Origin of the sequence: Arthrobacter sp. SIMBA_036, from assembly GCF_046535135.1 — a bacterium.
GTDB lineage: Bacteria > Actinomycetota > Actinomycetes > Actinomycetales > Micrococcaceae > Arthrobacter.
Window position 1 is genome coordinate 1 of record NZ_JAWRXG010000008.1, and the last position, 57,671, is coordinate 57,671.

53 protein-coding genes and 1 pseudogene (1 of these 54 running past the window's edge) are annotated in these 57,671 nt (G+C 61.4%); 25 read left to right on the forward strand and 29 right to left on the reverse strand.

Annotated elements, in window-relative coordinates; genetic code table 11:
- Window positions 1–426 precede the first annotated feature (426 nt).
- On the reverse strand, window positions 427–618 hold the full coding sequence (locus SB659_RS11880; protein WP_284977866.1) for a hypothetical protein: 192 nt from the start codon (window positions 616–618) through the stop codon (window positions 427–429).
- 152 nt (window positions 619–770) lie between these two features.
- On the opposite strand from SB659_RS11880, the pseudogene SB659_RS11885 reads away from it, so the two are divergent.
- Window positions 771–1,004: pseudogene (locus SB659_RS11885) on the forward strand (LysR family transcriptional regulator); the annotation flags it as partial.
- A gap of 346 nt (window positions 1,005–1,350) precedes the next feature.
- Here SB659_RS11885 and SB659_RS11890 read toward each other — a convergent pair.
- The 3 genes from SB659_RS11890 to SB659_RS11900 all read right to left on the reverse strand — a co-directional run bounded on the left by SB659_RS11890 (window position 1,351) and on the right by SB659_RS11900 (window position 2,996).
- Window positions 1,351–1,662, reverse strand: coding sequence for an aldo/keto reductase (locus SB659_RS11890; protein ID WP_410550555.1), 312 nt, complete (start codon window positions 1,660–1,662; stop codon window positions 1,351–1,353).
- Window positions 1,663–1,696: 34 nt separating this feature from the next.
- Window positions 1,697–2,335 carry an aldo/keto reductase gene (locus tag SB659_RS11895; protein ID WP_350224861.1) on the reverse strand — a complete coding sequence of 213 codons (639 nt, stop codon included), beginning with the start codon at window positions 2,333–2,335 and terminating at the stop codon, window positions 1,697–1,699.
- Window positions 2,336–2,558: 223 nt separating this feature from the next.
- Window positions 2,559–2,996 (reverse strand): hypothetical protein, encoded by a 438-nt coding sequence (locus SB659_RS11900; protein WP_410550556.1) that lies wholly within the window; start codon window positions 2,994–2,996, stop codon window positions 2,559–2,561.
- A 677-nt stretch (window positions 2,997–3,673) separates the two neighbouring features.
- Between SB659_RS11900 and SB659_RS11905 the strand changes: the two genes are divergently transcribed.
- The 10 genes from SB659_RS11905 (at window position 3,674) to SB659_RS11950 (ending at window position 16,876) form a co-directional block, all read left to right on the forward strand.
- Window positions 3,674–5,725 carry a hydantoinase/oxoprolinase family protein gene (locus SB659_RS11905; RefSeq protein ID WP_284977870.1) on the forward strand — a complete coding sequence of 684 codons (2,052 nt, stop codon included), beginning with the start codon at window positions 3,674–3,676 and terminating at the stop codon, window positions 5,723–5,725.
- A gap of 10 nt (window positions 5,726–5,735) precedes the next feature.
- Entirely contained in the window at window positions 5,736–7,409 is a 1,674-nt protein-coding gene (locus SB659_RS11910; RefSeq protein ID WP_410550557.1) for a hydantoinase B/oxoprolinase family protein, read from the forward strand.
- A gap of 23 nt (window positions 7,410–7,432) precedes the next feature.
- On the forward strand, window positions 7,433–8,455 hold the full coding sequence (locus SB659_RS11915) for a sugar ABC transporter substrate-binding protein (RefSeq protein ID WP_410550558.1): 1,023 nt from the start codon (window positions 7,433–7,435) through the stop codon (window positions 8,453–8,455).
- Window positions 8,456–8,548: 93 nt separating this feature from the next.
- Complete coding sequence (locus tag SB659_RS11920; RefSeq protein ID WP_410550559.1) at window positions 8,549–10,075, forward strand: sugar ABC transporter ATP-binding protein; 1,527 nt, start codon at window positions 8,549–8,551, stop codon at window positions 10,073–10,075.
- 180 nt (window positions 10,076–10,255) lie between these two features.
- On the forward strand, window positions 10,256–11,068 hold the full coding sequence (locus tag SB659_RS11925) for an ABC transporter permease (protein ID WP_410550560.1): 813 nt from the start codon (window positions 10,256–10,258) through the stop codon (window positions 11,066–11,068).
- A gap of 83 nt (window positions 11,069–11,151) precedes the next feature.
- A complete protein-coding gene (locus tag SB659_RS11930; RefSeq protein ID WP_410550561.1) occupies window positions 11,152–12,471 on the forward strand; it encodes a methylhydantoinase in 1,320 nt (439 codons plus the stop codon).
- Window positions 12,468–13,550, forward strand: coding sequence for a DUF917 domain-containing protein (locus SB659_RS11935; RefSeq protein WP_410550562.1), 1,083 nt, complete (start codon window positions 12,468–12,470; stop codon window positions 13,548–13,550). Before SB659_RS11930 ends, SB659_RS11935 begins: the two co-directional genes overlap by 4 nt.
- The gene (locus SB659_RS11940) at window positions 13,543–15,102 is read left to right on the forward strand and encodes a PucR family transcriptional regulator (RefSeq protein ID WP_410550563.1); all 1,560 of its coding nucleotides are present in this window, start codon (window positions 13,543–13,545) and stop codon (window positions 15,100–15,102) included. Before SB659_RS11935 ends, SB659_RS11940 begins: the two co-directional genes overlap by 8 nt.
- Window positions 15,086–15,541, forward strand: coding sequence for a GAF domain-containing protein (locus tag SB659_RS11945; protein ID WP_410550564.1), 456 nt, complete (start codon window positions 15,086–15,088; stop codon window positions 15,539–15,541). The genes SB659_RS11940 and SB659_RS11945 overlap by 17 nt, the downstream gene beginning before the upstream one ends.
- 33 nt (window positions 15,542–15,574) lie before the next feature.
- Window positions 15,575–16,876, forward strand: coding sequence for an amidohydrolase family protein (locus SB659_RS11950; RefSeq protein ID WP_410550565.1), 1,302 nt, complete (start codon window positions 15,575–15,577; stop codon window positions 16,874–16,876).
- A gap of 154 nt (window positions 16,877–17,030) precedes the next feature.
- On the opposite strand, the gene SB659_RS11955 is transcribed toward SB659_RS11950, so the two are convergent.
- The 3 genes from SB659_RS11955 to SB659_RS11965 all read right to left on the reverse strand — a co-directional run bounded on the left by SB659_RS11955 (window position 17,031) and on the right by SB659_RS11965 (window position 20,667).
- Window positions 17,031–18,038, reverse strand: coding sequence for an acetamidase/formamidase family protein (locus tag SB659_RS11955; protein WP_410550566.1), 1,008 nt, complete (start codon window positions 18,036–18,038; stop codon window positions 17,031–17,033).
- Window position 18,039: 1 nt separating this feature from the next.
- Entirely contained in the window at window positions 18,040–19,494 is a 1,455-nt protein-coding gene (locus tag SB659_RS11960) for an APC family permease (RefSeq protein ID WP_410550567.1), read from the reverse strand.
- Window positions 19,495–19,590: 96 nt separating this feature from the next.
- Window positions 19,591–20,667 carry a substrate-binding domain-containing protein gene (locus tag SB659_RS11965; RefSeq protein ID WP_410550568.1) on the reverse strand — a complete coding sequence of 359 codons (1,077 nt, stop codon included), beginning with the start codon at window positions 20,665–20,667 and terminating at the stop codon, window positions 19,591–19,593.
- A 48-nt stretch (window positions 20,668–20,715) separates the two neighbouring features.
- On the opposite strand from SB659_RS11965, the gene SB659_RS11970 reads away from it, so the two are divergent.
- The gene (locus SB659_RS11970) at window positions 20,716–21,198 is read left to right on the forward strand and encodes a MarR family winged helix-turn-helix transcriptional regulator (RefSeq protein ID WP_410550569.1); all 483 of its coding nucleotides are present in this window, start codon (window positions 20,716–20,718) and stop codon (window positions 21,196–21,198) included.
- A 21-nt stretch (window positions 21,199–21,219) separates the two neighbouring features.
- Here the strand turns inward: SB659_RS11970 and SB659_RS11975 are convergent, their stop codons facing one another.
- Complete coding sequence (locus tag SB659_RS11975; protein ID WP_410550570.1) at window positions 21,220–22,821, reverse strand: arylsulfotransferase family protein; 1,602 nt, start codon at window positions 22,819–22,821, stop codon at window positions 21,220–21,222.
- A 128-nt stretch (window positions 22,822–22,949) separates the two neighbouring features.
- Window positions 22,950–23,813: a sigma-70 family RNA polymerase sigma factor gene (locus tag SB659_RS11980; RefSeq protein WP_410550571.1), complete on the reverse strand. Its 864-nt coding sequence runs from the start codon at window positions 23,811–23,813 to the stop codon at window positions 22,950–22,952.
- Window positions 23,814–23,909: 96 nt separating this feature from the next.
- On the opposite strand from SB659_RS11980, the gene SB659_RS11985 reads away from it, so the two are divergent.
- A complete protein-coding gene (locus SB659_RS11985) occupies window positions 23,910–24,893 on the forward strand; it encodes an Lrp/AsnC family transcriptional regulator (protein WP_410550572.1) in 984 nt (327 codons plus the stop codon).
- Window positions 24,894–24,898: 5 nt separating this feature from the next.
- On the opposite strand, the gene SB659_RS11990 is transcribed toward SB659_RS11985, so the two are convergent.
- Window positions 24,899–25,327 (reverse strand): VOC family protein, encoded by a 429-nt coding sequence (locus SB659_RS11990; RefSeq protein WP_284977881.1) that lies wholly within the window; start codon window positions 25,325–25,327, stop codon window positions 24,899–24,901.
- A gap of 111 nt (window positions 25,328–25,438) precedes the next feature.
- Window positions 25,439–25,894, reverse strand: a complete 456-nt coding sequence (locus SB659_RS11995) for a VOC family protein (protein WP_410550573.1) — start codon at window positions 25,892–25,894, stop codon at window positions 25,439–25,441.
- A 138-nt stretch (window positions 25,895–26,032) separates the two neighbouring features.
- On the opposite strand from SB659_RS11995, the gene SB659_RS12000 reads away from it, so the two are divergent.
- Window positions 26,033–26,422: a DUF3054 domain-containing protein gene (locus tag SB659_RS12000; protein WP_410550574.1), complete on the forward strand. Its 390-nt coding sequence runs from the start codon at window positions 26,033–26,035 to the stop codon at window positions 26,420–26,422.
- A gap of 93 nt (window positions 26,423–26,515) precedes the next feature.
- Window positions 26,516–26,794 (forward strand): Lrp/AsnC family transcriptional regulator, encoded by a 279-nt coding sequence (locus tag SB659_RS12005; RefSeq protein ID WP_090821559.1) that lies wholly within the window; start codon window positions 26,516–26,518, stop codon window positions 26,792–26,794.
- Between the two features lie 14 nt (window positions 26,795–26,808).
- On the opposite strand, the gene trpD is transcribed toward SB659_RS12005, so the two are convergent.
- Complete coding sequence (gene trpD, locus SB659_RS12010; protein ID WP_410550575.1) at window positions 26,809–27,867, reverse strand: anthranilate phosphoribosyltransferase; 1,059 nt, start codon at window positions 27,865–27,867, stop codon at window positions 26,809–26,811.
- A gap of 148 nt (window positions 27,868–28,015) precedes the next feature.
- On the opposite strand from trpD, the gene SB659_RS12015 reads away from it, so the two are divergent.
- From SB659_RS12015 to SB659_RS12030, 4 genes are all read left to right on the forward strand, one after another.
- Entirely contained in the window at window positions 28,016–28,654 is a 639-nt protein-coding gene (locus SB659_RS12015) for a heme-copper oxidase subunit III (protein WP_284977887.1), read from the forward strand.
- 88 nt (window positions 28,655–28,742) lie between these two features.
- Window positions 28,743–29,531, forward strand: coding sequence for a c-type cytochrome (locus tag SB659_RS12020; RefSeq protein WP_284974609.1), 789 nt, complete (start codon window positions 28,743–28,745; stop codon window positions 29,529–29,531).
- A gap of 102 nt (window positions 29,532–29,633) precedes the next feature.
- Window positions 29,634–30,704, forward strand: coding sequence for a ubiquinol-cytochrome c reductase iron-sulfur subunit (locus SB659_RS12025; RefSeq protein WP_284974608.1), 1,071 nt, complete (start codon window positions 29,634–29,636; stop codon window positions 30,702–30,704).
- Complete coding sequence (locus tag SB659_RS12030; RefSeq protein ID WP_284977889.1) at window positions 30,682–32,355, forward strand: cytochrome b; 1,674 nt, start codon at window positions 30,682–30,684, stop codon at window positions 32,353–32,355. Before SB659_RS12025 ends, SB659_RS12030 begins: the two co-directional genes overlap by 23 nt.
- A 111-nt stretch (window positions 32,356–32,466) precedes the next feature.
- Here SB659_RS12030 and SB659_RS12035 read toward each other — a convergent pair whose 3' ends face one another.
- On the reverse strand, window positions 32,467–33,255 hold the full coding sequence (locus tag SB659_RS12035; RefSeq protein ID WP_284977890.1) for a GntR family transcriptional regulator: 789 nt from the start codon (window positions 33,253–33,255) through the stop codon (window positions 32,467–32,469).
- A 163-nt stretch (window positions 33,256–33,418) separates the two neighbouring features.
- Here SB659_RS12035 and SB659_RS12040 point away from each other — a divergent pair, with 163 nt between their 5' ends.
- Window positions 33,419–33,712: an HPr family phosphocarrier protein gene (locus SB659_RS12040; protein ID WP_410550576.1), complete on the forward strand. Its 294-nt coding sequence runs from the start codon at window positions 33,419–33,421 to the stop codon at window positions 33,710–33,712.
- 74 nt (window positions 33,713–33,786) lie between these two features.
- Here SB659_RS12040 and SB659_RS12045 read toward each other — a convergent pair whose 3' ends face one another.
- From SB659_RS12045 to SB659_RS12065, 5 genes are all read right to left on the reverse strand, one after another.
- Window positions 33,787–34,188 carry a cytochrome c oxidase subunit 4 gene (locus tag SB659_RS12045; RefSeq protein ID WP_284974604.1) on the reverse strand — a complete coding sequence of 134 codons (402 nt, stop codon included), beginning with the start codon at window positions 34,186–34,188 and terminating at the stop codon, window positions 33,787–33,789.
- A complete protein-coding gene (ctaD, locus tag SB659_RS12050) occupies window positions 34,185–35,906 on the reverse strand; it encodes a cytochrome c oxidase subunit I (protein ID WP_284974603.1) in 1,722 nt (573 codons plus the stop codon). Before ctaD ends, SB659_RS12045 begins: the two co-directional genes overlap by 4 nt.
- Window positions 35,907–35,916: 10 nt before the next feature.
- Complete coding sequence (coxB, locus tag SB659_RS12055) at window positions 35,917–36,795, reverse strand: cytochrome c oxidase subunit II (RefSeq protein WP_284977892.1); 879 nt, start codon at window positions 36,793–36,795, stop codon at window positions 35,917–35,919.
- A 183-nt stretch (window positions 36,796–36,978) separates the two neighbouring features.
- Window positions 36,979–37,368, reverse strand: coding sequence for a HesB/IscA family protein (locus tag SB659_RS12060; RefSeq protein WP_284977894.1), 390 nt, complete (start codon window positions 37,366–37,368; stop codon window positions 36,979–36,981).
- A gap of 163 nt (window positions 37,369–37,531) precedes the next feature.
- Complete coding sequence (locus SB659_RS12065; protein WP_284977895.1) at window positions 37,532–38,965, reverse strand: dipeptidase; 1,434 nt, start codon at window positions 38,963–38,965, stop codon at window positions 37,532–37,534.
- 117 nt (window positions 38,966–39,082) lie between these two features.
- Here SB659_RS12065 and SB659_RS12070 point away from each other — a divergent pair, with 117 nt between their 5' ends.
- On the forward strand, window positions 39,083–39,673 hold the full coding sequence (locus tag SB659_RS12070; RefSeq protein WP_284977897.1) for a DUF3043 domain-containing protein: 591 nt from the start codon (window positions 39,083–39,085) through the stop codon (window positions 39,671–39,673).
- Window positions 39,674–39,771: 98 nt separating this feature from the next.
- Here the strand turns inward: SB659_RS12070 and SB659_RS12075 are convergent, their stop codons facing one another.
- A complete protein-coding gene (locus SB659_RS12075; RefSeq protein WP_410550577.1) occupies window positions 39,772–40,848 on the reverse strand; it encodes a quinone-dependent dihydroorotate dehydrogenase in 1,077 nt (358 codons plus the stop codon).
- 68 nt (window positions 40,849–40,916) lie between these two features.
- Here SB659_RS12075 and SB659_RS12080 point away from each other — a divergent pair, with 68 nt between their 5' ends.
- A complete protein-coding gene (locus SB659_RS12080; protein ID WP_410550578.1) occupies window positions 40,917–42,599 on the forward strand; it encodes an FAD-binding dehydrogenase in 1,683 nt (560 codons plus the stop codon).
- Between the two features lie 9 nt (window positions 42,600–42,608).
- Entirely contained in the window at window positions 42,609–43,571 is a 963-nt protein-coding gene (locus tag SB659_RS12085) for an alpha/beta hydrolase (protein ID WP_410550579.1), read from the forward strand.
- 13 nt (window positions 43,572–43,584) lie between these two features.
- Here SB659_RS12085 and SB659_RS12090 read toward each other — a convergent pair whose 3' ends face one another.
- The 3 genes from SB659_RS12090 to leuA form a co-directional block, all read right to left on the reverse strand.
- On the reverse strand, window positions 43,585–44,409 hold the full coding sequence (locus SB659_RS12090; RefSeq protein ID WP_284977904.1) for an isoprenyl transferase: 825 nt from the start codon (window positions 44,407–44,409) through the stop codon (window positions 43,585–43,587).
- A gap of 2 nt (window positions 44,410–44,411) precedes the next feature.
- The gene (recO, locus tag SB659_RS12095; protein ID WP_284977905.1) at window positions 44,412–45,164 is read right to left on the reverse strand and encodes a DNA repair protein RecO; all 753 of its coding nucleotides are present in this window, start codon (window positions 45,162–45,164) and stop codon (window positions 44,412–44,414) included.
- Between the two features lie 93 nt (window positions 45,165–45,257).
- A complete protein-coding gene (gene leuA, locus SB659_RS12100; protein ID WP_284977907.1) occupies window positions 45,258–46,997 on the reverse strand; it encodes a 2-isopropylmalate synthase in 1,740 nt (579 codons plus the stop codon).
- 244 nt (window positions 46,998–47,241) lie between these two features.
- Between leuA and SB659_RS12105 the strand changes: the two genes are divergently transcribed.
- Window positions 47,242–49,194: a M13 family metallopeptidase gene (locus SB659_RS12105; protein ID WP_410550580.1), complete on the forward strand. Its 1,953-nt coding sequence runs from the start codon at window positions 47,242–47,244 to the stop codon at window positions 49,192–49,194.
- 47 nt (window positions 49,195–49,241) lie between these two features.
- Here the strand turns inward: SB659_RS12105 and SB659_RS12110 are convergent, their stop codons facing one another.
- From SB659_RS12110 to SB659_RS12130, 5 genes are all read right to left on the reverse strand, one after another.
- Window positions 49,242–50,795, reverse strand: coding sequence for an LCP family protein (locus SB659_RS12110; protein WP_284977911.1), 1,554 nt, complete (start codon window positions 50,793–50,795; stop codon window positions 49,242–49,244).
- Between the two features lie 115 nt (window positions 50,796–50,910).
- The gene (era, locus tag SB659_RS12115) at window positions 50,911–51,897 is read right to left on the reverse strand and encodes a GTPase Era (RefSeq protein WP_410550581.1); all 987 of its coding nucleotides are present in this window, start codon (window positions 51,895–51,897) and stop codon (window positions 50,911–50,913) included.
- The gene (locus tag SB659_RS12120; RefSeq protein ID WP_284977915.1) at window positions 51,857–53,194 is read right to left on the reverse strand and encodes a hemolysin family protein; all 1,338 of its coding nucleotides are present in this window, start codon (window positions 53,192–53,194) and stop codon (window positions 51,857–51,859) included. The genes era and SB659_RS12120 overlap by 41 nt, the downstream gene beginning before the upstream one ends.
- Window positions 53,191–53,664, reverse strand: coding sequence for an rRNA maturation RNase YbeY (gene ybeY, locus SB659_RS12125; RefSeq protein ID WP_284977917.1), 474 nt, complete (start codon window positions 53,662–53,664; stop codon window positions 53,191–53,193). The genes SB659_RS12120 and ybeY overlap by 4 nt, the downstream gene beginning before the upstream one ends.
- A complete protein-coding gene (locus SB659_RS12130; RefSeq protein ID WP_284977919.1) occupies window positions 53,661–54,746 on the reverse strand; it encodes a PhoH family protein in 1,086 nt (361 codons plus the stop codon). Before SB659_RS12130 ends, ybeY begins: the two co-directional genes overlap by 4 nt.
- A 389-nt stretch (window positions 54,747–55,135) precedes the next feature.
- Between SB659_RS12130 and SB659_RS12135 the strand changes: the two genes are divergently transcribed.
- Complete coding sequence (locus SB659_RS12135; protein WP_284978044.1) at window positions 55,136–56,008, forward strand: GerMN domain-containing protein; 873 nt, start codon at window positions 55,136–55,138, stop codon at window positions 56,006–56,008.
- Between the two features lie 14 nt (window positions 56,009–56,022).
- Here the strand turns inward: SB659_RS12135 and SB659_RS12140 are convergent, their stop codons facing one another.
- Both SB659_RS12140 and dnaJ read right to left on the reverse strand, forming a co-directional pair.
- Window positions 56,023–56,796, reverse strand: a complete 774-nt coding sequence (locus SB659_RS12140; protein ID WP_410550582.1) for a 16S rRNA (uracil(1498)-N(3))-methyltransferase — start codon at window positions 56,794–56,796, stop codon at window positions 56,023–56,025.
- Window positions 56,797–56,798: 2 nt separating this feature from the next.
- Window positions 56,799–57,671: the 3' portion of a molecular chaperone DnaJ gene (dnaJ, locus tag SB659_RS12145; RefSeq protein WP_284977922.1), read on the reverse strand. It continues 258 nt past the right edge of the window; only the last 873 of its 1,131 coding nucleotides appear in the window; its start codon lies beyond the right edge, outside the window; it ends in the stop codon at window positions 56,799–56,801.

Consider the following 57,671-nt stretch of genomic DNA (forward strand, 5'->3'; position numbering starts at 1 on the left):
CTACATCGTCTTCAAGAAGAATCAGCGTCCCTAACGCCCGCGCATGGGAAGAAAACGGATAACGTACTTTGCCATCAGAACAGTGATTATTGGATTCAACGCACAATCACCCCTCCTCCAAGAGCTATGCAGTTCCTGGTCATGACAGGAACCCAATCTGGTGAACTATGCCGCCGTCCGCAGTTTTACGTTGGCTTGGTCATGCATCCGTGCGGACAACCGACCAGATCTGCTGCCATCTCATGCCAAGGCGCCTCAGGACGGCGCAGATGCCACCGAGCGATCAGTTCAGGGCTTCATCCTTCGCAGTGAGAGCTGACGTTGGAAAATCCTGGCCGCCCGGCAGCACTCCCCCAGCGACGGTCCACGACCAACCCATGACGGATCTTCCGTCAACCTGGGAGTGGTACTGGGCGGCAGCCACCGTCAGCGGATGCCGCCAAGATCACTGTCAACGTAGGAACCAGGCCGGTTTTCGCCGTCGTGCTGGCAACTGCAGTGACCATCCAGCTGTAGCCGAACGGTCACTGGACTGGATGAGTCCAGGTGAATATCCACCGAGTCCTCCCCGTTGCTGCTAACTCGAAGAGTCTGTACTTGGTCGTTGAGCTGAGTCATAGTAAAAGCTTTCTAGAGTTGGGCTGTGTCTAGGCGGCACGGGCCGCGAAGCCACGCGCCTCTAAGGCGGGTTGGTGCATCAGGTGAGCAAGCTAATTACTGTCCAGGCCCGGACGGCGGGTGCAATCGGCGTTGTCGCTAACGCTGTAGCCATGAGATTAGTCACAAATTGTCTGCAATATAAGCGCAAGATTTGGGAGATAACAGTGCAGAATGGGTGCATGATCAACACCGATCCGCAGGGCGTCGCGTTTTTGCCCGGACGGCACAAGAGGCGCAACGCGTAGCTCACGGGTTGCTCCCCCGTCCCCGCGCAGGTGCGTGAGCTCCAGCGCGTGCTTGGAATGCAGCTGTTGACGAAGGACGGCCGGGGCGTGCGGCCGACCCGCCACCGTCATCTGCAGGCGCCAGCCATGCAGCATCACGTGATCACCTACTTCTCCGGCATCGTCGATGAAAACGACCACATTCGCCTCGGCCCCTACCCCGTGCTCTCAGCGAACTGCTCAGGATAAAGATGGAGGAATTCGGTAGTCCGTTCCGCCACGTGACAACGAAGGCGAGGCCCGAACCCAAGATCAACAGGAGCGAATAATTGACGAGGAACCTCCCACAATGGCGGGCGACCGTGGCTGCAACTCACGGCCGTGAGTGGCTCCCTCGGACGCTGCGTGGCTTCCCAGTTCCCCCTTCTGTAGGTCTTGAGTCAGTGGGGATGCTGGTGCCGCTGTTCTAGCGGATCAAGCCGCCCTCTCGCAGATCATCCCACAGCGCCTGCGGGATGGACCGGGCGACCAAATCGAGGTTTTGTTGCACCTGCTCCGGGGTGCGCATGCCCAAGACCACGCTTGTCACGGCAGGATGCTGGTACGGGAATGCGACGACGGCGGCAGGCAGAGTGGTGCCGTGCGCCAAGCAGATGTCCGCCAGCTGGTTGGCCCTGTCCAACAGTTCCCGGGGCGCCGCCTCGTAGTTGTATGTGGCATCGGCCGCGGGCCTGTTCTTGGACAGCAGGCCGGAGTTGAAGACGCCCACATTCACCACGGCCACATCGTGTTCCAGGCAAGCAGGAAGCAACTCAGTTGCCGCTCCCTGTTCCAAGAGGGGTGTACCGGCCGGCCAGCATGATCACGTCAATGTCGGTCTCGATGACGAATCGTTGAAGCATTTCGGCTTGGTTCATCCCCGCACCCCAGGCTCCGATGACACCTTCGTCGCGCAGCGCGGAGAGCGCCGGGACCGCACCTTCGAGGGCCTCCGTCCAGTAGTCATCAGGGTCGTGGATGTAGACGATATCGATCCGGTCTGTGCCGAGGCGTTCCAGGCTTTCCTCTATTGACCGGAGCACACCATCCCGCGAGTAGTCGCGGACCCGGACAACGTCGTCGGGGACATCGAAGCCATCAGTGTCCAGACCTCTGGGGGCCCGGTTGGGACGCAGGAGCCGACCCACCTTGGTGCTCACCACATATTCGCTCCGGTCCTGGCCCGAGAGCGCGCGGCCGAGCCTGCGTTCAGCGAGTCCCAGCCCGTAATGAGGCGCAGTGTCAAAGTACCGGATGCCGCGGTCCCAGGCCGCTGCGACGGCGTCGACGGCTTCCTGCTCCGGGACCTGCCGGTAAAGGTTCCCGATGGGTGCTGTTCCTAATCCCAGCACGGGCAACTGGACCCGGGTCCTGGGGATGCCACGCCGTTGAAAGACATCTGTTTGCGTCATTTCTTGATCCTCGTTCAGTTGAGCGCGGAACCTGTGCTGCGAACTGCTCCAGCGCAACCAGCTGGGGGAAGCGGGCGCAGGCGTCAAAAGTAGACCCATTACATCACGCTCCTCCATAAGCTGAAGCGATATTCAGCTTCCTGCTTGCTACCCCGCGCGGCTGCAGTCCTGAGGGTCCCGGAACAATGCTCACAACGGGCTGATGGCCACTCCCCCGCCCGATCTATTCGGCCAGGCATGAGTGCACCGCTTGCTCCAGCAAGGGAGCGCAACGGATCCAGGCGTCGGCAGGGGCGGCGACGACGAGTACGCTGCTGCCCCGGCCGCCAGCAACCAAACAGGCTATCTCACTGTACCGATGCGCGCCGATTGTGGTCACGTAAGTGTCGGCCACGCACGAACCGGTGCCACCACGGAACACCATTCCGTTACTGCTCGATGTTTGGGTTACGGATGCGGCGTGTTCGCCCGATAGGTGGTCGAGGCGGGATCCCGGCCAGTTGGCCTGCGACTCATCCCCCTGTTGGGGGGTGGAATTGAAGTAAACCTGAAGGTCACCATTCGGTGCTGTGATTCCCGCCGAAACACTCCCGGGATCGCTTTGCACCGCAATGGCACCGGGCGGGATGGACAGTACCGCCGTTCGGTCCGGAAGTTCCATCGTTTTCCATCCATCGGGTGCGAGGCCGGACTGAAACCATGCGAACTGCGTACCCCGGATGAGCCACTCGCCGTCACCTGCTTCTGGTCCATCGCAGCGCAAGCACTGATGAGCAGCACCACCGCGACTTCGACAAGGCCCACATGACTCTTTGACCTCCGAAAGCCCGCGGACGCGCAAAGGTTCGTATGTTCACCATCGCCAGTTCGGGCAACGGCCCACCCCGGGACGCGGAGAGTGTTGCCCGCCCCCTTCACGCTACTTGTTACCGTCACCATCGTCCGGACCTCCACTGTTGTCGGCGTCGTGATCATTTACCGCAGGTGCCGGAGGGGCGGGCGGAGCGACGACGACCGGCGGGACCGGAGCTGGCGCGGCTGGTGCGGACGGGGCAACAGGCGGGGCGACAGGCGGCGACGTTGTCGGGTCCGGGTTGGCGGTTCCGGTCTCGGGCTTCGGGGACGGGGTCACTGTGGTCAAGCCCTTCACGCATACTCTCGTTTTCTTTATTCGACCGAAAGAATCGCGCACTAACAGGCCTTCAAGGCGCGATCTTGGGCAGCAAGCCCTTTGGCCCTCACTGAGAATGTGCAGAATGCACAGGCCTGCGAGATCCTCGCCGCTAACGTGACTTACCACACAACAAGTGCACGTCCCAGAACCATGAGGAGATACACATGCCGAACTACAGGGTGTCGATGGATATCGGCGGAACCTTCACGGACATCGTGGCGTACGACCAAACCGCAGGGACCTATCAGGCGACGAAAGCATCCACTACACCGGGCAACTTGAGCGTCGGCGTGATTGCCGGCCTCGAGTCCATTGTTACCGACCTTTCAGACATCGAGTTCCTGGTCCATGGCACAACCCAGGGCCTGAACGCCTTCCTGGAGCGTCGCGGCGTTCCCGTGCTGCTGCTGGCGACCGCCGGCGTCGAGGATTCTTATCATATTGCCCGGGGCCCACGTCTGGAGCTTTACAACGCCCAGTACCGCAAGCCGACTCCCCTCGTCGAGCGGAAGGACGTTATCGGCGTCGGCGGACGCCTCGACGGTCAGGGCCATGAGATCCGGCCGCTCGATGAAGTGGCCGTCCGTCAAGCAGCACGCCGAGCACTGGACGAAGGATATGGCGCCGTGGCCGTTGCCTTCCTCTTCAGCTACAAGAACCCGGCCCATGAGGTTCGTGCCCGCGAGATCCTGCTTGAGGAACTGGGCGAAGACTTCACCGTCTCGCTGTCGCATGAAGCAGCGAAAGAGTGGCGCGAATACGAACGCACCTCGTCCGCCGTCGTCGAGGCGTACACGGGACCCGTGGTCCGCAACTACCTCCTTGACCTTGAAGGGAAGCTAGCGGACCGCGGCGTGGAGGCCCCGCTGCACATCATGCAGTCCTCCGGCGGCGTGCTTACCGCTGAGTCCGCCCGGAAGCGTCCCCTTCAGACCCTGTTGTCCGGGCCTGTGGGCGGCGCGATGGGCGACGTCGAGCTGGCCGGCGTGTCAGGCAACCGGAATCTCATCGGGGTTGACATGGGCGGCACATCCTTCGACGTCTCCCTGGTTGTCGACGGCAAACCCGACGTGTCCACCGAAGCCCACCTCGAAGGCCTGCCGATGCTCATGAGCGTCGTTAACATCCACACCGTGGGAGCCGGCGGCGGCTCGGTGGCATGGCTGGAAGCCGGCGGCCTCCGGGTGGGTCCGCGTTCGGCCGGGGCCACCCCGGGTCCGGCCTGCTACGGTCGCGGCGGCACAGAACCCACCGTGACCGATGCCAACCTCGTGCTCGGCCGAGTGGACCCTGACTGGTTTGCGGGCGGACAAGTAGCCCTGGACCGTGAGGCAGCCATCACCGCCCTCAAAACCGTGGGAGACGAACTCGGCCTGGACCCGATCGCCATGGCCGAAGGAATCTGCGATGTGGCCAACTCCCAGATGGCCCAAGCCATCAGGACCATCACTATCTCCCGCGGCATCGAACCGCGCGACTTTGCCCTCGTCGCGTTCGGCGGCGCCGGGCCCATGCACGCAGTCTTCCTGGCCAAGGAACTGGGAATCCCGGAAACCGTTGTTCCCAGGTTCCCCGGCGCGTTCTCGGCATGGGGCATGCTGCAAACCAACATCCGAAAGGACTTCTCCGAGCCGTACTTCTTCCTCGATGAGGACATCGATGTGGCAGACATGACCGGTGTCCTGCAAAGGATGGAAGTGGAGGGTCTGAGGTCCCTTATCTCCGAGGGCGTCCCCGAGGAAAGCCGCCGAACCAGCGCCTCCGTGGACGTTCGCTACCAGTCGCAGGAATTTACGCTCAACGTGCCCCTGACGTCCGCCGACGAACCTGAGGCGGAGGGCTTCGTCGCCAACCTGGCAGCCCGCTTCTCCGCGATGTACCACGAGCGCTACGGGCACTCCAATCTTGGCGCACCCATAGAAATCGTCGCGCTGCGGACGCAGGCAGTGGGCGACTTGGGCCGCTTGGAGGCACCGCTCTTCGAAACGGCACAGAGCTCGGAGTTCAAGCACGAAATACGCCGGGTGGTCTTTGACCACGTAGAACACGAGACCACGGTAGTACGACGCGACGACCTGGCCGCCGGGCACACCTTTGAAGGTCCGGCCATCATCGTTGAGCAGACCGCCACCACCGTGGTGCCACCGGGATTCAACGTCACAGTGGACGAGTTCGGCTCCCTGGTCATCCGCACTGAAGACACACAAGGAAATTGAGGAACCACCGATGACAATCGCTGCAGTCAAGACCCTGGATCCGGTAACCGTGGAAATCATCCGAAACGCGCTCACCAGCGCCGCGGACGATATGAACGCTACCCTGATCCGCTCCGCCTACTCCCCCATCCTCTACGAAGGCGGGGACTGTGTGGTGGCACTGCTGGACACCGAACACCGTGTACTCGGACAGTCCGCCGGCCTCCCGCTGTTCCTCGGCAACCTCGAAACCTGCTCCATCGCAGTGGAGGAGCTGTACGGCCGTGAGGTCTGGCAGGAAGGGGACGTCTGGATCCTTAACGACTCATACCTCGGCGGCACGCACTTGAACGATGTGACCATCTTCGCGCCGATCTTCGATGACGGCCCATTGGTTGGCTTCGCCGCCACCCGCGCACACTGGATGGACATGGGTTCCAAGGATGTGGGCGGCTCCATGGATGCCACGGACATCTTCCAAGAAGGCTTCCGCATGGGGCCGGTCAAGCTCATGGAAGCCGGCATTGAAACCTCAGTGGTGGATTTGATCCGCACCAACGTCCGCTTCCCCTACCAGACCATCGGCGACATGCACGCGATGATAGCCGCCCTCCGGATGGGAACCACCCGGATGAAGGAACTGGTGGGCCGGTACGGCATGGAGCAGCTCGACGCTGCCCGCGATGAGATCTTCCGGCAGACGGAGGAGATCGAGCGGGAAACCGTCGGCAACATCCCCGACGGCGTTTATGAAGCCGAAGGCGTTCTGGATAACGACGGCATCAACTTGGACACCCCCATTCCCATCAGGTTGAAGATTACCGTCGCAGGCGACACTGTGGACTTCGACGTCAGAGGCTCCGCTGACCAGACCACGGGCCCGGTCAACTGTGGCGCAGCCCAAGCCGTGTCGGCCCTGCGTGTGGGGTACAAGCTCCTTGTCAGCCCGGACTCCAACTCCAACGGCGGATCCTTCCGCCCGCTGACCACCCAAGTACGCTCCGGCTCGGTGCTCGGCGCGGTGGCCCCGGCACCCTGCCAGTGGTACTTCTCGCATCTGGGACTGCTGATCGATCTGGTCTCCAAGGCAATGGCACCCGCCATGCCTGAACGAGTAGCCAGTGCCAGCCACGGCGACTCAATGATCATCACTGCAGCGGGCTTCGATCCCCGCTTTGGCCGGAACTTTGTCAGCATGGAAGCCACCCTGGGCGGCTGGGGCGCTTGGCAGGGCACGGACGGCGAATCCGCCATGATCAACAACGTCAACGGTTCGCTGAAGGACCTACCCATCGAAATGATGGAAACCCGTTACCCGCTGCGGATTAACGAGTACTCCATCCGCCCGAACTCTGGTGGCCCCGGTCAGTGGCGCGGCGGCAACGGAGTGATCCGTGAATACGAGTTCCTTGCCGACTGCGTGGTAGGCCTCTGGTTCGAAAGATCCAAGACGCCGGCTTGGGGCCTCTTCGGCGGTTCTGATGCCCAAGGCCCTGAAGTAGTGATTAATCCCGGCCGTCCCGATGAGGTCCGGACGCTGAAAGCCAACGCACGGAAGATCAAAACCGGCGACGTGGTCCGCTTGGCCGTCGGGGGCGGCGGCGGGTTCGGACACGTCTCCAAACGCTCACATGAAGACATTGAGTACGACATCGTCAACGGCTTCATCACCGAGGACTTCGCCAAGACCCACTACGGCTACTAAACGCCGCATAGAAAGGACTGACCGTGAAAATCACCAAGCGTCCAGCCGCAGCTATGGCCCTCATGGGCCTGGCCCTGCTGACCTCAGCATGTGCTCCACCCGCGCAAAGCAGCACCACTGCTGCAGCGGCTGCCAGCGCAGACCAGAAGCTCAACGTTGGATTTTTCGGTTTTGCCAAATCCAACGGTTTTGCCCAAGGCACCTACCTCGGCATCGAGCAGGCGGCCAAGGCCAACAACGCCAGCGCCACCTTCGTAGACTCCAATTTCAATGCCCAAACCCAGGTCCAGCAAATCCAGGACGCCGTCACCTCCAAGCAATTCGAGGTGATAGTCGTCCAAGCGAACGACAACCAGGCGCTCATCGCACCTTTGACGCAGGCCGTACAGGCGGGCATCACGGTGGTCGTGGAGTTCTCGGTCATCGGGCCCAAGTTCGACACTATTCAGCCGCAGGTCCCCGGGGCCATCAGCATCGTGGACCTGCCCACCCGCAACGGCAAGGTGCTCGGCGAGATGGGCAAGGAAGCCTGCGCCACGGTGCCCGGCAACACCTGCAAGGTAGCTTACCTTGAAGGCTTTAAGTCCCTGCCCTTGGATAACGCCCGGACGGAGGCTGTGAAGGCGGAACTGGCCACGGATCCGAAAATCAAGCTAGTAGCCAGTGTGGAAGGCGGGTACACCCAGGACAGCGGCCGCCAGGCCTTCCAGAACGTCTCACAAGCAAACCCGGATGTGAACGTGGTGATCGGCGCTTCCCAGGCCATCACGGGAGCCGCCGCGGCCGCCGGGAACAGTAGCATCAAGTTCATCGGTAACGGCGCATCCGTATCCAACGTGGAAGCAGTCCGGTCCGGCAAATGGTTCTCCATTTATGTCAGTGACGTTGTGGCCAACGGTGCCAAGGCCACCGAGCTGGGCCTTGCCAAGGCACGCGGCAAGCAGGTCGAAACTGCCATCGACGAGGCCAGCCTTTCTCCCAACAACGGCAAGGGCACCAAAGAAGCTCTGGATCGCCTGAACTACGTCTCAAAGTACTCCGACTAATCCAGTCCCTCAACGGGCAACCCGGGGCCGGAGCCTGACCGCTTCGGCCCCGGGGAACTGGCCCCAAATCCCCTTCGATCTCCAGAGGTCAACATGGCTATACAACAGTTGGAAAATCGCGAGCATGCCAGCCGGAGGACGGCCCCCGAAATCTCCGTCTCCAGGATCGGGAAACGTTACGGTGGCACCACGGTCCTGAACGATGTCACGCTGTCGGTCACGCCCGGGGAAATCCACGGAATCATGGGGGAAAACGGCGCCGGCAAGAGCACCCTGCTGAAAATTCTGGGCGGCGCCATCATGGCGGACTCCGGCACCATGGAATTAGACGGACACCCGGTCAGGATCACGAGCCCCCGGGACGCTATCTCTCACGGTATTTCCCTCATCTCCCAGGAACTGGCACTAATCCCCCACCTGTCAGTACTGGAGAATGTCTTCCTTGGCCGCTGGTCGAACAGGGGAAGCCTCCTCCACCCCAACAAGGACGCGGAGAATCTTGCCCGGCTGTTGGAGGAGACCGGTTTTGAGTTGGACCCGCGGGCCACGGTGGGAACCCTGCCCATAGGCCAGCAGCAGCAGGTGGAAATCCTGAAGGCCCTCGCCCGCGGAGCGACCGTGCTGTGCATGGACGAACCAACGGCGGTCCTTAACGAGGCCGAGAAGGAAAAACTCCTGCAGGTAATCAAAAGGCTGGCCCACGGCGGAACCACGGTCCTCATCGTCTCCCATTACCTGGAGGAAGTACTGGAGTTGGTGGACCGGGTGACCATTCTGCGCGACGGACAGCACATCCTCACCAAAGACGCCGCTGGGCATACGCCGGAGTCGCTTGTGCGTCTGATGGTCGGCCGGGAAGTCGATTTCCTCATACCGGAGGTTCCGCACGTTCCATCCGAAGCTGACACGGTAGTCCGGGTTGTCGGATTGACGAGTGCAAAGGTCAAGGAGATATCCTTGCAGGTCCGCCGCGGAGAGATCCTCGGCATCGCCGGGCTGGTGGGCAGCGGTCGCAGCGAAACGCTGCTCGCCATTTTCGGCGCAGACCGGACCATCGGTGGCCATGTAGAGATCAATGGCCAGCCGATCCGAGCCAGCTCCATCAGGGACGCCATCAAGGCCGGTATCGCGCTCATACCCGAGTCGCGGAAAGAACAGGGTCTGGTCATGTCCCGGCCCGCCGCCGAAAATATCGCCCTCTCAACCCTGTCCGCACGCTCCTGGGCCGGCTTCGTCAGCGCCCGGCGGGAAAGAGCTGCCGTCAAGGACGTCAGCAAATCCGTTGACCTGCGCGGCGCCCGTCCCGGGCAACCTGTAGCCAACCTTTCCGGCGGCAACCAGCAGAAGGCACTTTTCGCCAAATGGCTGTTGAACCCTCCAGCAGTGCTGCTTGTGGACGAACCCACCCGGGGAGTGGACATCGCGGCCAAGGCCCGGATCCACAACATCATCGCCGAGTTGGCTGCGAAAGGTACTGCAGTCATCGTCGTCAGCTCCGAGCTCGAAGAAGTGCTCGGCTTATCCCACCGTATCCATGTCATGAGGCACGGGCGCATTGTTGCCGAGTTCGACCGAAACGCCTCCCGCGATGAAGTCATGACCTCCGCTTTTCTGAAATAGGTGAATCAAAGTGACTACAACGTCAGTTGCCGTGCCCTCGACGGCAGAGAAAAAGTTCAATCTGAACCTCAAAGACTTCGGGATCGTTTTCGGCTTGGCCGCCATCATGCTTTCCTGGCCCTGAACACCGGGACATTCCTAACGGGCCGCAATTTCATCAACCTGTTCGACCAAGCCGCCGTGGTGGGGCTGCTTGCCGCCGCAGCCACGCTGTGCATCATCAGCGGGGTCTTTGACCTGTCCTCGACCGCCACGCTCGCGGTCTCGGCCATTTCGGGCGTGATGCTCACCCAGCATTTCGGCGTTGCGGCAGGGTTCATCGGAGCTTTGCTCGTGGGCGCCCTCCTGGGGACCATTACAGGATTGATCGTGGTCAGCACGAAGGTCAACTCGTTCATCGGAACACTGGCCGTGAGCATCATTTACCGGGGCTTGGCAATTGTGATTACCGGCGGCGCAATTGTCGCACCTCTACCCGAGCAGCTCCCGTCTTTCCAAAACTGGACTTGGCCCAGCCTCTTCGGCCTCACTGCCGGCTCCGTATTGATGCTGGCGATGACAACGGTGCTCGGAATCGTTCTGTGGCGCACCACCTTCGGCCGCAGGATCTACGCCGTAGGCGGCAACCAGGAAGCCGCCCGTTTGAGCGGCATCCGGACGGGGTCCATCCACGTTGCAGTCTTTGCGATCAGCGGCCTCTGCTCCGCCATGGCCGGCATGATTCTGGCCTCGCGCGCCGGCTCCGCTCAGCCCGCCATGGCCGTCGGGGTCGAACTCACGGCAATAGCTGCTGTGGTCATTGGTGGCACCAGCATCTTGGGCGGGCAGGGCGCCATGTGGAGGGCATTTATCGGAGTCATGATCCTTACCGTCATCAGCAACGGTTTTAACCTGCTCCATTGGGACACCACCTACCAACAGGTAGTGACAGGAATCCTCATCTTGGTGGCCGTTGCAGCCGATGGGTTGTTCTTCCGCAAATCCACCAGATGACCGTCCAGGGTGGACCCTAGAGATATGACATGGATACACCGCGGGGCAGGCGCCCGGCACGAAGTTGAAAGGGAGGCCCGGCAATGCGGATAGGACTGACCCTAAAGGGCAGCAGTTGCCGGGCGCTCGTTCTGGATGGACGTTCCGACGTCTCCGCAGCCGAACAGTTGGAGGCCAGCAGCCTGGCTGAAGCGCTCGACGCGGTGCTATCTGCCTTACGCCCTCGGCTCGGAAACCGGGTCACAGACCTGACCGCCGACGTCGGAAATGTACTCGCCGCGCGGCAGCCAGGGGACGTCGTCGCAATCCGCATCTCTCCCCGGCCTCCGGCTGATCGGTTCCACAACACCGTTCTGCCGGCGCTCATTGAGCCGGCAGTCGCGCGGACTGTGCATGTCCGCGGCGGTCACGACCTGCGTGGGCGGCCGCTTGCCCCGCTGGGCCTGGACGCGTTCCTGGCGGAATTGCCGTCCATTGTGTCTGGAGGCTTGCGCAACGTCGCTATCACCGCCGTCGGCTCCACCGCCTCCCCGGAACACGAAATGCGCATCGCTGATTCCATCCTGTCCAGTAACAGCGACATGAGGATCAGCATTTCCAGTGATTTCTACTCAAGCGCATTCCGAGACCGTGACTACACAGCCATCCTCAATAGCGCCTTGATGGAATCGGGCGAAGAACTGGCGGCAATGCTGGAAGACGCCGGGCGGCGCTACTTTCCCGCTGCCACGCTGTCCTATGCGAGAAACGACGGCGGCCGGGCCCCGCTTGCGCGGCTTGCCGTAGCACCAGTCCACGCGCTCCGTCCGCAACCTGCAATGGAAATCCTCGGCGCGGCAACTTTGGGCGGACTATATGAGGGCGAAGTAGTTGTCTGCAGCGATGCTGGTGTGAGCGTCGGCAACATGCGCCGTGGTCTTCCTGTTGCACACAGCATCATCCGGCAGGGGTATGAAGCGAGCCTCGCCACCAACGCCGCCTTCGTGGAACCGTACACCGCCAACCATCCATCCCGTCCCGATATCCCCACGGTGGTCGCCGACGTCCGCACCAGCCAAGACACCCCGCCCGGGTACGGCCTGGTGCCAACACTTCCGAGTGCCCAGGACCTGGCCCTCATAGGCTGCGCCGCGACACCGCTGACGGCTTGGATCGACAGGCTCGAAAGGGTCAGCGGGCAGGCCGACCTGCAGCGCGTGCAGAAGCGCGCCGAGGAAGAGGCCCAATCGGCCGCAGTCCAGCTGGGCGCGAGCCCAGCCGACACCCGCATCATCGAATCAAACGTCTTCGCAGTGCCCTACGGAAACCCCGGAATCGTCCGAATGCGGGTCCAAGCTGCGGGCGGGACCTCCACCAATGGAGAGCAATCGTTGGCAACACAAGCCATGGGGGGCACGGCATGAGCCGCATCCTCACCGCCGAAGACGTGAGGCACCTCCGCACCGGTGCCCACTTCTTGGCGTGCGCCATCGATCCCACGGCCATCCATGTGTACGCCGGCATGATCCAGGAGGCAATGCAGATCCGCTCGGTGGAACTCATCACCGTGGACGAACTCGCGCCGGATGACCTGGTAGTGGCCGTCGGTATGGTGACGCAGGGCCTGTTCATCGCTGACATGCCCCCCGTGGGTGACGAGTTCACTGGCTGTATCGAAGCGATCGAAACCAGGCTCGGCCGTAAGGTGCGGGCCATCTATTCACTTGCTGCCGCCAACATCAATGGAATCATTCCGCTCATGGTGGGACTGCAGTCCGCGCTTCCCGTGATTGACTCCGATCCCATGGGGCGTGTCTTTCCGCTCATCAGCCAGACCACCTTGAACATCGGTGGGGTGGCCATTGGCCCCATAGCGCTCATGGGAGTAACCGGTGAGCGGGCCTTGGTGGAAGCGGGTGATCCGCAGCGCGCCGAGACGCTGGTTCGCGCACTCGTCACCGAGCTCGGCGGATGGGCCGCCACCGTTATGTATCCGTGCTCTGCGCAGCAGCTGGCAGAGCACGGGGTCCACGGCTCCATCAGCCGGATGATCCGAATAGGGCAGATCCTTGACGCCGAAACCTCGGCTGAGAGCAAATTCCTGTCACTTGCCGACTTTTTGGGCGTGACCCGGATTGCGCGGGCGCGGGTGAGTCACATCGAAGGCCTGTCCCGCCCAACTGATCTGGGACTGCCTGCCCAGCCGTCCAGCGTCACCATGGAGGATGAAGCCACTGGGCAGGTCATCCGGCTGGAGATCCAGAATGAGATCTTATTGGTGCTGGTGGATGGTGCTGTAGCGGCAGCGGTTCCAGACATGGTGACGCTGCTCAATTCCGAGCACGGTCGTGTGGCCAACCTGGACGACCTCAGGGTTGGCAACGTCGTGGATGTGCTCAAACTCAATGCCGCACCGCAATGGTACTCGGAAGCGGGACTGGACTTGGCCGAACCGGCTGCGTTCGGCATTCCACTCAAGCATCCAAGGCGGCGCCGTGGCTAGGTCGATGAAGGACACCCGGCTCGATGTTGCCGGACTACTGGCGCACGGGTCCCTGCGCGGCACGACCCCGTTGTACCTCACCCCGGCCAGCGCACTGATAGACAGCGTCGTTCTGGTTTCCCAGCTTGAGGCGATCCAGCGGGTGCGGCCAAACACCGTTGTGGTATTCGCAGCCGAAATGGGCTCCGGTGGATGGCTCGTATCCGCCGCGTTGAGACATGCCTGGGAGCGGCGGGCCAGCGCCGTCGTCGTGGCCGGAAGCACGTATTCGAGCGCGGTGATCGGCCTCGCGGAGCGGCTGGGAATAACCCTCTTGGCTGCTGAAGGGAACCCTGCCGACGTCGCATTGTCTCTGGCTGCGGAAATTGGTGCCGCCCTGTCCGTGGTGGACGCCGAACTCGCCCGCTTCGCCCGTGCCGTAGCCAAGGACGGTACACTCGCCGACGTCCTCAGAACCATCTCCGGGGAACTGGATGGGGTGGGCGTCTCGCTGGAGCACGACGGCGTTGCCCTCGCCTCTGCGGGCAACGCCCCGCGGGACTCAGCAGAAGTCATAGCGGTCAACATCGGAGCTGCCGACGCCGCCATCCCGTCCACCCTCACCGCACGCGTACCCGCCGCTGGCGTACACAACCTACGGTTGGTTCGCTCGATCCTCGAAGTGGCCGCTCCTTCGGTGAAGGCCGCCTGGTTGATGGATAATTCTCGAGACGCCGGCCGCGCTGTTCCCACTGCGGCACTGGCCGGGCTAAGCCGGAGCACGGGTTCTTCCGGAAAAGCCTTCGAAGAAGACCGGCGGCACCTCCTCTCACAACTTGGCTGGCACCGGGACGAACGCTACGTGGCTGTCTGGATTTGCCGGAGTGCCGTGGATGCGGCAAGCAACGACTTGACGGCGGTGCTAAGGCTGCTCTGGCGAAAGGTCGCGGCACGCAGTCCTCTGGCGGAAGTCGAGGGCGGCTGGCTGGCCCTTGTTCCAGCCAGAAACGAGGCCGTTATTGCACAACTCGAACTTCGACTAAAGGCACGGCTCCAGCCGGTCCTCACCGAGCTGGGCCTCGTCGCCGGCCTGTCACGCTGGGCGGAGGAAGCTCCGCCGCTTCCGTCCATCATCCAAGAGGCGCGGCTGGCTGCCGCCTCCGCCCAATCAGCGGGAGAGGGCACGGTTTTGGGCTTCGCGAGCCTGGGTGTCGCGGCCGCCACGACGTTCGTCGACAAAGACGCCGTGGCTCTGGTCGCTGAGCTGACCCTACCGCGGCTAATGGCTTGTCCTGACAGGGACGCATTAGTGGCGGCAGTAGGGGCCTTCCTTGACCACCGCGGCTCGGTCAGCCTCGCAGCGGCTTCGCTCGATGTGCACCGCAACACCCTCCAGGGCCGCCTGGGCCGCGCCCGGGAACTGGGTATCCCGCTGGACAATCCGTCCGAGTTGCTGTCCGTCCACCTGATCCTCGACGTGCTGCGGGTGAAAGCACACGAGAAACGAACGTCCACAAGTCCACACAAAGATCCGCACGAACCGAGAAAGGACTCCCATGAGTTCCCAGTTTGAATCATTCGACGACGTCTACTCCGCCGCCCGGGACACCGTTGGCGTCCGCCTCTTCACGGCCTCAGTCATCGCCGACGCCGGAAGCAGCATGGCGCGTATCTACACCACCCACCCCGAGGTCTACCCGGTTGGCGGAAAGAAGACCTTCGCGGAGGACACCAACCCGGTGTGGCTGGAGCAGGTCCTCATCGGACAGCAACCATTCCTGAGCGCCGACAGGGAGTCGGTCAGGACCTTCTTCTTCGACTCCGCAACGATTGAATCACTGGGGTGCGGCGCGATAGTCAATGTTCCGGTCGTCAGCGGCGGCCGTACCATCGGCTCCATGAATTTCCTGGCGCCCGAAGGCACCTACGACCAGTTGTCGGTGGATGCCGCCGTCGAGGTTGCGCGGCGATCTGTGCGACTCCTCGAGGACGCCCTGGCAGCCATCAGTTAACTCGAACCCTCCAATAGGAAGGAAACACTTCACATGATCCCCAACTTACCGGGAGACCTGACCATTCGGAACGCCAGGATCTTCGACGGCGAATCACCCGCACTCGTGGAGGGCTCCATCAGTGTTCGCGACGGCAGGATCACAGCCGTAGGCGACACGGACGGCAGCGAAGCCCGCCCCGGCTCAGGTACTGTGCTCGACGCGGGCGGACGGGTTGTGATTCCTGGTCTCATCGATGCCCACTTCCATGCCTACGCGCTCAGCCTGACCTCGGCCGTCAATGAAACCGGGCCCTTGAGCTACTCGGCGTTGGCCGGTGCCCGCAGGCTTGAGGCTGCGCTCCGCCGGGGCTTCACCTCCGTTAGGGACGTGGCCGGGGGCGACATCGGGCTTGCAACTGCCATCGAAGAAGGACTTTACCCCGGTCCCCGTTACTTCTTTACCGGTCCGGCGTTGAGCCAGACGGGCGGTCACGGGGACATCCGCGCCGCAAACGACGGAAGCTGCTTCCATGGCGGCCACATGTGCGAAGTGGTGGACGGCGTTGAGGACTTGCTGCTCGCGGTGCGCCACAGGTTCCGAACCGGCGCCACGGCCGTCAAGCTCATGACCTCCGGAGGCGTGATTTCACCGGTCGATCCAATCCGCGTCCCGCAGTACAGCCCTGCGGAGATCCGGGCGGTTACGGAAGAGGCGTCCCGGCGTGGCAGTTACGCCACGGCGCATGCCTACTCGCCGGAAGCGATCAGCCATTCTGTGCTCAATGGGGTTCGCTGCATTGAACACGGCAACCTGCTGGATGCTGAGACGGCCCAGCTCATGGCGGAGCACGACGTCTCTCTGGTGCCTACCTTGGTAACGTACGATGCCATGGGCCGCCGCGGCGCCGAGATCGGACTTACCGAGGTGGGTGCGGCCAAAAACCAGGAAGTACTGGCCGCAGGCAAGAAGGCCGTCTCACTGGCACGGGAGGCCGGTGTCCGGATTGGCTTTGGCACCGACCTTATGGGTGAGCTTGAGGATGAGCAGCTGACCGGGCTTCGCCTGCAGTGCGAGGTGTTGGGGGTCCACGACGCACTCCGCTCGGCGACGTCGACCAACGCGGCACTGCTCCGGCGGGACGACCTGGGACGCATTGCGGAGGGGGCCTGCGCGGACCTTGTGATGCTGGACGGCAATCCCTTCGAGGAGCCCTCGGTGCTTTGGGACGCGGGCCGGCCCCGAACCGTCATCAAGGCTGGCCGCATTGTCTCTTCGGGCGGACTGGCGGGCCAAGAACTGCCGTTCGAGCTGCCCTTGGCCCATGACATAAGCGGGTTCGCAACCTATGAATGAACGGGGAACTGACCTCTTCCCCGGGCCGCGGCACGAAAAGCAAAGCTGAATGTGGGCCCGCCTCTCCCCTATTCAACGCAAATTTAGGGCAAACCCCTCGAACGTTTGAGGCTGGCCCGGTTCTGCGGCGCCCCGAACCGGGCCAGCCTTCTTGCTAGCGTCCCTTGTACTCTTCGGCGGCAGTACGGAGCCTGCGGTGGACTCCACCGTAGGCCTCGGCTGATTTCAGCGACCACTTCGGTAACTTCGCCAGCATCGTGTAGTTCGGGTCGCAGACATTCGCAGCTGGAGCAAGACCGAGCTGACTGACGAGCTGGTAAGCATCGAGGGTGTCCATACCGGTGAGGTCAGAGGTCCAGGACACAAGGTCGGTTTGACTGATCCGGAACGCGTCATCGAGGGGCCGAACTGAGCCCGTGCTCATGATGTAGTCGTCATTTTCGAGCCTTGGCCATGCCAAGGCCCCTCCCTTGACGACGTCGACCACGATTGCGGTGTTCATCGCCGATTCCAGCCCGGTCCCGCAGACCTCGCCTTCCCCCTGCCGCGCGTGACCGTCACCAAGGGAGAGCATCGCCCCTGACACGTTGACCGGGAGGTAAAGCGTTGTCCCTGCCCGCACTTCAGGGGTATCCATGTTGCCCCCGTGAGTTGAAGGGGTCACCACCAGACGGACCTCCCCACTGGCGGGGGCTACGCCGACAGTACCGTGCATCGGATCCAGGGGAAGCCTGAGTACGTAATCGGACCGACGGGCACGGAACGTAGCCGTCCACGACTCAAGATCGAGGTCATAGAACCAAACGCGTTCCTCAAGCGGTTCCGACAGCATCGCCGTCTCGCGGGTTGGGGTCAATGCCCCAAAGAACGGGAAAGTGCTGGAGATTGCGTGGGCGCGGGCAGGTACGATCGACACGAAGTGGACGGCCAACACGTCGCCGATCTCCGCTCCTTCGACGTGGATCGGACCCGAGACCGGATTAAGCTCAGCGAACGGGACCACCTTGCTCGGCAGGTCTTCTGCGCTGGTTACCCGGCCTCCGTAGCAGTCCTCCGTGCTCAGTTCGACGACGTCGCCGGGCTTCACGCTGATGAGTGGTTCGACTCCCCCAAAGACGTAAGAGTACTGATCCGGGCGGGGCTTGAGAGAGTGGATTGTCATATCAGCCCACCTCATTGAACTCGAGCGGGGAGGCGGCTCCGGAGGGATCCGTCATTCGTCCTGCCTTCTGCAGGATGATGGCCACGATGACACCAACAACGAGCCAAACCACACCAAGGATCTGCGCGGCGATGTTGGCGTTGATGATGACCGAGACCAGGATGGCGAAGCCGAGAACCGGAAGCACCAGGTGCACCATCCACCGACGCGACTTCTGGCGGACAACAAACCACCACACCACTGCGACGTTTAGCAGGGAGAACGCAGTCAATGCGCCGAAGTTGACCAGGGTGGAGATTTCAGTGAGGCCGTTGGGCTGGGTGACCAGGTAAAGGCCGAGTACGAGTGAGATACCGGCGACAAGGAATGTGGCGTTCACCGGTACACCGCGTTTGGGGTGCACGCGGCTCAGGAACTTTGGAAGCTGGCGGTCCCGTGCCATGGCGAACAGAAGCCGGGATGTCGCTGCTTGAGCGACCAAGGCATTGGCGAAACCCCACGCGACGGCGGTCGCCGCAGCCGTGAGGATAAACAGGAAGGGGCCACCGGCGTTCTGGGCGGCAGCGTAGAAGGCCGTTCCGTCGGGATCGCCATTGGCGATGAGGCTGGCCGGGTCGTGTACGAGCATGGATCCCACCCACGTCTGTACAACAAAGAGCACGCCGACCAGGAGCAGTGCGGCGATCATTGACCGACCCAATGATTTGGTGGTCCCCGAGTTTTCCTCGGCAAGGGTGGATATGCCATCAAAGCCGAGGAAGGACAGCACTGCGATCGAGACCGCTCCGAATATCAAGGACCAGTCGAACGTGTGGGAGTTGAAGAAAGCGTCGAAGCTGAAGGTGCCCTGACCGTTGGCGACAGCCGTAAATCCGATCACAAGGAACACCGCCAATACGAGCAGTTCCAACACGAGCATGACCTTGTTGACCCGGGCGGTGAACTCGATGCCAAGATAATTGACCACGGTGTTGAGCACGACGAATGCGATCAGCCAGATCCACAGGGGCACAGCGGGGATCATCCCGTTCATGGCGATCGACGCCGCTAAATATAGGAGTGCAGGGATGAGTACGTAGTCCAGAAGGATCATCCAGCCGGCTACGAATCCCAGGATCCGTGTGATTCCGCGGCCCACATAGGTGTAGACGGAACCCGACATCGGGAAGGCTTGGACCATCTGCGCGTACGAGTTCGCCGTACACATCATGGCAAGCATTCCGACGATGTAGGCCATCGCGACCATGCCGCCGGAGGCCTGGAATACGCTCCCGAAGATCGCAAACGGGGCGATCGGCACCATGAAGATCAACCCGTAGACCAGCAAGTCGGAGAACTTCAGACTGCGCTTAAGCTCCTGGCGGTAACCGAAATCCTCGATCCCGTCGCCCGTCTCGCCCGCAATCTCAGGCGAAACAGCACCGTCGTTTGTTGCGCTCGATCCCTTGATAGACATCAATTTTATCCAATGGTCAGCCGCAGACGGCATGGCCCGCGGGGAGGTGGAGAATTTATTTCCAGATGGAATGATTGGATACTACTGGGATGAGGCCTAGATCACAAACAGGTCGTTCCCCGCGGCCACTGCGATTTCCCAACCGGCGGTTGGTCGAGCAAAAGCAGAGCCTGTGGACCCCGTCGTCGAAGTTAGGCGCCGAGCGGCCTTACTAGGCGGCATCGACTCCAAGAGCCCGCTTCGCCACAATTCCATCAGCAGGACGACTCCGTCATAACAGCCTTGGGCATACGACGCCGGAAGGGGTGCTGATGCCCCGAAGCGATCCCTATACAGCTCAAGCAAGCTCTGATGTCGCTCATCGCCCTTGCCAATGAATGACGGCATCGCCGAGTACAGCATGCCCGTTGAGTCCCCTCCAGCCGCCAAGAGGCTGTTTTCATCCAGCGTGGTGCATAGCCGGATGAAGCGCTGGTCAGCGCCGATCTCCGCTGTCGAACGGTGAAAGGTGATGCCGTCGCGGCCAACGAGCGAGATCAAGATTGCATCCGCGCCATTCTTCCGCGACTCATCCAAGAGCTGCTCCGCATCGACCGAGCCCAAGGGAACGAGCCGGTCCATAACAACGTCCTGCCCTAGCCCTCGTAGAAGCTGGGCGGCGGTGCGGTGAACCTGTCGTGGCCAGATGTAATCATTGCCGATCAAAGCCCACCGGCGCACCCGGCGGTGCGCGATAATCCATTCGAGGGGCCCCTGAAGCTGCAACCGCGGACCCGAACCGATAAAGATCGTACCCGCCCCTCCTGGTTCCCGCTCGTGTGGAGGCGTGAAGACATAAGGCACCCGGTCACCAACCACCCGCGAAACAGCCGCACGGACATCCGAGGTGTGGGCCCCGACGAAGCCCTGGACGAGTCCGGCGCCGACAAGCTGACTTACGATACGTGCCGCCTCGGAGGGTCCCCGACCGGCGTCGATCACGACGAGCTCAGGTACGACGCCGGCCCGTTCAACCACGTGCTCGGCAGCAAGGACTGCGCAGTTCAGGATTGACGGACCCGAGATACCCATCACCCCCGACAGCGGAGCGAGCAGCCCGATACTCAGGGTTCCCGGAGTAGGGCCCCGCAGCAAAAGAGTGCTCGGAAGCACTAGGCTGGTGGCAGAGGTCACAACCCGATCTTGCCGCATCGGGGAGCACAGAGCGATTCAGGAGGACTCATGTTCCCGGTTTGGGATAAAAACGGACCCGGCGTCCCGCTCGCCAAGGTTATCTCCGCCCTCGCGGCCATCGAAAAAGAGCTACTCGACGGTCTCGCACTAGCGCTTAGCGAGGAGGACGCCACCGTGGAACAGTGGCGGATACTCAGCTTGGTCTCGAAGTTTGATTCCCCGACGATGGGCGAACTTGCCGCATCCTCGGGCATGGCCAACGCGTCCCTGAGCAGGGTGATCGACTCGTTGGAAGATGCCGCCTCTGTCTTCCGGATTCCCAGCCCCGAGGACCGCCGTCGAGTCACCGTCCAGATCTCCGACCACGGCAGCGCCAGACTCGACAGGATGGACAGCCTCGTCTCTGCATGGGACGCGGCGACTCGGGAGCGACTGGGTAGCGACACCGTCGACGCCCTGTCCCACGCCGTCCACTTGGCAGGCCTACGGGAAGCAGCCGGGCGCCCGGCTCCGGAAATCGTGGCCCATTAGGCGCAAACCCAGTAGCTGCGGTTAAGCTGCGATCGTTACCGACGTCGACAACACGGCACCGTTCTTATCCAGTGCCTGTACCGATACATGCGCAGCTGCTGCGATCGCAGCTGAGGTCTCAAAGCCGCGTTTAGGGAACGTTCCAGCCTCACGAAGCGCACTTGGACTGGTGCCGCTGAGGAATCGCCACTTGGCAACCTCCGTGGCGCCGTTCCAACTCGCGTAGACCTCCATCGTTGAGCCATTACCTGGAACCACAGCTACGTCGGGGAGCGCGGCAGGCTGCGCGCTCCATGCGCTTCGGTAAGCCCGATAGGAACCGGTACCCACACGGGTCGCCTCATAAATGGCGGAGCCCTGAGCAGTGAATTCGGTGACAGCCGGGTCTGCGCCCCAACCGACCAGAACATTTCCGTTAGGCAGGAACTGGAGACTACCCATGGCATTGCCCCGGTGACCTGCGTTGTTGAACTCTTGGTGGACCGCGGCCGTCCGGGCTTTCTCGTCAACGGCGAGCACCAGACCACGCGATGTCCCCGCCGTGCCGGAATAGTAGTGATTGTCGAACATGCTGATCAGTCCGTTCGGCCGCCGTCGTGCATCGTGCTGCCAAGCGAATGCTGCATTTGGCCCGAGCTTGAAGTCGCTTTGCTTGCCACCCAGCCGCCACCGGATGGTTCCGGTCATCCTGTCCACCAGATACAAAGCGTGCGTGTGCCGGGATGAAATCAGCAACGCGTCTCCGCTCTCCTCCACGGAATTCAGGTGGTACGGGTCGTAGGCTTTGTCCGGCGTCGAGCCGTCACTGCCGGCGTCGTCAGACGGACGCAGAAAGGAATCCGTCAAGGGAATGTGTTCCAAGGCGTCCCAGTCCAACAAGACAGCTCCGGTCCGGACATTCACCTCCTGCACATGGCAGTTGAACATATTGCCGGCGACCGGCCCGCCTACCGCGGACAGGTCATGCTGAACGGTGGGATAGGCGGTCAGTAATGCGGTTCCCGCCGATGTCAGGGTGAACTCGTGGAGGTCTGCCTGCATCCCTTTGCCTGCCGTGACTTCGGCGATAATCCGATAGCTGCTGTCCATGATTACCCCCTTGCCCATGCCGTGGCCGCCGACGCCGGTTCCGGTCCAGTAGGTGAGCACAGGCTGGCCCTCGAAGGATTGCACGCGCAGATCCATCACACCGGCACCTGTCGGTTCCAGCCAGACAGGCTCGCCGACGTTGTTCATGATCATTCCGTTCGAACCATGTCCCATGGGACCTGTAAACAACAGCCCGGGCGCCGGAGATCCCGTGGACCAACTGGCCACATGCGGGGCGGTGAGGTGCGTCGTCACGAAGGTACGGTCAGGCGGCGCCACGGCCCGGGGCGAAGGTGAGGATGAAGGGGAAGCGGTGGGAAGAGATGGGGAGGCTGAGACCGTCGTTGTCTGAGCAGCCAATCCAGGCATAAGTCCCGTTTTGGATAGGCCGGTCGCGCCAAGCGCTCCAACACCTATCAGTCCGGCTCCGTGCAAGAGGCGACGCCGGCTCAGCGGCAGAGATACTCGCCCGTGCTCACCGGCCGGAGCGAGCTTGCCGTCGTCGTTGGTTCCAGGGTCTCGTTCAACGTTCACCCACTCAGGGTAGGCACGGATGCTATGTGGGCGCGTCGAGAAATCTTTGAATCCGCTGTGACTGAATGAGGTGGACCCTGGAGGGTGTCAGTACACAAAGGGCTGCAACGCCGTCGTGAGCGGGGCACCTATCGTGCTGATACCGCTGGGATCACCGCGCGAGGCTGTGGGTTCATGCCTGCTTGAATATGCTGCAGGTCAGCCAGCGCATTGGCACAATGCCTGCACATGGCAACATGCTCGTCCACGCGCAAGCGTGCAGCCTTGTGCACCGCGTTCCTCACGAACTTGCCCAAATGCCGTGCGAAGTCCGTACATTCCTCAATAGCGGCTTTGCCCACGTGCTGCTGTAGGTACGCTTGCCGCAGTCCCTCCGTTGCGCGTATCAGTAACGAGGACACACCATTCGGCGTCAAGTTCAACACTCGGGCCGAGGCAGCCGGCTTGAGGCCTTCGACTTCCATGCACCATAGAACGGCCTGCCACCGCACCGGTAGGGAGCGGAATGCCCGCATCAGGATCGTTGATTCGAAAGCTGCGATGCTGGTGTTTTCCTCGAGTGTCAAAACATCCAGCGCGCTTCCATAGCCCAACGTCGCAGAGCGCCGCACTTTCAGGTTCCTGCGGTGGGCCATGCGCCTTACGGTAGTGGTCAGGTATGCCTGGAATGATTCGCGGGGCCCTTTTCCTGAGGTCAACGCTGCAAACACCGCCGCGAACGCCTCGGAAACAACATCCTCGGCTTCGCTGGAACTATCTGATTCCGCCCGCGCCACGTAGCCCGCGACCTTACGATGGCGCCTGTACAGTTCCGCGAATGCTTCGTGGTCCCCCTCCCGCACCAGGGCGATCAGGCCTGCATCATCCGACCCTGCACCGGCACGGACCTCATCGTCCGTGCGGCTGTTGGGAGCGGGGGTCTCGAAGGGGCGAGGGATACCGAAGATGGGTTCCAGGCGGCTGGCAGCTGATGTGCTGATGAGAGGAGACATGGCTGGCTTTCAAGTGAGGAACGGGCGAACCAAACCTAGCCAGCAAGTGATCGAATACACTCAAAATGCAGGATTCTTCCGAGAAAAGAGCGTCCGATGCAGGAATATCTGCTCGATGAGCGGGATCTCCGTCTACTGCATGCACTTCAAATACGTCCGCGGGCGCCCTGGACGGCGATAGCTCCGGTGGTCGGCGCAGACGCGGTCACATTGGCAAGACGCTGGCAGGCTCTCCAAGACTCAGGTCTTGCCTGGATTACCTCCTACAAGGGTCCAGGCGCCAAATATGCCGGGGCGATCGTGGAAATCGACTGCGTACCGGCAAGCATTGCCCCCGTCACGGAAGAGCTCGCCCGCGACCCGGAGGTCCTGTCCATCGATCAAGCCGCCGGTGGGCGGGATTTGGTGGTGACGGTTCAGTCTCGCTCCGAAGCAGCCCTCGGCGAATTCGTGCTGGACAAACTACCGTCCGTGTCCGGCGTCACCAGCACTCGAACCCACCGGGGGATCAAACTTCTCGCCGACGCACAAGTATGGAGGCTGCGGTCGCTGAATGAACGCGAAGCCAATCGGTTGGCGATCGATCTCCCGGAACCGGGAAACGGGCAGCGAGGAGTCCCGGCCGACGTCGAGAGTGGACTCGCCAAAATACTCGCGCTGGACGGCCGGGCCACCATAGCTGACATCGCCGGTTGGCTCGGAATCAGCCAAACCCGGGCCAAGACGGCGTTGTCCGCTCTCCTGGCAGAGAAACGCCTGATCATGCGCCTCGAAGTGGCTCGGCCCTATACGCCGTGGCCGCTAGCCGTATGGTATTTCCTCCGCGTGCCGGCAACCCATGTTGAAGACGTTGCAGGAAAACTGACCGGACTCAACGAAGTGCGATTGGTAGCAACCACGGCAGGTATGTATTCGATTCTCATGACGGTATGGCTTCGTCGCGTTGAAGACATGACAGTACTTGAGAGGCAGCTTGGCGAAAGATTGCCTTTCGCCGAGATCATGGACCGCTCGATAGTGCTCCGTACCCCAAAGCACATGGGTATTCGGCTCACCACGGACGGACGGAGGGACCTATAGCCGGATCAATCTTCTTGGGGAGCCCCTGCGATGTTGACCAGCCACGCGATGCCGAATTTATCCACGCACATGCCAAAGGCATCTCCCCAAGGCGCCTTCTCCAGCGGAATGGTGACCGTGCCGCCGTCGATAAGCTTTTCCCAGTAGTCACGAAGCTCTGCGTCATCCGAGGACTCGCCGCTGAGGGACACGGAGATGTTATCTCCGGGGTTGTGCTGCATGCTGCTGGGTGTATCCGCGGCCATCAGCGTGAAGCCGTTCGGCGCCACCAACATGGCATGCATCACCTTGTCAGCTTCCGCAGGGTCCTCGTTTGCCTGGAAGTCACCGAAAGTGCTGACATTCAGCTCCCCGCCGAAGACGGACTGGTAGAAAGTGATCGCGTCGCGGGCGTTGTCACGGAATGAGATATAGGGGTTCAGGCGGGTTGCCATCGGTCAGATCTCCTCGGGTTGTCGTGGGCCAGTGGCGGCCGTGCCGTCATGCTAACAGCGGCGGGTGCTGCGTGTCCCCACCTTTTCAAACACGCTTTTCAAACACGCTTTTCAAACGCCGTCGTAGGCCTTTTGCAAAAGGTCCATGTCAAGCTTGCGCATCTTCATCATTGCCTCGAGGGCGCGCTGGGACCCTTCAGGATCCGGTCCATTGAGGAGTGTTGGCATGGCCGTGGGGACAATCTGCCAGGACAAGCCGAACTTATCCTTGAGCCACCCGCACTGACTCTCCTGGCCACCAACCAAAAGTGCCTCCCAATAACGGTCAACTTCCTCTTGGGAATCACAGTTAACCACGAGCGAGACGGCCTCATTGAACGTGAAGATGGGGCCACCATTAAGGCCTACGAACTGCCTGCCCTCGATCTCGAACCCAACGGTAAGGGCGTTGCCGTCAGGTCCAAGCACGGTTTCCCCTATGGACGAGTTGTCGAAGATCGAGGTGTAGAACTCGGCGGCCTCGGCCGCTTGTCCGTCAAACCATAAACAGGTGGAAATTTTCTGCATCTACCGCTCCTCGATTCATGTCGGGACCCGGTTGTCCCCCCCGTCCGAGGCTAATACTGCCGTCCCGCCCACACAACGGTCGACGGCGGTAGCGTCCAAACTTCGTCCCGGGGCCAGCACCCCGCTATGGTCGAAGTCATGACATCACCATTCAAAGCGGGGATCTACGCCGCCGTCGCGGACCTCCTGCTGATCCTTGCCTTCGCCGCCATCGGCCGCGAAGCCCATGCTCGCGGCGACATTATTGGGGGTGCCTTCACGACGGCTTGGCCGTTCCTGGCGGGTGCCGCGATCGGATGGATAGCCCTGCGGGCATGGCGTTCCCCGTTGGTCCTTTGGCCGTCCGGGGTAGGCATCTGGATCGGCGCCGTCATCGTTGGAATGCTGCTGAGGGCGGCCACCGGCCAAACTGTGGTGCTGGCGTTCGTGATCGTTGCGTTGATCTCCCTTGGAGTGTTCCTCTTGGGTTACCGAGCGGTCACCGCATTGGTCATCCGGATGTCGCGCAGGCGGCAGCGCAGGGCCTGACCATCACCGAGTAGACCCCTGCGCCATCCCCGTGCAGCCCCATGGACTAGGCTGTAAACACACCGCAATGATGCCCTCCCGGAAAGGTTCCATGTGATCACTGCATTCGTTCTGATCAAGACCGATGCTTCACGCATCCCGGAAACTGCTGAGCAAATTTCAGCCATCCAGGGCATCAGCGAGGTCTACTCCGTGACCGGGGAATGGGACCTGATTGCAGTCGCTCGCGTCACCAAGCATGAAGAGCTTGCGGATGTGATCGCCGACCGTCTTTCCAAGGTGGCCTCGGTAGTCCACACCACCACCCACATTGCGTTCCGTGCCTACTCGCAACACGACTTGGACGCGGCTTTCGCACTCGGTTTCGAATAAGTACCGGAGGAGGTTCAGCCTTGGCTGAGCTCAATCCACTTCTTCAGGACCTCCGCAGCCCGGCCCGAATCCACTGACTCTGCCGCGCGCGCATAGGCGGCCCGCATTCGGTCAACCAAGCTGCCCTCGGACTTCAGGTCCACGGCCACCAGGCCTGCTGCAGCGTTCAGGAGAACGGCGTCGCGTATGGGCCCCGTCTTCCCGTCCAGCACTTCCCGGACCACGACGGCGTTCGCCGCAGCATCGCCACCCCGGAGATCGGCCACTGTAGACGCCTTAATCCCCAACTCGGTGGGCGAAAAAACCTGTTCCGTGACAGAACGGTTCCGGATCTCCCACACGGTGGACGGCCCGGTCGGCGTCAGCTCATCCAAGCCGTCGTCACCGCGGAAAACAAGGCCTCGGCTCCCCCGCCGGGCCAATACGCCAGCCACAAGGGGCGCCATGCGGGCGTTCGCCACACCGACGGCGGAAGCCTGCACCTGCGCTGGGTTGGTCATCGGCCCCAAAAAGTTGAACGCAGTTGGCACGGCCAGCTCACGGCGCGGCACGGCTGTGTGCCGGAACGAAGGATGGAACACCTGAGCAAAGCAAAAAGTGATGCCAGCTTCTTCGGCGTTGCGGGCCACGCGATCAATGGAAAGGTCCAAGCGGACGCCCAGCGCCTCCAGTACGTCCGCGGAACCGGACGTCGACGACGCGGCCCGGTTTCCATGCTTGACCACTTTTGCGCCCGCCCCGGCGGCGACCAACGCGGCCATCGTCGAGATATTGACGGTATTGAGGCGGTCGCCTCCGGTGCCCACGATGTCCAGCTTTTCTCCGGAAATCGATATGGGGTTGGCGTTCTGCACCATCGCCGCCACGAGACCGGCCAGTTCCTCGACCGTTTCGCCCTTGGAGCGAAGCGCCACCAGGAATCCGGCAATCTGCGCCGGAGTCGCTTCGCCGGCCATGATCGTGTTCATGGCCCATTCGGTGTTCTCCACCGCAAGGTCGTCGCCATTAATCAGTGCAGAGATGAGCCCGGGCCACGTATTGCTGGCTGCGGGTGCCGATGCCGGAGAAGTCACCCTCTGATGCTATCTAGGTAGCCATGCCCGTGACGAATGTGAACCGACGCGGGAACTTTTCCGCGCGATTTCGCGTCTTTGTAGAAAAAGTCCCCCCAAACGGTGGTTTGCATTGGGAACTCTGGACTTTTACAGACATAATGTCCTTGTGACATCTGCGACCCATGCCCCCAGTACCCCGGCGCACCCGACGCTGAACCGCCCCAACTTGGTTTCTGTTGGAACCGTAGTTTGGCTGTCCAGTGAGTTGATGTTCTTCGCCGGCCTTTTTGCCATGTACTTCACCCTCCGGTCCACTTCAGGATCCTTGTGGGCGGAAGAGACAGCTAAGCTCAACTTCCCGTTCGCGCTGGTGAACACCATCGTCCTCGTGGCGAGTTCGTTTACGTGCCAGATGGGCGTTTTCGCCGCTGAACGCCTCGAACCGCGCCGCAGGGGTAGGCTGCTGCAGTTCACCCGCTGGGGTATGACGGAGTGGTTTGCCCTGACGTTCTTGATGGGCGCCTTCTTCGTTGCCGGCCAGACAACGGAATACGCCATGCTTGTCTCCGAGCACGTCACGCTGTCCGCCAACGCCTACGGATCCGCCTTCTTCATGACCACCGGCTTCCACGGCCTCCACGTCATCGGTGGACTGATCGCCTTCCTGTTCATCATCGGCCGCGCTTTCGCAGCCAAGAAGTTCGGGCACTTTGAGGCAACGTCAGCGATCGTCACCTCGTATTACTGGCACTTTGTCGACGTTGTGTGGATCGGCCTCTTCCTGGTCATCTACGTCCTCAAGTAAGCCCGGCCTTGACTCTTTTTCTACAAGAGGCAGAATTTCAAGAAGCGGCTCATAGAGCCGACGCAGGATCGAAAAAAGGAACCACCACGTGAAGGCACTATCGCAGAAGCGACGTCACCCACTGGCAGCCATTGCGCTGTTGCTGATGGGCCTACTCCTCACTGGTGGGCTGTACGCCGTCGCCACATCTGTCAACCAGGCCAAAGCCGACACCCCCACTGCCAGCGCAAGTGACGTAGAGCAGGGCGGCAAGTTGTTCGCCGCCAACTGCGCCACCTGCCACGGCATGGGTGCCAGCGGATCCAAAGACGGGCCCTCGCTGGTCGGCGTCGGCGCCGCAGCGGTTGACTTCCAGGTTGGAACCGGTCGTATGCCCATGCAGATGAACGGACCACAGGCCCAACAGAAGCCAGTGCAGTTCAACGACCAGCAGACCTCTCAGCTGGCAGCATACGTAGCTTCGCTGGGCGCAGGCCCGGCCATCCCGGAAGCCGGCCTCTTGGACGGAAAGGGTGATGCCGCCAAGGGCGGCGAGCTCTTCCGTGTGAACTGTGCCATGTGCCACAACGCCGCAGCCGCAGGCGGTGCCCTGACCCAAGGTAAGTTCGCTCCTTCCTTGTCCGATGTCAGCAGCCAGCACATCTACGAAGCCATGGCAACGGGACCGCAGAACATGCCCGTCTTCAATGACTCGAACGTCTCCCCTGAAGGCAAGCGCGACATCATCACCTTCCTGAAGACCATTGATGCCAACGGTTCACCGGGCGGTGCCCAACTCGGCTCCCTGGGCCCTGTGTCCGAAGGGCTCTTCGTTTGGGTGGCCGGACTCGGCGTCATCATCGCCTTTACGATTTGGCTGACGTCCCGCACGTCCTAGCCTTTCCCGGCAATTAGAAAACTTCTGCTGGAACAACAGCAGTTTGGAACTGAAAATTAACTCGGCTCAGGTCGAGACAACGAGAGAAGGATGAGGCGAATTATGGGCAACCATAGTGACGGCAGTCCGAACCACTCGGGCACCGTAGCTACGGCTGGTCAGAATGAGGTGGAGAAATTCCAGGATCCTGGACTTCCTCCGCATCGTTTGCGCCTGGCTGACACGGACCCGGTAGCCGCAAAGCGTGCGGAGCGTCAGGTAGCCATTCTGTTTGGCATCTCTGTCATTGGCACGCTGGTCTTCTTGGTGGCGTACTTTGCCATCGACTTGGGCAAGGATTCAACCATTGCAACGATCCGTACGCAGAACCTCTTGCTGGGGCTCGGTACTGCATTTGCAATGCTCGGAATCGGCACCGGTATCGTGCACTGGGCCAAGGCCCTCATGCCCGACCACGAAGTGTCAGAGGAACGCCATGCCATTCGCACCGAGGAAGATCGCCAAGCGGCTGTCCGCATCGTTGACGATATCGTCGAAGAGACCGGCATCAAGCGCAGGCCATTGATCCGCAATACCCTTCTTGGCGCTATTGCCTTGGCACCACTTCCGGCGTTGGCCGTCTTCGGCGACCTGGGTCCCCGTCCCGACAACACGCTCGCACACACCATGTGGGCTCCCGACGGCGGCAAGCTCAAGCGCCTGACCCGCGACCCCGACGGCACGCCCATCAAGGCCTCAGACGTCACCATTGGTTCAGCGTTCCACGTCATTCCCGAAGGTCTCAACGAACTTCCGGAAGGCAAGCTCAATGCCAAGGCCAAGGCCGTAGTCCTTCTCATGCGGCTCGATCCCAGTTCCTTGAACCCGTCCGCGGGAAGGGAAAACTGGAGCTACAACGGCATCGTCGCGTATTCCAAGATCTGCACGCACGTCGGTTGCCCCGTTGCCCTCTACGAGCAGCAGACGCACCACCTTCTGTGCCCCTGCCACCAGTCCACGTTCGACCTCACGCAGGAATGCAAGGTCATCTTTGGACCGGCCAGCCGTCCGCTCCCCCAGCTGCCCATCGCAGTTGACGCTGAAGGCTACCTCGTCGCAACCAGCGACTTCAAAGAACCTGTAGGACCGAGTTACTGGGAGCGTGACGAGCATGAGCGCCTCATCAACAGCTGAAGCCCCCTTCGTACCGGAATCCAAAGTTGGCCGTTTCACCAACTTCGTGGATGAGCGGGTGGGCGGCTCCGGCATCCTGCGCGAGTTTGGCCGCAAGGTCTTTCCCGACCACTGGTCATTCATGTTCGGCGAAGTGGCGTTGTACTCCTTCGTCATATTGCTGATGTCAGGTACGTTCCTGACGTTCTTCTTCGATCCGTCCATGGCGGAAACCCACTACCAAGGTTCCTACACTCCGCTGTACAACGTGGATATGTCGGTGGCCTACAACTCCTCACTGAACATCTCCTTCGATGTACGCGGTGGGCTGTTCATGCGCCAGGTGCACCACTGGGCTGCACTGCTGTTCGTCGCATCGCTCAGCGTTCACATGTTGCGCGTCTTCTTCACCGGAGCATTCCGCAAGCCACGTGAAATGAACTGGGTAGTAGGCGGTGTCCTGCTTATCCTCTCGATGGCTGCCGGCTTCACCGGCTATTCATTGCCTGATGATCTCCTGTCCGGCAACGGACTGCGCATTATTGACGGCGTCATCAAGTCCATCCCGATTATTGGAACGTACATCTCGTTCTTCCTCTTCGGTGGGGAATTCCCGGGAACGGCAATCATTGGGCGCCTCTACGTCCTCCACATCCTGCTGGTACCGGCGTTGATCCTTTTGATGATCGTCATCCACCTCTTCATGGTTGTGGTCCACAAGCACACCCAGTACCCCGGCCCGGGCCGCAACGATGGGAACGTCGTCGGATACCCCCTGGGACCCGTTTACGCTGCCAAGGCCGGTGGATTCTTCTTCATCGTCTTCGGCGTCGTGGCACTCATGGCCGCTGCGTTCACGATCAACCCGATCTGGAACTACGGTCCTTACGACCCCTCCCCGGTCTCCGCTGGAACACAGCCTGACTGGTACATCGGTTTCGTTGATGGTGCCCTCCGACTCATGCCGGGTGTTATCAACGGCTGGCACGTCGAGCAGACCATCTTCGGACACACGCTGACGTTGAATGTCCTGCTCCCGGCGCTCGTTCCGGCCGGCATCATCTTCACCGTGTTGTTCACGTACCCGTGGATCGAGCGTTGGATCACCAAAGACAACCGGGAACACCACGTTCTTGACCGTCCGCGGAACGCTCCCACCCGTACGGCCATCGGCGTCGCAGGATTCACCTGGTACTGCGTCATGTGGGCGGCCGCCGGTTCGGACCTTATCGCGACGCACTTCAGCGTTTCGCTGAACGACGTCACCTACTGGCTCCGGACACTGTTCTTCGTCGGACCGTTCATCGCCTTCTTCGTTACCAAACGAGTTGCCTTGGCACTTCAGCGTAAGGACCGGGAAATCGCCCTTCATGGTCGCGAAACCGGCCGTATCGTCCGGCTTCCCCACGGTGAGTTCATCGAGGTGCACGCGCCTTTGGATGAATACAAGCGTTACAAGCTCGTAGGATTCGAGTCACCGCTCCCCCTGCCGGCCCAGCCGAACGGACACGGCGTGGTGACGCGGAGTGAGAAGCGACGCGCGGCTCTTTCCAAGTGGTTCTTTGAGGACAGGGTTGCTCCGGCAACACCTGCCGAGCTCGAGGCAGCCCACGCACATGGTCACCACGAGACCATCGAAGCAGGCGCAGACCAGAAGAGCCTGAGCCACTAACCAGCTCATTTCCAAAAGGGGAAGGCCCAGTCCATAAGGACTGGGCCTTCCCCTTTGCTGTACATTCAGTTGCCCGCTCCAGGACATTCATGTGTCCGCGCAAAGCGCTGACTAATGGGTGCGATATCCCGAAGCGTAATTCCTGGTGGGACGGACGCCCGGGCGCTGCAACGGCACCCACAGCTTGTATCGGTCAGCGCGGTAATAGGACACTGAATAGTCCACCATCGCCCTGGCAACAAATGCATGGCGCTGGATCTTCAGCAGTGGCGACCCCACATCGACATTCAGCAGGCGGGCCGTTGACGGGGAGGCTGCCGTGGCCTCGATCATGTCCTCGCCCCATTCCATCACCAGTCCATAACGCTCACTGAGAATGTTGTATAGGGATGTGGGCGGTGCCTCATCCAAAAGACCGGGTACCCGATGGGCCGGAATGAAGTTCTCGTCCACACTCATCGGCTCGTTATCGGCCAGCAGGAGGCGTCGGAAGCGAACCAGGGGCGTTCCCTCCTCGAGCTGCAGTTCGCGAGCCAGAAAGGCACTGGCGGCTATCTGCTCAAAACTCAGTACCTTAGCAGCGGGTACCATGCCACGCCGTTGCATCTCTTCGCTGTAGGAGGTGAGCTTCACCTGCAGGTCCAACTTGGGCTTCCTCACAAACGTGCCCAGTCCAACAACGCGCTCGAGGACTTCTTCACCAACGAGGGCATCGATTGCTTGCCTGACCGTCATCCTCGCCAGTCCGAAGCGCTCAGAAAGATCCCGTTCCGAGGGAAGGGCAGAACCGGGCGGGCACGATTGCGCTATGAAAGACCGCAGTATCTCCCGGAGTTGCACGTAGATGGGAGTCGCGCTGGTGCGGTCAATGTCGCCCGCAATGTTCGCCGCTTCAGCCACGATATTGGTCCTGCAGAGGATCGCTCATGGTTCAAGCGTAGTTCACACTGGCTACAGGTCTAGACCAGTGTGGCGGTGCCGTTCGTTCAACGGAAACCTCGAAGGCTACGCTTGTAAGGTCAATTTATTGTGGCGGCGGGACCGCCCGAGCGGAGGAGCAGTGTTGCCCGAACAAAGATCCATTGTGGCTGCGGCCCTTGGCCTGCACGCACGGGCGGCTGCCATCTTCGTCCGCGCAGTCACGGACACAGGACTGCCGGTGACAATCCGGAAACCAAACGGATCAGCCGTGGACGCCCGCTCCCTCTTGGAAGTAATGAGTGAAGATTTTGGCCATGGATGCGAGGTCCTGCTTGAGGTTGCGCCTGACGCCCTACCTGGCCCTACCAGCGTGTCCGATGTTGCCGCCGCGCTGAGGTCACTCTCCGCGGTCCTGGAGCGTCCTGGACTCAACTAGGGCACGAACGGCAGCCTTAAACGTCGATGGGCCCCACCAGTGGTGGGGCCCATCGCGCTATTGAAGAGAACTTACTAGTGGGCGTGATCGCCGCGGCTGTACTCGAACACCCATCCCACGAGGGCTACGACAGCCAACCCGGCTGCAATGAACGTGATCCAGAAGCCAATGGCCAAACCAAGGAACCCACTTGCACAAGAGATACCCAGTACCAGCGGCCACCAGCTCCAGGGGCTGAAATGCCCCTGTTCGCCGGCGCCCTCGTGTACCTCAGCGTCGGCGCGGTCTTCAGGGCGCAATCCAACCCGGCGTCCGGTGAATCCCAGGTACGCGCCGATCATGCCGGCCAACCCACCCACCAGCAAGATACCGAGGATGCCTACCCACTCAGACCAGCCGGTCAGGAAGCCATAAACAATAGCTACGGGGACGAAGAAGAAGATGCCGGCTCCGAAGAGCCATGATTCGACTTTCACTTTCGGACGTCCTTCTGGTCGGCGTTACCCAAGGCGGCAGCTGCGGGAGACGGAGCCCCGGCGGTAACGATCTGGGCGAGTTCCGGGTGGTGCAGGTCCAGGGCCGGGCGCTCGGAGCGAATGCGGGGCAAGGAGGTGAAGTTGTGGCGAGGAGGCGGGCAAGAGGTTGCCCACTCCAGCGAGGCACCAAAGCCCCACGGGTCATCAACTTCGACCTTCTTGTCACTGCGCCACGTGATGTAGACGTTCCAGAAGAACGGCAGGAGGGAGGCACCAAGGACGAACGAAGAGATGGTGGAGAACTGGTTCATCCAGGTGAAACCGTCCTGCGGAAGGTAGTCAGCGTAACGCCGCGGCATACCTTCAACGCCAAGCCAGTGCTGGATCAGGAAGGTTCCGTGGAAGCCCAGGAACAACAACCAGAAGTGGATCTTGCCGAGACGCTCGTTGAGCATCTTGCCCGTCCACTTTGGCCACCAGAAATAGAAGCCGGCGAACATTGCGAACACCACGGTGCCAAACACCACGTAGTGGAAGTGGGCCACCACGAAGTAGGAGTCCGAAACGTGGAAGTCAAGCGGCGGTGAGGCGAGGATGATGCCGGTGAGGCCGCCAAAGAGGAAGGTCACCAGGAACCCAATGCTCCAGAGCATCGGAGTTTCAAAGGTGATCGAACCCTGCCACATGGTTCCAATCCAGTTGAAGAACTTCACGCCGGTAGGTACGGCGATCAACATGGTCATGAAGGAGAAGAACGGCAGGAGCACGGAGCCGGTGACATACATGTGGTGTGCCCACACGGTGACGGACAGCGCTGCAATGGCAATTGTCGCGTAGACCAAACCCTTGTAACCAAAGATCGGTTTGCGGCTAAAGACCGGGAAGATCTCGGACACGATGCCAAAGAACGGCAGGGCGATGATGTAAACCTCAGGGTGTCCGAAGAACCAGAACAGGTGCTGCCACAGCACGGCGCCACCGTTGGCCGGGTCGAAAATGTGCGCCCCGAACCGGCGGTCAGCGCCAAGTGCGAACAAAGCAGCTGCAAGCGGCGGGAAGGCCATGAGTACCAGGATCGCGGTCACCAGGGTGTTCCACGTGAAGATCGGCATGCGCCACATGGTCATGCCGGGGGCACGCATGCAGATGATGGTGGTAATGAAGTTGACCGCACCAAGGATGGTTCCGAAACCGGACAGCGCAAGCCCGAAGACCCACAAATCACCGCCAACACCCGGGCTGAACGTGGTGTCGGACAAGGGAGCGTAGGCAAACCAACCAAAGGACGCTGCACCCTGCGGAGTAATGAATCCGGAGACGGCGATGGTGGAACCGAAAAGGAAGAACCAGAAAGCCAAGGCGTTCAGTCGCGGGAAGGCGACGTCGGGCGCGCCGATCTGGAGAGGCATGATCACGTTTGCGAAGCCTGCGAAGAGGGGCGTAGCAAACATCAGGAGCATCACGGTGCCGTGCATCGTGAACAACTGGTTGTACTGTTCCTTGGTCTGCAGGATCTGCATACCCGGCTCAAAGAGTTCAGCGCGGATCAGCAGCGCCATCACGCCACCAAGGCAGAAGAAGACGAACGATGCGATCAGGTACATGTACCCGATGGTCTTGTGGTCCGTGGAGGTGATCCAGTTGACGACGATGCGCCCCTTGGACTTTGGAACTACTGGAGTCTCAAGGACCCCGGCGGATTGAGTGTACGTAGCCACGTCGCTCCCCTTACTTGGTCTGCGTGGTGGTCAGGTCCGGGTTGCGGTCGTAGTCCGCACCGAGGAGACCCGTGTTGCCTGCCTTGCGGAGATCGTCCATGTGAGCCTGGAACTCAGACTGGGAGACAACCTTGACACGGAAGAGCATTTCGGAGTGGTACTCGCCACAAAGTTCAGCGCACTTGCCATCGTAAGTGCCCTCCTTGGTGGGAGTGAACCTGATGTAGTTCGTCTTACCTGGAATCATGTCGCGCTTCTGGAGGAAGGCGGGAACCCAGAAAGAGTGGATGACGTCGCGAGAGTTGAGTTCCAGGTCCACGGACTTGTTGACCGGTAAGTACAACGTGGGGAGGAGGTCCTTGTTGACGTCGTTACCCGTCAGGTGTGCCTGGACACCGGCCTCGTGCAGGTCTTCAGTGATGACCTGGCCCTTTTTGTAGTTGAAGTCCCAAGCCCACTGCTTGCCGCGGACGTCAACGACGACGTCGGCCGGCTGCGATCGGTCATCGATGGCGCGCTGATCCTGGTCGGTGAAGTAGAAGAACACCAACACCATGAAGAGCGGGATGGTCAAGTAGAAGACCTCGAGCGGCAGGTTGTAGCTCAACTGCTTGGGGAAACCCGTGGTGCCCTTGCGGCGACGGTAGGCAATGATGCACCAAACCAGGAGACCCCAAGTGATGATGCCCACTGCCAAGGCGGCGATCCATGAGTTGACCCAGAGGTCCATGATCCGGTCGGTGTGGTCGGTAGTGCCGCGCTCTGTCGGCAGCCAACCCTTCTCTACCTCTGGTGAACATCCGGTCAAAACCAACGCGCCGGCAACTGCCAAGCCAGTGATCGAGGTGATCTTTACGCGTCGGCTGCCGGTTCGGTTCTGCGAACTCACAGACGGCCCTTCCTCTTGTTGCTATCTCCCGGCAGGCCGGAGGCCAACCGGGCACACTAAAAGTTTTACTACCCGATGTAGAGCTTACCGCTACGAAGCGGTTTTTGCGCACATGTCGGCGCCGTGGCTCCCGAGGCGATATAACGGTCAGGAAACGGCGCCGACATGGGGCAATGACCTACGTCAGTGGAACGAATCGCCGCAGGCGCACGAGCCACCCGCATTGGGGTTGTCGATGGTGAAACCCTGTTTTGAGATCGTGTCCTCGAAGTCGATGCTGGCGCCACTGAGATAGGGCACGCTCATCTTGTCCACTACTACCTCGACGCCGTCGTAGTCACGCACGGCATCGCCGTCGAGCAGGCGCTCATCGAAGTAGAGCTGGTAGATCAGGCCGGAGCAACCGCCGGGTTGCACTGCGACCCGCAGGCGCAGGTCCGTCCGGCCCTCTTGCTCCAGGAGGCTGCGGACCTTGCCTGCCGCGACGTCGGTCAGGGCGACCTCGTGCGTGGGGAGCTCATCGCCGGTAATGACCTGCGCTCCGGTGCTGTTTTCGTTGGTTGCAGTGCTCATTGGCCTACCTTCTTATGAAGCTTTTGGCAACAGTGTCGGAGCACTGCCTGCCCTTACCCAAATTACGTACGGGTTATACCTATATGCTACGTCGCGCGGACGCCTAGCTATAACTCTTGGCGTAACCGTGTGCTGCCACTACTTGTTCCCACCTGGCTGGAGTCTATTCGCCGAGCCCGGATGCGTTGAGCCGTGCAAGCATCAGCGCCTCCGCGAGGACCGCGTGGCGGAAATCTCCGATGTGCAGCGACTCATTGGCGCTATGGGCCCGGGAATCGGGATCCTCGACGCCGGTCACCAGGATTTGCGCTTCCGGATAGATGTCCACGAGGTCTGCAATAAAGGGAATGGAACCACCGATGCCCATCTCCACAGCCTTGACTCCCCAAGACTCCTCCAACGCCCAAAGAGCCACGCGCGCGGCTGGTGAAGTGGTATCGGTGGAGAAGGCAGTACCCCGCTCCCCCGGGGCGAATGTCACTTTCGCGCCGAAGGGAGCGTTGGCCAGGAGGTGCTCCCTCAGGGCGTCCATGGCGGCATCGGGATCCTGGCCGGGGGCCAGACGCATGCTGAACTTGGCCCGTGCAGCAGGAATCAAGGTGTTCGAGGCTACATCCACTGCCGGGACGTCCATACCGATAATGGAAAGCGCGGGCTTCGTCCACATGCGGGAAGCGATCGTCCCGCTCCCGGCGAGCCTCACGCCGTCGAGCACTGAGGCATCCGCACGATAATCGGCTTCATCCACATCGACCGCCACATCGTCCCGGGACACCAGGCCGGGCACCGCCACATTTCCCTCATCATCGTGGAGGGTGGCAATCAGGCGGGACAGGAGGGTTGGCGCATCCAGCACAGGGCCTCCGAACATTCCGGAGTGGACGGCGTGGTCCAGGACCCGCACTTCGAACGTTCCATCCACCAGCCCACGCAGACTCGTGGTCAGCGCGGGCACGCCGACCTTCCAGTTGCTGGAGTCGGCGACAACTATGACATCGGCCCGGAGCAGTTCCTGATGCTCTTCGAGGAACGTCCTGAACGTCGGTGATCCTGCTTCCTCTTCGCCTTCGAAAAAGAACGTCACCCCCAGGCCGAAGTCGTCGGCGAGAACTTCTGTCACTGCTGCGTACGCAGCCAGGTGGGCCATAATGCCGGCTTTGTCGTCGGCGGCGCCACGACCGTACAGCCGCCCTTCTCGCTCTTCGGCCACGAACGGCTCAGACATCCATAGGGCAGGATCACCAGGCGGCTGCACGTCATGGTGGGCATAGAGCAGGATGGTCGGCTTGCCGACGGCGGCCGGGCGTCGTGCAACGACGGCGGGACCGCCGGGCGTGCCGTCCGCTTTGTCGCAACGGAGGATACGGACCTCTTCCATGCCGGCGGCCGTGGCCAGTGCGGCCACTGCTTCGGCGCTCCTGTCGAGTTCCCGGGGATCGAAGCTGGCCCAGGCGATACCCGGTATACCGACCAAGTCTTTGAGTGAAGCCAGGGTGGTTTCGAAGGACGCCTCGACGGCGGCGGCAAGCGCTTCTACTGGCGTGTCACCGGAATTGCTGTGCTTGTTCTGCGGGATCTCTCCGCGTGCTGAAGTCATGGCCCACACTTTACCGCCGCGCGTCCCCCGTGCTTGGCTGGGCCGGGCTGTTGGATGAGCGCCACCTGACCGGCTACGCGTAACCTGCGCCACCTTCCTGCGGGGTATTCTGTATGGGTGTTCGGACGCAAAAAGGAAGAGCCCAGCGCTCAATCAGTAGTAGACCAGGCGTATGCCGCCTCGGAGACGGGCCCTGGAAAGGGCTCCCCCACGCCCAAACGGAAGGTTCAGGAAGCGGCCCGCAAACGTCCGCTGGTCCAGACTGACCGGAAAGCTTCGAAAGAAGCCGAGCGTGTCGCCATTCAGGACCAACGTCAAAAAATGCGTCGGGCGCTGGACACCGGTGACGAGAAGTTCCTGCCCCTCAGGGACAAGGGACCCCAGAAACGTTTCACCCGGGACTTTGTCGATGCACGCTTTAGCTTGGGCGAATACTTGATGTTCGGCGCGCTGCTGTTCGTGGTAATCACGCTGGTCATCCCCTCCAACGGTGTGGGGATCAGTTACGTCCTTGTCGCCTTCTGGGTCATGTTCCTCGCCGTTTTTGTCGATGCCTTCATCCTGTCGCGGCAACTGCGCAAGCGGCTCACGGCCAAGTTTGGCCAGGTGGAACGCGGCACCATTTGGTACGGCTGCATGCGTTCCCTTCAGTTCAGGAAGCTCCGCCTTCCCAAGCCACTGGTCAAGCGCGGCCAGTACCCGGGCTAAGGGACCAGCACCCCGGCTAAGGGAGCCTCCCTAGCCGTAGACCCCACACGCAGCAAAAGACCCTGGACCGCCGGTCCAGGGTCTTTTCGTATGCCATATCAGGCGCCGCGTTTGCGGATCTTCGCCAGCCCTTTGTTGATGCGGGCAGCCCAGAACGGCCCTTCGTAGAGAAACGCGGTGTAGCCCTGTACCAGGGTTGCACCTGCATCCAATCTGTCCTGGACATCCTGGACGGACTCGACTCCACCCACTGCAATGAGGACGAGATTGTCCCCCACCGCACTCTTCAGCCTTCGCAAGACCTCCAAAGAACGGCCCTTCAGCGGCGCACCTGAGAGGCCGCCGGCCCCCAGTGCCTGCACCTTGTGCGCATCTGAGGTCAGGCCTTTGCGGGAAATCGTGGTGTTGGTGGCAATGATGCCATCCAATTTGAGGTCCAAAGCGAGCCTTGCGACGTCGTCGACGTCGGCGTCGTCCAGGTCCGGCGCGATTTTGACCAGCAGCGGAACATGGCGTCCGGCCGCTTCATCGGCGCAGTCGCCGACGGCGCGCAGTAACGGGCGCAAGGTTTCGACGTTCTGCAGGAGCCTGAGGCCCGGCGTGTTGGGCGAGCTGACATTGACCACCAGGTAGTCGGCCGCGGGAGCCAGGCTCCGGGCACTGGCCAGGTAGTCCTCGGTTGCGTCCTCAAGCTCGACAACTTTGGTTTTGCCGATGTTGACGCCGATCACCGGGCGCACGTCAGGGTGCGTCCGCTGCAAAGCAGCCCGGGCAGACTTGAGCCGCGGCGCAACGGCGGCAGCGCCGTCGTTGTTAAATCCCATGCGGTTGATGACCGCCCGATCTTCAACCAGTCGAAAGAGGCGTGGCTTGTCGTTGCCCGGTTGCGGTTGGCCGGTGATGGTCCCCACTTCAACATGGCCGAAACCCAACTCGACGAGCGCCTCGATGCCATGCCCTTCCTTGTCGAAACCTGCCGCCAGCCCAAACGGGGAGGGGAAGGTAAGTCCGAACGCCTCGGTCCGAAGGCAGGACTCGGGCTGGGTGATCCTCGCCAGGATGCGGCCTGCACCGGACCGGTGGGCCGCGCGGATGGCTTGGAAACCGATCCTGTGGGCTTTTTCGGCATCCATCCATGAGAAGGCCAACTTGAAGAAGGTGGGGTATACACGCATGCTCCTAGTTTTCCCGCTTACGGACCCCACACCAAACCCATGTACGGGGATGCCGCTAGCATGTAGCCATGCCCGGACTCAATGGTGACGCAGATCATGCAGGGAGCAGGATCGATGCGGACGTAGTGGTGATTGGTGCCGGATTATCCGGACTGGTTGCTGCAGCCCACGCGTACGCCGCTGGCAAGCGCGTTGCCATCCTCGACCAAGAGCCAGCAGCTTCTTTGGGTGGCCAAGCCCATTGGTCATTCGGAGGCCTGTTCATGGTCGACACACCCGAGCAGCGACGATTAGGCGTGAAGGACAGCGCGGAGCTCGCCCTTTCCGACTGGCTGTCTTCCGCGGCTTTCGACCGGCCGGAGGACTCGCTCGCGCGGAAGTGGGCCGAAGCATACGTCCACTTCGCGGCAGGAGAAAAGCGGTCATGGCTCAGGAGCCTCGGCGTCGGATTCTTTCCCCTGGTCCAATGGGCCGAGCGTGGCGGTTACGGGCCAACCGGCCACGGCAACACGGTTCCGCGCTTTCATGTCACTTGGGGTACTGGTCCTGCATTGGTCAAGCCGTTTGTGGCGAAGGTGCAGGAAGGGGTCGACGCCGGAAGGGTCACCCTGCACTTCCGCCATCGGGCCCGTGCGCTGACGAAAACCAATGGCCGCGTGGTGGGCGTTGCCGGCGATGTTTTGGAACTGTCGACGGCGGCACGCGGCGAGGCCTCGTCGAGGGCTGTCACCGGGCACTTCCGTGCCACAGCGGGCGCCGTCGTTGTGTCCACGGGTGGGATCGGAGGCAATCACGCGACTGTGCGCCGGCAGTGGCCGGGGGCCGCCGCCCCTGCGGAGATGCTCTGCGGTGTGCCTTCCTCCGTTGATGGCGAATTCCTCCCGGGCGTGGAAGCAGAGGGCGGGGCCCTTATCAACGGCGACCGCATGTGGCACTACCCTGAGGGCATCCACAACTACGCCCCTGTTTGGCCACTCCACGGCATCCGCATCCTGCCCGGCCCGTCGTCGTTATGGCTGGATGCTGAAGGGCATCAACTTCCCGCACCGCTTTTCCCGGGCTTCGACTCCCTTGGCGCACTTCGACACATCATTGCATCGGGTCATCCCTACTCGTGGTTCGTTCTCGACCGGACCATCGCGCTTAGGGAACTTGGCCTGTCCGGGTCTGAACAGAACCCGGACCTTACGGGGCAGAGTGTGCAGATGCTCTTCTCACGTCTCAGGCCCGGCAGTGATACGCCCATCCAGCGTTTCCTGGATCGCGGCGTGGACTTCCTCCAGGCGGGATCCGTGCCCGAGCTGGTCTCCAAGATGAACGCGTTGGTTGGAAATAATCTGCTGGACGCGCATTCTGTGGAGTCACTGATCCGTGCCCGCGATCGGCAGGTCTCCTCCGGTCTGGGCAAGGATCCACAGCTTACCGCCATCCGGGCAGCCCGCCGCTTCGCCACAGACCGACTGATGCGGGTTGCTCCCCCGCACGAGCTCCTGGACCCTGCCCACGGACCACTGCTAGCCATCCGGTTATCAGTACTGACCAGAAAGAGCCTCGGGGGCCTCCAGACGGACCTGAGATCGCGGGTAATGGATGCTGCCGGGGATCCCATCCCGGGGCTGTACGCGGCAGGAGAAGCTGCAGGCTTTGGAGGGGGTGGCATTCACGGGTACCGGGCACTGGAAGGGACGTTCCTGGGTGGATGCCTGTTCTCCGCGAGGGCGGCAGGCCGGGATGCCGCAGCCAGCACCTAGGCTGGGACCATGGGCTGGACTGAAGACATCTTGGGACCTGGCTTCGAGGCCTACCGGTATGAGTCGCCGGCACCTGACGGTGGAATCCGCCGCGCCACGCTGGTCAGGTACAGGTCCGGCGGTCGCAGCCCCAGGCATTCCACTGCCGTGTTGTTCCTCCATGGCTGGAGTGACTACTTCTTCAACACGGAGCTGGCAGGGTTTTGGGACGCGCAGGGCTACGATTTCTACGCCTTGGACCTGCACAACCATGGGCGCAACATAGAGCCGGGAATCACGGCGGGATATGTCGCGGACCTGGCTGATTACGACGCCGAGATCGGCTGGGCCATCGAAACGGTGCAGGAAGACCGAGACGCTGCGGCACCGGCGGGCGTGATCTTGATGGGTCATTCAACCGGAGGGCTGATAGCCGCCCTGTGGGCAAGCCGCCACCCTGGGCGCCTTCACGGGTTGATCCTCGACAGTCCCTGGTTGGAGATGCATGGGGGTGCCTTGGTTCGACGGGTGGCGCATGCCCTCTTGGCGCCCGCTGCAAGCATCAGGCCCGAAGCGGTCCTTCGCTTGCCACAACGGGGATTCTACTTTCGCAGCATCAGTGATTCGGCCGACGGAGAATGGGCCTTGGACCAGAAGCTTCGGCCACCTTTTGCGTTCCCGGTGAGGGTGGGGTGGCTCCGAGCCGTCTTTGCCGGTCACGCCGAAGTAGCCCGGGGCCTGGGTTTGGAAATCCCGGTGTTGGTGCTGATCTCCGCAGGCAGTTCCACAGGCATGGTGTGGAACGAGTCCATGCGACGCTCGGATGCGGTCTTGGACGTAAGGCTTATCGGCCTGCGTGCCATGTCGCTAGGCAAAACGGTCACCATCGAGCGGATCGACGGCGCCCTACATGACGTTTTCCTGTCAGCGCCGAACGTTCGCGGGGACGCATACGCGCGCGTGGCGCGCTGGGTGAAGAGCTTCCTTCAGTAGTAACACAAGCCTGCTAACCAACTGCGGTTGCGGCGTCCACCGCTCCCCCATATCGGCGGTCACGTTTGGCATAGATTTCGACGGCGTCCCACAGCGTGCGCCTGTCAACATCCGGCCACAGGGTATCCATGAAGACAAACTCGGCGTAAGCGGATTGCCACAGGAGGAAGTTGGAGAGCCTTTGCTCGCCCGAACTACGCAAAAACAGGTCCACGTCCGGCAAGTCCGGCTCGTCCAAGTACTTCTGGATTGTCTTCTCGGACACCGAACCCGGCTTGAGCCGCCCTTCGGCGACGTCGCGCGCTATCGCTGCAACGGCGTCGGCTATTTCAGCGCGGCCGCCGTAATTAACACACATGGTTAGCGTGCAGGTCTCGTTGGCGCGTGTGTAGTCTTCAGCGTCTTCCAACTCCTTGATGACCGAGCCCCATAGCTTGGGCCGCCGGCCGGCCCAGCGGATGCGGACGCCCCATTCGTCGAGCTGGTTGCGCTGGCGCCGTAGCACGTCCTTGTTAAATCCCATCAGGAAGCGCACCTCCTCGGGCGACCGCCGCCAGTTCTCCGTGGAAAAGGCGTAGACGCTCACGTACTTGATGCCGAGTTCTATGGCTCCGGCCATCACGTCCAGCAACGCAGGCTCCCCTGCTTTGTGGCCCTCGATGCGCGGCAGGCCACGCTGATTTGCCCAACGGCCATTGCCGTCCATGACGATAGCTACATGCTGCGGGATCAGCTCGCTGGGAATACGCGGCGGCTCAGCACCGGAGGGATGCTTGTAGGGCGCAATGACCGGGTTCGTCCTGGGCGCGCGTGCCTTAGTCTTCTTTCCAAGTGCCACAGTCAGCTACGCTCCACATGTTTGAGTGATTTGACGGCCCGTTCCAAATGCCATTGCAAATAGCTTGCCACCAGCCCGGCCGCTTCGCGTCTGTGCCGTGCATCAGAAACATCGGCCACAGACCAGTTGCCAGTCAGCAAGGCACCGAGCAAACCTACCGTCTCGGGAGCGGGTGCAGGGGAACCCGGTGGCCTGCAGTCGTTGCACACCATGCCGCCCAGGGGTGCAGCGAAAGCCGTATGGGGCCCCGGGCGTCCACACCGGGCACAATCGGTAAAGCTTGGCGCCCACCCACCGGTTGAAAGTGCCCGCAAGAGATACGAGTCCAGGATCAGTTCCGGTGGGTGGTCGGAGCGGCTCAATGCGGCCAAAGCCCCGACCAGCAGGGTGTATTGTGCAGTTCCCGACTCCGCGTCAACATCCGTAAGCTTCTCCGCGGTCTCCGTCATTGCCGCAGCGACGGTGAACCGCCCGTAGTCGGCCGCGATACTGGTCCCGTAGGCCCCCTTCGCAACCGCTTGCGTCACGATATCCAACGTGCGTCCAGCGACGAGCTGCAAGTCAGCGACCATGAATGGTTCCAAACGTGCGCCGAACCGGCTGGTAGTCCTCCGCACACCCTTCGCCACCGCACGAACCTGGCCATGATGCTTGGTCAGCAAAGTGATAATGCGATCGGCTTCCCCCAGCTTGTGGGTACGGAGCACCACGGCATCATCCCGGTAGGACCGGGCTGCAAAAGACGGATTGGCCACAACTAATCTTCGCACTACAGGGACAAAGGAACCGGCAGTTTCGCCGTGTGGAGACGGTATTTCCCGTCACCACACGGCGGTCCGGGAATGACCCTATGCCTGCGCGTCCCTAACGGCCCGGTTGACGGCCGAAATCAGGGCCTTCAGTGAGGACGTGGTAGTGCTGGGATCGATCCCGACGCCCCAAAGGACGCGGTCACCAACGGCGCACTCCACGTATGCAGCTGCACTGGCGCTCCCGCCCTCGGAGAGGGCGTGCTCGCTGTAGTCGAGGACGCGGACATCCACGCCGTCGTGGTGCAGGATGTCCAGCAATGCAGCGATCGGACCATTGCCGTGCCCGGTTCGGCGGACTTCCACACCATCGATGCGCAGGTTCGCGGTCATCGTCATCGCGCCCGACTCATCGGTTTCGGTGCTGACGCTGCCCAAGGAATAACGGCCCCATTGCGCTTCCTTTTCAGGTGATGGCAGGTACTCGTCCTGGAACATCTGCCACAGCTGACTGCCACTTACCTCACCTCCAACAGCATCGGTGCGGCGCTGGATCACTCCTGAGAACTCGATCTGGGCCCGGCGCGGCAGGTCCAGGTTGTGCTCGTTTTTCAGCAGGTACGCCACGCCACCCTTGCCCGATTGCGAGTTGACGCGGATCACGGCTTCGTAGCTGCGGCCCAGGTCCTTGGGATCGATGGGCAGGTACGGGACCTGCCACGTGAAGTCTTCCACGGCCTTGCCTGCTGCTGCGGCGTCCTTTTCGAGGGCTTCAAAGCCCTTCTTGATCGCATCCTGGTGGGATCCGGAAAATGCCGTGAAGACGAGGTCGCCGCCATAGGGCGACCGTTCCGGAACAGGCAACTGGTTGCAGTACTCCACCGTGCGCCGCACTTCGTCGATGTCCGAGAAGTCGATCATGGGGTCGACGCCTTGCACGAACATGTTCAGCCCCAGCGTCACCAGGTCCACGTTGCCCGTACGCTCGCCGTTGCCAAACAAGCAGCCTTCAATACGGTCAGCACCGGCCAGGTAGCCGAGCTCAGCAGCAGCGACACCCGTGCCACGGTCATTGTGGGGGTGCAGGGAGATGATGATGCCTTCGCGCGGGTGCAGGTTCCGATGCATCCATTCGATGGAATCGGCATAAACGTTGGGGGTCGCCATTTCCACGGTGGCGGGCAGGTTGATGATGACTTGTTTGTCGGCAGAGGCCTCAAAGATGTCGGCGATGGCATTGCACACCCGTGCCGCATATTCGAGTTCTGTTCCCGTGAAGGACTCCGGCGAATATTCGTACGTGATGTGGGTGTCCGCGAGGGTTTCCTCGTACTTCTTGCAGAGCCGGGCGCCTTGCAAGGCGATGTCCAGGATGCCGTCTTCGTCCTGGTTGAAGACGACACGGCGCTGCAACACCGATGTGGAGTTATACAGGTGCACGATGGCCTGTTTTGCCCCCACCAAGGACTCGTAGGTCCGTTCAATGAGGTGCTCACGTGCCTGCGTCAATACCTGGATGGTGACGTCGTCCGGGATGTGGCCACCTTCGATGAGCTGGCGGACGAAGTCGAAGTCTGTCTGCGATGCAGAGGGAAAGCCAACCTCGATCTCCTTGTAGCCCATTTTGACCAGCAACTGGAACATCTTCAGCTTGCGGGCGGGACTCATGGGGTCTATCAGGGCCTGGTTGCCGTCCCGCAAATCAACGGCGCACCAGCGCGGAGCCTTGGTGATGACCTTGTCAGGCCAAGTACGGTCCGGAACGTCGACAGTGATCTGGTCTTGGAACGGCAGGTAGCGATGGGTGGGCATACCGGAGGGCTTTTGTGCATTACGCATGGCGTGGGCCTTTTCTCTAAGAACTATTGGAAAGCTTAGCCGGGCACACCGAAACTCCGCGGCGAGGATGGCCCAGCGTCAGATAGCTTTCAGGCCTCGCCGCGGCAGCTAAGAAGAAGCATTCCCGCACGCACATGGCCAGAGTAGCACGGTGCGTATGATGACAGTGCAACACCTCTAGCAACGTCCACCATGCAGACGCGGCAGCGGGGCAACGCCGCTGCACGGTACACGAGGAGCCACAGTGCCACAGTCGGGGATTACTCTTTCCAACATCGATCCTGGCGTCCGCGCCCAGGACGACCTCTACCAGCACGTCAATGGTGCCTGGTTGAACAGCACCTCAATTCCCGACGACCGAGCTCTTGAGGGAACTTTCACCGCATTGCGCGATGGCGCCGAATTGGCTGTTAGGTCGATCATCGAGGAAGCTGCGGCCAAGGGTGCGGCAGCAACCGGAGTCGAACAGCAAATTGGCGGGCTTTACTCCAGTTTCATGGACGAGGCCGCGGCGGAAGAAAAGGGAATGACACCCATCAAGGGCCGTCTCGAAGAGGTACGTTCGGTGGAATCGTCTGCGGAACTGGCCGCCCTGGTGGGCAAACTGTTCCGGGCGGACGTCTCCGGATTGTTCTCGATCTACCCGGCCCCCGACGCCGGCAACCCTGAACGTATTCTTCTCTATATCGGCCAGGGTGGCTTAGGTCTTCCGGACGAGTCCTACTACCGGGATGACAAGTTTGCCCCCGTTGTCTCGGCCTACGGCGAGTACATTTCGCGGCTGCTGACGTTGGCAGCCGTCCCTGACCCCGAAGGCGCGTCGGAACGCATCGTCGCACTGGAGACGGCGCTGGCCTCACATCACTGGGACAACGTCACCTTGCGCGACCCGCAAAAGACATACAATCTCAAATCCGCTGAGGAAGCGACAGCCCTGTTCCCGCTCCTGGACACGTGGTTCGAGGCCGCGCGCATCGACAGCGACAAGCGTTCCGAGCTGGTAGTCAGCACCCCGGACTTCTTTGCCGGGGCCGCGGAGTTGCTTGAGTCCCAGCCGCTGTCCACCTGGAAGGAATGGCTTGTGCTGCGGGTTATCAGCTCCGCTGCTCCGTACTTGTCCAGCGATTTCGTGGAGACCAACTTCAACTTTTACGGCACAACGCTTACCGGCACGCCGCGGAACAAGGAACGCTGGAAGCGGGGCGTCGCCGTCGTCGAAGCTGCGCTAGGCGAGGCCGTGGGCCAGATTTACGTCCAGCGGCATTTTCCCGAGGGTCACAAGGCGCGGATGGAGACCCTGGTCGCCAACCTGATCGCCGCCTATCGCGACAGCATCTCGTCCCTGGATTGGATGGGTGAAGAAACCAAGGCGGAGGCCCTCAAGAAATTGCAGGCATTCCGCCCGAAGATCGGGTTCCCCGACCAGTGGATCGACTATTCGGACGTGCGTATCGACCCGGCAGACCTGCTGGGGAACGTCGAGCGTGCCCACAATGCCGACGTCGACAGGCACCTGGACGAAATCGGCAAGCCGGTGGATCTCAACAAGTGGCTGATGACCCCACAGACGGTGAACGCCTACTACCACCCCATGCTGAACGAGATCGTTTTTCCCGCAGCGATTTTGCAGCCGCCGTTTTTCAACGCCGACGCCGATGACGCCGTGAATTACGGCGGTATCGGCGCGGTCATCGGCCACGAGATCGGCCACGGATTCGATGACCAAGGGTCCCAATTCGACGGGAGCGGAGCGCTGCGGAACTGGTGGACGGACTCGGACCGCGCCGCGTTCGAAACCCGTACCGCCAAGCTTGTGTCTCAGTACGACGCCCTCTCCCCCTACGCGGCGCCGGATCACAAAGTGAACGGAAAGTTGACGCTAGGCGAGAACATCGGGGACCTGGGAGGCCTGACCATCGCATATAAGGCTTATATGCTCAGCCTGGACGGAAAGCAGCCGGAGGTTCTTGATGGCTTCACCGGCCCTCAACGGTTCTTTATGTCGTGGGCAGCGGGTTGGCGCCAGGTCATCCGCACCGAAGAAGCCATTCGCAGGCTGGCTACGGATCCGCACTCACCCAACGAGTTCCGGACCAACGCCATCGCCCGAAACCTCGACGCCTTCCATGAAGCGTTCAACGTGGCGCCCGAGGACGGAATGTGGATGGAGCCCGCTGACAGGGTCAGCATCTGGTAGGCAGCCTGTGCCCACCAGGCCGGGCCTGGTGGGCACAGGCTTCAGCACTACTGCGTGATGTTCAGCGGGTTGACCTGTTGGCACACGGCATCGTTGGCCGTTTGGTTGACAACGTTCGCAGGAACGGATGCCGTGCCATAGGCCGTCCCAGTCAGGAAGTCCGTGCCCACGGACAGCTGGACCCCGGATACCGCGGGAGCCTGTTTCACCTGCGCGGCCGGTATCTTGAACAGGGCTGCCACGTCGGTGGCGACGTCCGCGAACCCCGCACCGTAGTACACCACCGTCTGGTCCACCGGATTAGCAAGGTAGGCCACGGAGTCCGTGAAACCGTTGGCAGCCAAGGCCGCCGTCAGTTCCTGGCCGCGGGTTGCGACGCCGCTGCCGTTTGCAACCGCCACAGGTTGGATGGCTTTGTTGTACGCGGGAGCGGGAGGAGCGGCGACTGGCGGTTGCGATGATGCACTGGCAGCCGGGCTCGACGTTGCGCCGGGGGTGGTCAGATCCAGGTCAGCGCGCAGCGCGGCAAACAGCTGCGACGCTTGGGGCTCTACAAGTTCCAAGCGGTTTGGGTCCACCGCCGCTGGCTGGGTGGGCACCGAAACGAACGCCACTTTGGACACGTCGATGTCTTTGAGGCGTCCCCCGATTGTCAGCAGCGAAGGAACGGACGCGAGACCCTCGTCGACAGTAAGGTTCTGGGTGACGACGTCGGCAATCTGCAGGAGTTTTTGCGGGTTGCCAAGTGTGCCGTCGGCCTTAAGCTTCCTGGTCAACGACGAGAGGAACGCTTGCTGTGCCTTAATCCGGCCCAGGTCGCTACCATCACCAAAAGCGTGGCGTGTGCGGAGGAACGAAAGTGCTTGTTCGCCTTCGACGAGTGAGTTGCCTTTGGGAAGCCGGAGACCGGAATCCGGATCAAAAACGGGATCGCTGACGCATACGTCCACGCCGCCTACAGCCTTGGATAATTCCTTGACCGCATTAAAGTCGGCCATCATGAAGTGGTCTACCTTCAAACCGGTCAATTTGTCGATGGTATCCACGGCACAACCGATACCTGCCTCAGCCATGGCCTCATTGATCATCACGCCACTGCGGGCGGGAAAGGTTTGGTTGTTGGTGTGGTCGGTGCATTGCGGCACATCAACCAGCAGGTCACGCGGGAAACTCATCACACTGACGCGTTTGTTATCGGCCGAGATATCCAACAGCATCATCACATCCGAATGGCCGTATCCGGTGGAATCGGCGCTGTTGCCGTATTGGGAGTTTTTCCCGTCCCGGGTGTCCGAGCCGAGAATAAGGATCTGCAAGCGATCGGACTTGTCATTTGCTACGGCTTCGCTGGCATCCCGGGTCTCCGCCGCGCTGAGGGGTGCCTTGGTGATGTTCGACTGCAACCGGACCAACCAAAAAGCGGCAAAGGCAAAACCTCCCAGGAGGACCAATGCCACAATTCCGCTGACAACCTTTATCCAAAGCGGAAGGCCTTTAGGAGCGTTCATATGCCGGGGAGTGCCCGGGGCATCTTCTCCTGGCGCTCCCGCCGGGGTTCCAGCGATGCCGGTGCCCTGCCGGCGGGCCTCACGACGTCGCACTATTCGGTTTACCTTTCCTCAAACACGTGGAGTCCCGCAATCATAGTTGCCGAAAACGGGAAGTTCTCCATCCACGCAAAGCCACGCCGGGCCAACAATGTGGCGAGACCGCTGCCTAGAAACCCAACTTGACCAATTGCTTGGGATCCCGTTGCCAATCTTTGGCTACCTTGACATGGAGGTCGAGGTAAATGCGGGTACCAAGCAGGGTTTCGATACCTTTACGGGCATTGGTACCAACTTCGCGGAGCCGGCTTCCTCCCTTGCCGATGATGATTGCTTTCTGGGAAGGCCGCTCGACGTAAAGATTGACCCGTACATCCAAGAGGGGGTTATCTTCTGTCCGACCCTCGCGGGGAACGATCTCATCCACCACCACGGCCAACGAGTGGGGAAGCTCGTCCCGCACCCCTTCCAAGGCGGCTTCCCGAATAAGTTCGGCGATCATGACGGCCTCTGGCTCGTCGGTCAACTCGCCATCGGGATACAAAGGAGGCGACGGCGGCATGTGGCTGATCAGGACGTCGGCAACGGTGCTGACCTGGAAGCCGTCGGCAGCTGAGACGGGGACGATGTCTGCCCACCCCTGCTCACCGAGGACTTCCCGACCCAGCGCGGCGACAGCAAGCAACTGTTCCGTCAACGCCTGGCGATCCACTAAGTCGGTCTTCGTCACGAGGGCAACAATTGGCTTACGGCCGACGGCAGCCAACTGGGCCGCAATGTATTTGTCGCCCGGACCAATTTTTTCGTTGGCCGGCAAACAGAATCCGATCGCGTCGACCTCTGCGAGGGTATCCGCAACCAAATCATTGAGCCTTTTGCCAAGGAGCGTCCTGGGCCTGTGAAGGCCCGGGGTGTCCACCAGGATCAGCTGAGCATCGTCACGATGAACAATGCCTCGAATGGTATGCCGGGTTGTCTGCGGCTTTGCTGAGGTGATGGCCACCTTTTGGCCCACCAAAGCGTTGGTCAGGGTCGATTTCCCCGCGTTTGGACGGCCAACGAGCACGGAAAAACCAGCGTGGAAGCCACCGAAGTCCTCATCGGCGTCGAATTTCTTATATTGCTTGCTCACGTGGTTCTCCCTGTTGTGTTGCATCGGCCTCGTCGAGAAGGCCTTCAAAGTCAGTGTCTTCCTTTGGCATGGCTGCCGCAATAACGTGGCTCACCCTGTTCCGGCGACCCTCCAGCCTATCTGCCCTGAGGGACACACCATTCACATCGACCGAGCTGCCTACGATGGGCACTTGGCCGAGTGCCTTGGCCAGCAGGCCGCCCACGGTGTCCACTTCGTCGTCGTCGAGGTCGAGGTCGAACAGCTCGCCGAGGTCGTCGATACTCATGCGGGCGCTTACCCTGTACGTGCCATCTCCCAAGTCGACGCACTCTTCAGCGGCGGAATCGTACTCATCCACGATTTCACCCACGATTTCCTCGATGAGGTCTTCGAGGGTGACCAAGCCGGCAGTTCCGCCGTACTCGTCAATGACAATGGCCACATGCGTTGATTCCTGTTGGAGTTCCTTGAGGAGGTCACTGACAGGCTTGGATTCCGGAACGTAACGCACCTCGCGCGCGAGCGAGTCGACGTACCGGGGTTCGACGGCGGCTTCCACACGATACATGGCAGCCGCAACATCCTTGAGGTAGAGAATGCCACGGATCTGGTCCGTGTTCTCGCCGATCACCGGGATCCGCGAATAGCCCGACCGGAGGAAGAGGCCCATCGCCGTATCGAGGTTTGAGCCTGTGCCGATGCTGACGATGTCGGTGCGGGGAACCATTACCGAACGGACTAAAGTGTCGCCGAAGTCGAAGACCGAATGGATGAGTTCGGCTTCGTTGTCCTCGATCATGTCCGATTCCGCGGCACGATCGACGAATTCACGGAATTCTTCTTCGCTGACAAACGCGTCGTCCCCACCGGGGGCTCCGGGGGCTACCGCTTGTCCCAGGGCAACCAGCCATCCAGGGATGGGTCCAAGTATCCAGCAGAGGAACCTGATCAAGGGCGCCGTGAACCTGACCACCGGTCCGGAATGCGCCCGTCCCAGCTGCCGGGGCGAGACGCCCACCAGCATGAAGCCGATAACCGCCATGACGACGGTGGCCACTAATCCCGCAAGCCAGATGTTGTCCAGCAAACCAAGCAACACCAAGGCAACAGCGACGGCGGCAGCCATTTCAAACCAAACCCGCCAAAAACGGAGGGCACGCATGTGGGCAATCGGATTTTTCAGGATACTTCCCAGCGCAAGGCCCCTCCCCTTCCCGCGGTGAAGCGACTGCTCGGCCTCGTGCCTGGGTAGGAAGTTAAAGGCAGCCTCGGCTGCGGTCAGCAAAGCAACGAAGCTGAGAAAAACCAGCGCCATGCCAACCAGGATGGCCCACGTCACTGCATGGTCTCCATGGGGGCATCCTTGCCCAGGAATTCAGACAGCAGTTCCCGCTGCAAGCCAAACATCTCTTCTTTTTCCGTCGGTTCGGCGTGGTCGAAACCAAGCAGGTGCAGAATGCCGTGTGTCGTCAGCAACAGCATTTCGTCCTGGGTGGGATGGCCCGCGTTTCGAGCCTGGACTTCGGCCACTTGCGGACAGATCGCAATATCCCCCAGCATTCCCTGCGGGGTCGGCCGATCCGGAGTGCCCGGCGACAACTCATCCATGGGTACGGAAAGGACATCCGTGGGCCCGGGCTCGTCCATCAATTCCACATGGAGCTTCTCCATGGCGGCTTCATCAACCAGGAGGATGGACAGCTCCGCCTGCGGGTGGATGTAGAGCCGCTCAAAGATGAAGCGTGACAGTGTCACCAGTTGGGCCTCGTCGACGTCCACGCCGGACTCGTTATTGACTTCAATACTCATCGGCGGTCTCCCCGTTTGTGCTGGGCCCCAGCAAGATTTTCCGTGCGATGGGCGTCATCCCATGAGCTATAGGCAGAAACGATGTCCGCCACCAGGCGGTGCCTTACGACATCCGCGGCGTCGAGGATTGAAAAGTTCACGTCATCGATGCCGTCAAGGATCTCGCGGACAATCCGCAGCCCCGATGTGGCTCCAAACGGGAGGTCGATCTGGGTAACGTCCCCTGTAACCACCATCTTTGAGCCGAAACCCAGGCGGGTGAGGAACATCTTCATCTGCTCGGGGGTTGTGTTCTGGGCCTCGTCAAGGATGATGAACGCATCATTGAGGGTACGGCCGCGCATGTACGCCAGCGGGGCGACCTCTATGGTGCCGGCGGCCATCAGCCGGGGGATCGATTCCGGATCCATCATGTCGTGGAGGGCATCGTACAGCGGCCGAAGGTAAGGATCGATCTTGTCACTCAGCGTTCCCGGCAGGAACCCCAGGCGCTCTCCGGCTTCCACCGCAGGCCTGGTCAAGATGATGCGGCTGACTTCCTTCAGCTGAAGAGCCTGCACGGCCTTGGCCATTGCCAAATATGTCTTGCCCGTTCCGGCGGGGCCGATACCGAAAATCACCGTGTTGTCATCAATCGCGTCAACGTAGTTCTTTTGGTTCAGCGTCTTGGGGCGGATGGTCTTGCCCCGGCTGGAAAGGATGTTGTGCGTCAGGACGTCCGCTGGATTCTGGACGGACTGGGTCCGCAACAGGGAAACCAACTGCTGCAAAACGTCCGGGGTAACCAGGGTCCCCTTGGCAACGAGCCCGCGAACTTCCTCAAGCAGGCGCATGATCCGAGGTATGACGATCGAAGGACCAGTCATGGACAACTCGTTACCGCGTGCGTGGAAGTTGACGTCCGGGAATTGTTCCTCGATGTACCGCAAGGCCTCGTCATGGCTGCCTAGTGAGTGAACCATCTGGTCGGAGTTGTCGAACGTGACGATTTCCGTGCGCGTGCCCGGCAAGGTGTGCGGGAACTCAGTTGGAGCCGGGTTACCGTTACCGGTCCTCGGCCTCCCATTCAAAGATTCACTCATGGTGCTGGCTGCTAAGCCTGTTCTCCTCTGGTTGTCTAGGCAATTCATCGATTCCAGCGGCGCTTGCTGTGGCTTCACCAGCGTCCTCGAACCACTTCAATCCTACGCCAGCCTGACTCGATGTCGGCGTTGGTCTCAACTCCGCATCGGGCTGGTATCAATCACGTTTCAGTTAGCGCCCTTCACCGTATTCGCAAGGGACCGCCGTCGGCTGTATGCAAAGCTGGCATAGGGGGTAACAAAGCACCGGCAGAACTGGTCCGGCGGAGAACGCCGCCGTGCATCAGTCCAATGCCACGGACCACACTGAGACAGGACGCTCCATCACACTGCCAGCAAGCCACGTATCCAGCGCACGGAAGCGGAAAACCGCCATGGCCGTGCCTGCGATGCTTGCTGTCTTCCTGCTCACCGGCTGTATCGCCAACAGCGGAACCAGCCAGTCCGTGCCGAGCTCCCCCACGGTGTCCGTCCAAGATGCTCCGGCAAGCAACGCGCCGTTGGAGACCACCCAAGCGTCAACCAAGATCCCGGTGTATTGGATCGGGCGCAGCAAGGACGAGGTCTACCTCTACCGCGAATTTCGGGACCTCCCGGGAGACGGGAACCCGGTAACCAGCGCGCTGCGCATCATGATGTCCCAAAAGCCGTTGGACCATGACCTGTTCACGCCATGGCAGAGCCCGGCGAACCTGGCGACGTCCATCTCCGGCAAGAACGTCATCACGGTGGATCTGTCCAAAGACGCATTCAACTCGAACCTCGATCCCGGAATGGCCCAGCGCGCGGTCCAGCAGCTGGTTTATACAGCGACGGCGGCTGCTTCATCATCCGGGCTCATCAACTCCGGCCAGCAGATCCAAGTGGTCATCCTTGTGGACGGGCATAAGGACTATATGGCATTCGGTCAGGTGAAACTCGGAGACCCGATGGATAGGGACGCCTCCGTCGTGGCGCCGCTGTGGATTATTGATCCCCAGGAAGACACGACCCTTCCTGCAGGCCTGGTCAAGTTCAATGGCCGAAGCACGGACAGTTCCAAGCCGATCACCTGGCAGCTGCTCCAAGACAACGGAACGGCCGACAAAACGAGCCTGCTAACCGGGCAAACCAAAGCCAGCGGGGACGCCGGACAGTATGGACTGTTCACCTTCAGCGCCACCCTGAAGAGAGGCAAGTACGAGGTCCGCGTGTCTCAGGTGGACGGCTCCGGCGCGACGATCGAAACGAGCACGGACACCAAGCTTTTCACTGTCGGATAGAGCTGGTCACCCAACTACCATCGGCCGAGAATGTCGCTTGCCAGGACGACGGCGGCCGGACCGGCCGTTGAGGACCTCAACACGTGATGACCCAAGAGCGCGGTCACTGCCCCGGCGTCGCTGAGGCGTGTGACCTCGCGAGGAGAAATTCCCCCCTCGGGGCCGACGATCAGCAGAACCTCGCGTGCAGGCGCCGATGCTGTTATTTCAAGTCCTGCAGCGGCCTCAAGAACTCCCCGCAACGAATTCTTGGCGTCTTCGTGCAGGATGATCGCCAGATCGGCTGCTGCAACCAGCGGGGCCAACCCGGCAGATTCCACGATGGGGCGCACCTCGGGGATCCACGCCCTGCGTGCCTGCTTTGCTGCGGCCGTGACCACGGACTCCCACTTCGCGTGCGCCTTCCTCGCGCGATCACCCTTCCACCTCACGATGGAGCGTTCCGCTTGCCAGGGCACGACGGCGTCGATCCCAAGTTCCGTTGCCGTCTCGATGGCAAGCTCGTCACGGTCGCCCTTGGCCAACGCCTGAACCAGCACCAGCCGAACGGCCGGCCGATCCTCGAATTCCACACCCGACGCGGTGACGGTCAGTGTCCCGGCTCCCGCGTCGGCCACCGTTCCCGTCAACCGGAACCCGGCGCCGTCGGATATATCGACCGACTCCCCGATACCGATTCTCTTGACCGTAACGGCGTGCCGGGCTTCGGGCCCCTCAAGGACGAACCTCGCGCCCGGTGTGACGGTTTCCAGACTGCCGGGCTCTGCGAAGAAAACGGGGTTACTCACCGCTAAAGGTTACCGAGTTTGTCCCGAAGCTTCGCGAACATGCCCCCGCTGGCCACCAGCTTGCCTTCGGTGAATTGCTCACCACGAAGCTTCGCCAGCTGCTGGAGCAGCTCCTCTTGGGCAGGGTCGAGTTTGGTGGGTGTCTCCACATGGAGGTGCACCTTGAGGTCGCCACGACCGTAGCCACGGAGGTGGGTTACCCCGAGGCCCCGGAGGGTGATGATTTCCCCGGACTGCGTGCCCGCCTTGACATCGATGTCCTGCTCGCCGTCGAAGGTCTCCAACTGCACCTCAGTCCCCAGGGCCGCTGCTGTCATCGGGACGCTGAGCGTCGCGTGGAGGTCATCGCCTTCCCGTACAAAGACCGAGTCGCTGTTGACGCGGATTTCCACGTAGAGGTCACCAGCAGGGCCGCCGGCGGGTCCGGCCTCGCCCTGTCCGGACAGCTGAATCCGGGTACCCGTGGCAACGCCTGCCGGAACTTTGATGGTCAGGGAGCGGCGGCTGCGAATCCGGCCTTGCCCGCTGCATTCGTTGCAAGGATCCTTGATGACCGTACCGAATCCCTCGCATGACCCACAGGGCGCAGTGGTCAGGACCTGGCCCAGGATTGACCTGACGGCCCGCTGGACCTGGCCGCTGCCACCACAGATGTCACAGCGCTCCGGCTGGGTTCCGGGACGGCAGCAGCTGCCGTCACAGGTGGGACAAACCACGGCTGTGTCCACCTCAAGCTTCTTGTTGACGCCGAAGACGGCGTCCTTGAGGTCGATACGCACACTGATGAGGGCATCCTGGCCGCGGCGGACACGGGAAGCAGGACCACCGTGACCGTGTCCGCCGCCTCCTCCGAAGAAGGTGTCGAAGATGTCTTG

Excerpts from the sequence above, each read along its gene's own strand:
- SB659_RS12000 (WP_410550574.1), top strand. The coding sequence starts at position 26,033 with ATGACATCACCATTCAAAGCGGGGATCTACGCCGCCGTCGCGGACCTC.
- SB659_RS11955 (WP_410550566.1), bottom strand. The coding sequence starts at position 18,038 with ATGACAATCCACTCTCTCAAGCCCCGCCCGGATCAGTACTCTTACGTC.
- SB659_RS11880 (WP_284977866.1), bottom strand. The coding sequence starts at position 618 with ATGACTCAGCTCAACGACCAAGTACAGACTCTTCGAGTTAGCAGCAAC.
- SB659_RS12065 (WP_284977895.1), bottom strand. The coding sequence starts at position 38,965 with ATGACTTCAGCACGCGGAGAGATCCCGCAGAACAAGCACAGCAATTCC.
- SB659_RS12030 (WP_284977889.1), top strand. The coding sequence starts at position 30,682 with ATGAGCGCCTCATCAACAGCTGAAGCCCCCTTCGTACCGGAATCCAAA.
- SB659_RS11900 (WP_410550556.1), bottom strand. The coding sequence starts at position 2,996 with ATGGAACTTCCGGACCGAACGGCGGTACTGTCCATCCCGCCCGGTGCC.
- SB659_RS11905 (WP_284977870.1), top strand. The coding sequence starts at position 3,674 with ATGCCGAACTACAGGGTGTCGATGGATATCGGCGGAACCTTCACGGAC.
- SB659_RS11920 (WP_410550559.1), top strand. The coding sequence starts at position 8,549 with ATGGCTATACAACAGTTGGAAAATCGCGAGCATGCCAGCCGGAGGACG.
- SB659_RS12130 (WP_284977919.1), bottom strand. The coding sequence starts at position 54,746 with ATGAGTGAATCTTTGAATGGGAGGCCGAGGACCGGTAACGGTAACCCG.
- SB659_RS11950 (WP_410550565.1), top strand. The coding sequence starts at position 15,575 with ATGATCCCCAACTTACCGGGAGACCTGACCATTCGGAACGCCAGGATC.
- era (WP_410550581.1), bottom strand. The coding sequence starts at position 51,897 with ATGCAACACAACAGGGAGAACCACGTGAGCAAGCAATATAAGAAATTC.
- SB659_RS11945 (WP_410550564.1), top strand. The coding sequence starts at position 15,086 with ATGAGTTCCCAGTTTGAATCATTCGACGACGTCTACTCCGCCGCCCGG.
- SB659_RS11985 (WP_410550572.1), top strand. The coding sequence starts at position 23,910 with ATGCAGGAATATCTGCTCGATGAGCGGGATCTCCGTCTACTGCATGCA.
- SB659_RS12060 (WP_284977894.1), bottom strand. The coding sequence starts at position 37,368 with ATGAGCACTGCAACCAACGAAAACAGCACCGGAGCGCAGGTCATTACC.
- SB659_RS12075 (WP_410550577.1), bottom strand. The coding sequence starts at position 40,848 with ATGCGTGTATACCCCACCTTCTTCAAGTTGGCCTTCTCATGGATGGAT.
- ybeY (WP_284977917.1), bottom strand. The coding sequence starts at position 53,664 with ATGAGTATTGAAGTCAATAACGAGTCCGGCGTGGACGTCGACGAGGCC.
- SB659_RS11895 (WP_350224861.1), bottom strand. The coding sequence starts at position 2,335 with ATGACGCAAACAGATGTCTTTCAACGGCGTGGCATCCCCAGGACCCGG.
- SB659_RS11980 (WP_410550571.1), bottom strand. The coding sequence starts at position 23,813 with ATGTCTCCTCTCATCAGCACATCAGCTGCCAGCCGCCTGGAACCCATC.
- SB659_RS11960 (WP_410550567.1), bottom strand. The coding sequence starts at position 19,494 with ATGTCTATCAAGGGATCGAGCGCAACAAACGACGGTGCTGTTTCGCCT.
- SB659_RS12135 (WP_284978044.1), top strand. The coding sequence starts at position 55,136 with ATGCTTGCTGTCTTCCTGCTCACCGGCTGTATCGCCAACAGCGGAACC.
- SB659_RS11990 (WP_284977881.1), bottom strand. The coding sequence starts at position 25,327 with ATGGCAACCCGCCTGAACCCCTATATCTCATTCCGTGACAACGCCCGC.
- SB659_RS12080 (WP_410550578.1), top strand. The coding sequence starts at position 40,917 with ATGCCCGGACTCAATGGTGACGCAGATCATGCAGGGAGCAGGATCGAT.
- SB659_RS11935 (WP_410550562.1), top strand. The coding sequence starts at position 12,468 with ATGAGCCGCATCCTCACCGCCGAAGACGTGAGGCACCTCCGCACCGGT.
- leuA (WP_284977907.1), bottom strand. The coding sequence starts at position 46,997 with ATGCGTAATGCACAAAAGCCCTCCGGTATGCCCACCCATCGCTACCTG.
- SB659_RS11930 (WP_410550561.1), top strand. The coding sequence starts at position 11,152 with ATGCGGATAGGACTGACCCTAAAGGGCAGCAGTTGCCGGGCGCTCGTT.
- SB659_RS12085 (WP_410550579.1), top strand. The coding sequence starts at position 42,609 with ATGGGCTGGACTGAAGACATCTTGGGACCTGGCTTCGAGGCCTACCGG.
- SB659_RS11910 (WP_410550557.1), top strand. The coding sequence starts at position 5,736 with ATGACAATCGCTGCAGTCAAGACCCTGGATCCGGTAACCGTGGAAATC.
- SB659_RS11970 (WP_410550569.1), top strand. The coding sequence starts at position 20,716 with ATGTTCCCGGTTTGGGATAAAAACGGACCCGGCGTCCCGCTCGCCAAG.
- SB659_RS12025 (WP_284974608.1), top strand. The coding sequence starts at position 29,634 with ATGGGCAACCATAGTGACGGCAGTCCGAACCACTCGGGCACCGTAGCT.
- SB659_RS11995 (WP_410550573.1), bottom strand. The coding sequence starts at position 25,894 with ATGCAGAAAATTTCCACCTGTTTATGGTTTGACGGACAAGCGGCCGAG.